The 57,671-nt window shown below is 46.4% G+C and carries 29 protein-coding genes and 1 pseudogene (2 of these 30 running past the window's edge); 12 read left to right on the top strand and 18 right to left on the bottom strand.

The annotated features are described in order from the left end of the window. The 4 genes from BQ5591_RS08790 to BQ5591_RS08775 form a co-directional block, all read right to left on the bottom strand. Window positions 1-536, bottom strand: the 5' portion of a protein-coding gene (locus BQ5591_RS08790; RefSeq protein ID WP_071149024.1) for a RagB/SusD family nutrient uptake outer membrane protein. The gene continues 1,303 nt to the left of window position 1, outside the view; the window shows 536 of its 1,839 coding nt (coding positions 1-536); the start codon lies at window positions 534-536; the stop codon falls past the left edge of the window. A gap of 19 nt (window positions 537-555) precedes the next feature. Beyond that, window positions 556-3,699, bottom strand: a complete 3,144-nt coding sequence (locus BQ5591_RS08785) for a SusC/RagA family TonB-linked outer membrane protein (protein WP_083380911.1) — start codon at window positions 3,697-3,699, stop codon at window positions 556-558. 422 nt (window positions 3,700-4,121) lie between these two features. Then, window positions 4,122-7,040: a chondroitinase family polysaccharide lyase gene (locus BQ5591_RS08780; protein ID WP_071149395.1), complete on the bottom strand. Its 2,919-nt coding sequence runs from the start codon at window positions 7,038-7,040 to the stop codon at window positions 4,122-4,124. Between the two features lie 32 nt (window positions 7,041-7,072). Then, entirely contained in the window at window positions 7,073-8,284 is a 1,212-nt protein-coding gene (locus BQ5591_RS08775) for a glycoside hydrolase family 88 protein (protein WP_071149023.1), read from the bottom strand. A 240-nt stretch (window positions 8,285-8,524) separates the two neighbouring features. Between BQ5591_RS08775 and BQ5591_RS08770 the strand changes: the two are divergent. The 3 genes and pseudogenes from BQ5591_RS08770 (at window position 8,525) to BQ5591_RS08760 (ending at window position 16,116) form a co-directional block, all read left to right on the top strand. Then, window positions 8,525-12,568: pseudogene (locus tag BQ5591_RS08770) on the top strand (hybrid sensor histidine kinase/response regulator transcription factor). Window positions 12,569-12,601: 33 nt separating this feature from the next. Beyond that, complete coding sequence (locus tag BQ5591_RS08765) at window positions 12,602-14,137, top strand: sulfatase (protein ID WP_071149022.1); 1,536 nt, start codon at window positions 12,602-12,604, stop codon at window positions 14,135-14,137. A gap of 62 nt (window positions 14,138-14,199) precedes the next feature. Continuing rightward, a complete protein-coding gene (locus BQ5591_RS08760) occupies window positions 14,200-16,116 on the top strand; it encodes a heparinase II/III domain-containing protein (RefSeq protein ID WP_235817061.1) in 1,917 nt (638 codons plus the stop codon). Between the two features lie 178 nt (window positions 16,117-16,294). Here the strand turns inward: BQ5591_RS08760 and BQ5591_RS08755 are convergent, their stop codons facing one another. The 4 genes from BQ5591_RS08755 to BQ5591_RS08740 all read right to left on the bottom strand — a co-directional run bounded on the left by BQ5591_RS08755 (window position 16,295) and on the right by BQ5591_RS08740 (window position 20,059). Further along, window positions 16,295-17,869, bottom strand: coding sequence for a peptide chain release factor 3 (locus tag BQ5591_RS08755; RefSeq protein WP_071149020.1), 1,575 nt, complete (start codon window positions 17,867-17,869; stop codon window positions 16,295-16,297). Window positions 17,870-17,878: 9 nt separating this feature from the next. After that, window positions 17,879-18,745, bottom strand: a complete 867-nt coding sequence (gene rfbD / locus BQ5591_RS08750) for a dTDP-4-dehydrorhamnose reductase (RefSeq protein ID WP_071149019.1) — start codon at window positions 18,743-18,745, stop codon at window positions 17,879-17,881. Window positions 18,746-18,825: 80 nt separating this feature from the next. Next, complete coding sequence (locus BQ5591_RS08745) at window positions 18,826-19,365, bottom strand: DUF4924 family protein (protein WP_071149018.1); 540 nt, start codon at window positions 19,363-19,365, stop codon at window positions 18,826-18,828. 40 nt (window positions 19,366-19,405) lie between these two features. Next, window positions 19,406-20,059 carry a LysE family translocator gene (locus BQ5591_RS08740; RefSeq protein WP_022161771.1) on the bottom strand — a complete coding sequence of 218 codons (654 nt, stop codon included), beginning with the start codon at window positions 20,057-20,059 and terminating at the stop codon, window positions 19,406-19,408. A 1,002-nt stretch (window positions 20,060-21,061) separates the two neighbouring features. On the opposite strand from BQ5591_RS08740, the gene purL reads away from it, so the two are divergent. The 4 genes from purL (at window position 21,062) to BQ5591_RS08715 (ending at window position 30,221) form a co-directional block, all read left to right on the top strand. Further along, window positions 21,062-24,772 (top strand): phosphoribosylformylglycinamidine synthase, encoded by a 3,711-nt coding sequence (gene purL, locus BQ5591_RS08730; RefSeq protein ID WP_071149016.1) that lies wholly within the window; start codon window positions 21,062-21,064, stop codon window positions 24,770-24,772. Window positions 24,773-24,989: 217 nt separating this feature from the next. Next, window positions 24,990-29,024 (top strand): hybrid sensor histidine kinase/response regulator transcription factor, encoded by a 4,035-nt coding sequence (locus BQ5591_RS08725; RefSeq protein ID WP_071149015.1) that lies wholly within the window; start codon window positions 24,990-24,992, stop codon window positions 29,022-29,024. Window positions 29,025-29,083: 59 nt separating this feature from the next. After that, the gene (locus BQ5591_RS08720; RefSeq protein WP_022161774.1) at window positions 29,084-29,632 is read left to right on the top strand and encodes a chromate transporter; all 549 of its coding nucleotides are present in this window, start codon (window positions 29,084-29,086) and stop codon (window positions 29,630-29,632) included. A gap of 40 nt (window positions 29,633-29,672) precedes the next feature. Beyond that, window positions 29,673-30,221: a chromate transporter gene (locus tag BQ5591_RS08715; RefSeq protein WP_022161775.1), complete on the top strand. Its 549-nt coding sequence runs from the start codon at window positions 29,673-29,675 to the stop codon at window positions 30,219-30,221. A gap of 154 nt (window positions 30,222-30,375) precedes the next feature. On the opposite strand, the gene BQ5591_RS08710 is transcribed toward BQ5591_RS08715, so the two are convergent. The 5 genes from BQ5591_RS08710 to BQ5591_RS08690 all read right to left on the bottom strand — a co-directional run bounded on the left by BQ5591_RS08710 (window position 30,376) and on the right by BQ5591_RS08690 (window position 40,962). Beyond that, on the bottom strand, window positions 30,376-31,887 hold the full coding sequence (locus BQ5591_RS08710; protein ID WP_022161776.1) for a glycoside hydrolase family 10-like protein: 1,512 nt from the start codon (window positions 31,885-31,887) through the stop codon (window positions 30,376-30,378). Window positions 31,888-32,125: 238 nt separating this feature from the next. Next, on the bottom strand, window positions 32,126-33,937 hold the full coding sequence (locus BQ5591_RS08705) for a glycoside hydrolase family 2 protein (protein ID WP_071149014.1): 1,812 nt from the start codon (window positions 33,935-33,937) through the stop codon (window positions 32,126-32,128). 146 nt (window positions 33,938-34,083) lie between these two features. Continuing rightward, complete coding sequence (locus BQ5591_RS20815) at window positions 34,084-35,865, bottom strand: family 43 glycosylhydrolase (RefSeq protein ID WP_159434443.1); 1,782 nt, start codon at window positions 35,863-35,865, stop codon at window positions 34,084-34,086. 110 nt (window positions 35,866-35,975) lie between these two features. Continuing rightward, a complete protein-coding gene (locus tag BQ5591_RS08695; RefSeq protein ID WP_083380908.1) occupies window positions 35,976-38,258 on the bottom strand; it encodes a glycoside hydrolase family 3 N-terminal domain-containing protein in 2,283 nt (760 codons plus the stop codon). Between the two features lie 301 nt (window positions 38,259-38,559). Continuing rightward, window positions 38,560-40,962: a polysaccharide lyase family 8 super-sandwich domain-containing protein gene (locus BQ5591_RS08690; protein ID WP_071149013.1), complete on the bottom strand. Its 2,403-nt coding sequence runs from the start codon at window positions 40,960-40,962 to the stop codon at window positions 38,560-38,562. Window positions 40,963-41,465: 503 nt separating this feature from the next. Between BQ5591_RS08690 and BQ5591_RS08685 the strand changes: the two genes are divergently transcribed. Beyond that, on the top strand, window positions 41,466-45,512 hold the full coding sequence (locus tag BQ5591_RS08685) for a hybrid sensor histidine kinase/response regulator transcription factor (RefSeq protein ID WP_071149012.1): 4,047 nt from the start codon (window positions 41,466-41,468) through the stop codon (window positions 45,510-45,512). A gap of 91 nt (window positions 45,513-45,603) precedes the next feature. Next, window positions 45,604-48,378: an excinuclease ABC subunit UvrA gene (uvrA, locus tag BQ5591_RS08680; protein WP_071149011.1), complete on the top strand. Its 2,775-nt coding sequence runs from the start codon at window positions 45,604-45,606 to the stop codon at window positions 48,376-48,378. 361 nt (window positions 48,379-48,739) lie between these two features. Here uvrA and BQ5591_RS08675 read toward each other — a convergent pair whose 3' ends face one another. The 3 genes from BQ5591_RS08675 to BQ5591_RS08665 are packed head-to-tail and all read right to left on the bottom strand — an operon-like array spanning window position 48,740 to window position 50,895. Beyond that, window positions 48,740-49,219, bottom strand: a complete 480-nt coding sequence (locus tag BQ5591_RS08675; protein ID WP_071149010.1) for a hypothetical protein — start codon at window positions 49,217-49,219, stop codon at window positions 48,740-48,742. Window positions 49,220-49,246: 27 nt separating this feature from the next. Next, a complete protein-coding gene (locus BQ5591_RS08670; protein ID WP_071149009.1) occupies window positions 49,247-49,465 on the bottom strand; it encodes a hypothetical protein in 219 nt (72 codons plus the stop codon). Beyond that, window positions 49,465-50,895 carry a carbon starvation CstA family protein gene (locus BQ5591_RS08665; RefSeq protein ID WP_022161786.1) on the bottom strand — a complete coding sequence of 477 codons (1,431 nt, stop codon included), beginning with the start codon at window positions 50,893-50,895 and terminating at the stop codon, window positions 49,465-49,467. Before BQ5591_RS08665 ends, BQ5591_RS08670 begins: the two co-directional genes overlap by 1 nt. 110 nt (window positions 50,896-51,005) lie before the next feature. Between BQ5591_RS08665 and BQ5591_RS08660 the strand changes: the two genes are divergently transcribed. After that, window positions 51,006-52,484 (top strand): glycoside hydrolase family 10-like protein, encoded by a 1,479-nt coding sequence (locus BQ5591_RS08660; protein WP_071149008.1) that lies wholly within the window; start codon window positions 51,006-51,008, stop codon window positions 52,482-52,484. Here BQ5591_RS08660 and BQ5591_RS08655 read toward each other — a convergent pair. Both BQ5591_RS08655 and BQ5591_RS08650 read right to left on the bottom strand, forming a co-directional pair. Continuing rightward, window positions 52,466-54,337, bottom strand: coding sequence for a RelA/SpoT family protein (locus BQ5591_RS08655; protein ID WP_071149007.1), 1,872 nt, complete (start codon window positions 54,335-54,337; stop codon window positions 52,466-52,468). The two genes, BQ5591_RS08660 and BQ5591_RS08655, sit on opposite strands and share 19 nt — an antisense overlap. Before the next feature lie 115 nt (window positions 54,338-54,452). Further along, entirely contained in the window at window positions 54,453-55,637 is a 1,185-nt protein-coding gene (locus tag BQ5591_RS08650; protein WP_071149392.1) for a hypothetical protein, read from the bottom strand. A gap of 126 nt (window positions 55,638-55,763) precedes the next feature. Here BQ5591_RS08650 and BQ5591_RS08645 point away from each other — a divergent pair, with 126 nt between their 5' ends. Continuing rightward, a complete protein-coding gene (locus BQ5591_RS08645; protein WP_022161790.1) occupies window positions 55,764-56,942 on the top strand; it encodes an ATP-binding protein in 1,179 nt (392 codons plus the stop codon). A 78-nt stretch (window positions 56,943-57,020) separates the two neighbouring features. Beyond that, window positions 57,021-57,671, top strand: partial view of a pyruvate:ferredoxin (flavodoxin) oxidoreductase gene (nifJ, locus tag BQ5591_RS08640; protein ID WP_071149006.1) — the 5' end (the start) only. 2,907 nt of this gene lie beyond the right edge of the window; only the first 651 of its 3,558 coding nucleotides appear in the window; its start codon is at window positions 57,021-57,023; its stop codon lies off the right edge, out of view.

Here is a 57,671-nt window from a genome sequence, read left to right as displayed (position 1 = left end):
CCAAAATGACGCAACATTTCCGAATACTGCAAAGCTATAATAATCTTGGCTTCAGCCTTCAGACGCAGTTTCTCACTTTCCGACATGTCAGGAATCCGATCTACATTCTTTATCAGAATCCACGCATTACGAATGCCCTGCCAGGAATAGCGGCCCTGAAACTTATATTTAGTCGCACCTTTCGCTGCACCAGTCTTATCCTCGGATGCCGCATTGTACACACCACTATAATAAAGTTCTTCCGGACCACCGTAACCAATACAAGACTGACTCAAGTCTGTCAAATTTTCAAGTACACCGACCCACATAGCTGTTGTAGTATTATAGTTAGTCGGAAATCCATAAGGCATTGTATAATAACTATACCACAATACCTGTTTTGCATATTCTGCAGTAGAAAAAATAGTATCGGCTGTAATATCTCCACCTGGGGCCTTCTGAAGGAACTTTTCGCCTAAAGCGAAATCTTCGCATGAAGACAAGGATACCAATAAAGATAACACCAATAGATGAATATGTTTTCTTATCCTTTTCATGATTATTCGTTTTTAATATTTAGAAACCTACTTTCAAACCCAGATTCACTACCATTACCAGCGGATACATGATATTACCATTTGCATCCGATTCCGGATCTACGATCTTAAGTTTATCAAAAGTCAACAAGTTATAACCTGTAGCATAAACACGTAAGTTACCTACATGTAATTTCTTCAGAACTTTCTCTGAGAAGTTATATCCAACTTCTACATTCTTCAGACGAATATAAGAAGCATCACGCAACCACAAGTCTGAATCCAAATAATTATTGGTCTTATTTACAAACGTGATAGCCGGTGCTTTAGCCGAGTTTCCCTTTTCCGGAGTCCAAGCATCCGTTACCTGATATTTCAACAACGAACGTGAATTAGTGGCCCCAAACGGTTCGCGATACACATCATTCAACATACGTGAAGTCTTTGTTGCTCCAGCCCATGTCATACTAAAATCAAAACCTTTATAAGAGAAGCCTAGATTAAGACCTCCAGTCAACAACGGATAAATAGGATATCCGATGGCAGCTTTATCATTTTGGTTAATTTTGCCATCACCATTTAAATCCTTATATTTCACGTCACCAGGCAACGGAGTGTAACCGGAACCGTGATCAGGTATTCCACCTTCCTTGCCTTTCAAGTTCTCGTAATTGGCAACATCTTCTTCCGAGAAGAAACCGTCGTATTTATATCCAAAGTTCTGCCCTACCGGACGACCCGTCTGACGCATATATTCATAAGGATAATTCACTTCATCCTTAAAGACCACCTTATTCTTTGCATAAGAAATATTGAAACCAATATTATAGCCAAAATCATTAATTTGATCTCTCCAGCTCAAAGCAACCTCAAAACCTTTGTTATCTACTTTACCCAAATTGGCCGTAGGCAATGTCACTGCCAAATAAGTAGGCAATACCTGGCGGGTAATCAGAATGTCTTTACGGTGTTCGATAAAGTAATCAAAATTTAGCTTCAACTTACTGTCAACAAAGTAAGCATCCAAGCCGTAGTTCTGCTTAGCTGCAGTTTCCCATGTCACATAAGGATTACCGAGTTTAGACTCTTTTGCTCCTGTCAGCAAGATTTTCGACGTATTTCCAAAATAGAAACCACCTTGTCCTGTCGTATATGAATCCGGCAAATAAAGAAAACGTGAACTGTCACTGGTACGGTCATTACCTACAATACCGTAAGAAGCACGTATCTTAAGATAGTCAAGAACCGGCTTCAAAGGTTTCATGAAATTCTCTTCTGTCAGAATCCAACCCAGAGAGAAAGCTGGGAACAAGCCAAAACGGTTTCCTGGAGCAAAATTCTCCGAACCATTATAACCGATATTCACATCTGCCATATAACGGTTGTTCCAGTCATAGGCAACACGTCCTACAAAACCAATATAGCTTCGGGGAATAGAGGCAAACTGTGAAGGTCCGCTTACATAGTAAGTCATGCTTTGATTATACATAGCCAGTGCAGACACATGATGCTTATCGAAATCACGCTTATAATTCAGAGCGAACTCCAAGTACCAGTCTCTTGCCTTACCCGGACTTTCCGAATAGCTCAAATTAGATTTATCTCCCACTCGGCGGAAATTATTGGTTCCGTCTTCATTGGCAACCACTTCATAATGCGGATACGAACAAGTGAATACTTTTGTCAGATTCATCGTATTATTATAGGAAGCTTTTACATGTGCTTTCAGTCCTTTGGTCAGGAAATCCAATTTCTGTTCCAACTGGAAGTCAAAGTTCAGTGTATTGCCATTACGAGTGTTATATCCTTTACCATAATAAGGATACAAAGCATCGCGTGGAGTACCCGGCAGATTATGAGTCTTAGAGTCAATCCATAACCATTTTCCGTCTACTACACCAGCACCCGACATAGGTGGTGCCCAATAAATATCACGGAACAAATAGCCAATATCACTACTGCCTTCATAGTTTGGTTGATTCTTATTGTTCACCCGGCCACCCAAGTTAATACGCATCAAAGTTGTTTTGGTCAAATCGAAATCCAAATTCATACGATAATTATAACGGGTATATTTGAAATTGCCGTCATACTCGTCTTCGAACGATTTGAAAAGACCATCCTGAGTAAATACACCGATAGATGCAAAATAACGCACTCTCTCCGAACCACCGGAAATAGAGAAGTTATGCTGAGTCTGCAAGGCAGCCTTTTTAATCAGCAAGTCTGTCCAATCAGTATCGGGGTAAGCCAACGGATTGCTATGAGTGCGATAAGCCTCAATGGCTTCATCAGTAAATGCCAATTGATCTTCTGCTACTCCGTCACGGCGTTGTGCATTGACATACGTTGTCGCATACTCGTAACTGTTTGCAAATTCCGGCAAACGGGTAGGCATCTGAACTGCAAAGGAAGTAGAAAAATTCATTCTCGGCTTACCTTCTGTTCCACGTTTTGTAGTCACCAATACTACACCATTCGCACCACGTACACCAAACACTGCAGTAGACGATGCATCTTTCAAGATAGTGATATCTTCTACTTCATTGGGGTCGATCTGGTTAAAAGAACGTTCCACACCATCCACCAATACCAACGGAGCAGACAAATCGGTAGAAAGAGAACCTACACCACGTATAAAGATAGTAGGATCATCAGCTCCCGGCTGACCAGTGCTCTGAATCGATGAAAGACCAGGCATTTTACCGGTCAAGGCATTGGAAAGACTGGAAACAGGAGTTTTCAACAGTTCCTTGGAATTAACAGATGCCATAGCACCAGTAACCGTAACTTTCTTTTGGGCACCATAAGCTATGATCTGCACTTCCTGGAGTTCCTGGATACCTTCATTCAGTTTGATGTTCAGTTTAGGCTCACCTTTGTAAACAATGGTTTTGTCTTCGTAGCCCACATAAGAAATCACAAGAGTAGCTCCAACAGGGACTTCCAACGTAAAGTGACCATCTACATCCGTAATAACACCATTCGTGGTGCCTTTCACCAACACACTGGCTCCAATTACCGGACCAAAATTATCCGTCACTGTACCTGTCACCGTTTTGCGATTCTGTTGCGTAATAGCAACTGCTGTTCCTTCCGGCACAAGATTCTCTGAAGAAAAAGCTGTCTGCCCGAACAGTAAGGAGGCAGTCAACAGCCATACCTGCTTTTGAGGTATCTTCATTGGAGTGAAGAAGTTTTTCATCTCAATTAAATTTAAGTTAATAAATAATTTTAAATTCAGTACTATCGTTAATGAAAGTTGCACAAATGTAGACCTTTGTTTTCAGTAATCCGTCCTACATATATTCTAAAAAACGGTAAAAAACATACAAATACCCAACAACGCAAAAGACGTACAAAAAGCGCCCTTTTAAGTACAATTTTACCCCATAGACACGTTACCTGATTTTCGGATTTCGATTTGGCTTGCAATCTTTTCCTCGCCTTATTAAGGTCCGTTTCGGTTCTCCAAGTATGAGAATAACATTCTCATAACTATGAGAATAGTTTTCTCATAAGCATGAGAATGGTCTTCTCATACCTATGAGAAACTAACGGAATAAAAGAATGCGTGCAGAAACTCAGTTAGCCCGATTCTGAATCCTAATTTATAGAGTTATCAGAGATTAAATGCAGCTCACATTCCACGGGCTGACCATGTTGGCAGAAGACAGTAAGCAGGGTATTCCCTTCCTGATGTTTCACAGAGAGTTTTTCGTTCTTGCAACTCAAGTTCCAAACACCCTTCAACAGAATCTGTTTAACTATAACCCGACTTGGTTCCTTCGTTGTATAAGTCTTAGTACTTATATTCAGGTTAGGATCACACACACTGATTCGGATACCTTCATTTACACGCCTATACATTGTCATCGTCTCTGCCGGTAAACGTAAAAGCAACTCGTCATCCGACAAGCTGACGGAATCGAACGCTGCGTAGGCGGTAATTCCAGTCTGCGCATCGCGCACAGCATGAACCGTATCATTGCACAAAAGTACGGTATAAGTATTCTGCGCAGATATATTCTTCAAATCTTGCTCATTCGGCTGTATCCAAATCATATACTCATAACTTTCACCCTGAGGAGATTTACCATGATCAATCCAGGCCGAAGCAAACTCTCCATAGGTTACCTCTTTCGTTTTTTCATGGCGCGACTCCTGTCTGGCTATCTGTGCTCTGACTTTTCCATGTTTCACATAGTAATAATTTCCGTAAGCATCCTTCAGACAAACTGGATTCAGGGTATCTCCCATCATTTCCAATGACATACCGATTTCTGCCATCTCATTATCTCCTAATCGGATGCTCATACCGTTTCGGAACACACTTTGAAACAGTGTCGTTTCTGTCGGATAATTCTTATTGCTGTTACGAATGCCTGTTCCGAGGCATATCAACCTGTCGTTAAAACAAAAGACTGACTTACGGGCTACGAAATCGGGTGTAAAATTCCGATAGTTCCTTTCCATCAGCTTCATGGCAAACATGCCGTTCGTACCTTCCAGCGAAGAACTTCCTGAAAAATTCTCTTTGGAATGCGCCATCATTGTTCCCGTCAAAGGGTTTTCCAACAAGTCGAATGGCAAATGAATCGTAGTGGTTCCCGGTAAGCGGTTCCAATCCCAGCCATTCTCCTCATATCCGCTCAACCGCCGCGAAGGTTGGCCCATAATCTGAACCGATCCGTAACTCTGATACCGTCCGTATCTGTTGTCGTTCTTATATATTTCCGATCCCCATACATCCGTATTATATCCCTTCAAAGTTACCATCCAGTCCTTACGCCTGAAAATGCCGGCCGAACCGTAATTATACACCCAAAAACCTTCGGGAGCTTTGGCCGACCTGATACCCTGCTCTTTGAAATAGCGTGCTTCAGGTGTATCTTTTTCACAAAGCCGAAGATAATCGGCAGCCAAATGATGATCGAACTCACGGCCTTCGCCGGACAAATCGCCTGAAAGAGCCAGATAAGCAAAAGCCGCAACATCTTCCTCACCCATTGAAAAACCGAAAGGATGACGCCCGCTGAGGCCTATCCCCCATTCATATTTGTTACTATAATTACGCATGGCAATAAAAGCCGATTTTAAAACCTGCCGGGCATCAACCGTCAGTTCGTAGTCCGTATGAGTGGTGAGCGAAACAAACTGTCCAACCGTCGCCAGTACTCCCGTTGTATAGGCCGGATAAAAACCACCATGATGAAAAGTCGTTCCATCCACCTTGATACCGCCTATGGTTCCCGGCGTATATTGCAACGATGTAGACAGCCAACGCGAGAGTCCTTTCAATGCCCGTACCCGCTCTCTTTCATCTACAAACATCAAAGCTGACACGATTTTAGGCATCAGCAAGGTATGCCAGCTGTCCAGCAGTTCATCCCGTCCGTACTGACAAGGTTTACGCGTTTCCTGTAATGCAGACCAAAACACTAAAGCTGAAAGAATCTGGTCCTTGTCCCGATTCTGCCAAATAACCTCCCGCATCAGCCATGCTGTTTTATAAATATCGCGAACCTGATATCCATAATGATGGTTAGTCCCCATGCCGCTTCCAAAAGCAAAGCCCTGATCAATAGCATATTTCCAAACCAGAAAATAATACTCAGCAGCCTGAGAAGAAGCATTATAATACGCATCATAAGCAAAGCCAGACAACATGGTTTCCAAGTCATTCCACGAAATCTCACCTTTTTCCCGATTCAACTCGTCGGGTGCAACAAGCGGAGCCCCCACAAACCCCGAACCCGAAGGACGGATAGCGACCTGCTGAAATACAGAATATGCGTCAGAAACAGCTTTATCCATATCACCTTTTGAAGAACAAAGCATTTCCGTCAATCTGGATTCTATCGTCTTAAGCTCTGTTTGCTCCTGCAAAGTCAATGCAGAAGATAAAGGAATATCATATTCATATTGTTCCCATTGCCAGACACGACACCAATGCCATAAATCCCTAAAATCAAAAGAATTGTTGTAAGGCATCTGCATATCCGGAGTAGTCCGGTCATTGGTTTCAGTTTCAGGGAAGAGAAGGCGGTCTAAAAAGACACGCCCTTTCCGCTGAGGAGCAACTAACCTACAGCCTGCAATATCCTTTCCTTCTTTACTACCTGCCATATGCTGAAAACCAATCCAGCAGGCACGCCAACCGGAGGAAGCCAGCCGGAACCCGAACTGATAAACAATCTTATTATCCGAAGAAAGAAATTCGAAACGGATAGAATCCTGTTGAGGAACTTCATTGTACATCCACAACGTAATGCCATATCGTTGTTTTACTTTTGACGTCAGTTCCAAAGGAGACTCTAACGGTATATACAATGCCGAACCGGGTTTATAATTCCACTCCAGGCACTTTGTTCCTTCTTTATAATAAAGAGAAGTCAACGCCAAATTGCCATTCCCGTCACACCGGAAACCAGCAGGTATTCCATCCTCAAATCCCATCACTTGTGCCGACAGATAACGAGCGACTGAGAATAACAACAAAAAACATAAGCACAATCTACGTATTATCATAGTATCTTGATTTTAAATGATCCGAATTATTTTTCCATATCCCGTTTCCGCTTCAAGGCTTCCAGAAAATAATAATCTGCATAAACCAACGGAACATCCACTTCACTTCCATGCGGAATACTGCCGACCGAATGCATCAGTAAAAATCCTCCATTCATACCCAAAGGTGAGCGATATGCCGGAGATGCCAAAGATTTCAGTATCAAATCGGCCGTTTTCCGATATTGCTCTTTACGAGTATACCCACTCAGCTCATAAAGAACCGAAGCAGTGATAGCCGCAGCAGAAACATCACGTGGTTCATGAGGGATGTTTATTGCATCATAATCCCAATAAGGAACCAAATCGTTCGGCATATTGGAATGAGTGAAAATGAAATCACACACTTTCTCGGCTTGTTTCAAATAAGCAAGATTCTGTGTATAACGATAACACATTGTATAGCCGTATATGGCCCATGCCTGTCCACGAGCCCATGCCGACTCGTCAGAGTATCCTTGAGCTGTACATCGGCTGCGTACTTCTCCTGTCTCTCCATCGTAATCGACTACATGAAATGAGCTTCCATCGCTGCGAAAATGGTTTTGTAACGTTTTGTCTGCATGAGATACCGCTATACGGTAGTATGTCGAATCGCCAGACATGCGAGTAGCTTCGAACAGCAATTCCAGATTCATCATATTGTCAATGATAACAGGACATTTCCACCCCCTTTTCGCTTGCCAACCCGAATGCACATTCCACGACTGGATAACTCCTGCTGCAGGGCGAAAACGAGTCGACAAGGACTGTGCAGCTGAGACAATAATCGATTTATATTGTTCTTCCCCTCCTAACCGGATACCATTCAAATAACTGCAACCAATGATAAACCCTACATCGTGAGTCGACTTGTTATATTGCACTTTTTCCAATAACGCAGTGTATCTCTCTGCCAGACTTTTCCAATGTTCGTCACCCGTCAATCCATAAAGATACCACAGACTGCCAGCATAAAACCCTGCTGTCCAATCCCATCCGGCAGTTGAAGCATACACCATCGTCCCGTCAGACTTTATCGTACGAGGAATGTGATTCTCTCCTCTATCCGTCAGTTCATTTAGTTGCATAGCATACTGTTCGGTTGCAAATATCACATTTTCTGCAACAAATCCAACAGGATGATTATCCGCGATACAACTTAGAATAATCCAGCACAGTATTCCGGTACATAATCCTATTTTTATTGACTTTTTCATAGACACATAACTTTATATTTTTCAAACGGTCAACAAAGACATTACAAATGTAACCAAAAACACATTATATAACGTAGCCTAATATTCATGATAAGGGAAAAAGCATACGTTATCTGATAAAATCGGAGAATGTACAAAAATGACAGGCAAAACGTATAAAAAAAGACCTTTTTTGCTTAGAAAAGTCACTCCTCCTTTAATTAAAAAAGTTATCTTTGCTCTTTATAAAATTGGAATACAATGAAAAAAGAATTTCTGCTGACCTTTTATCTTTTATTTCTATACCTTTTTCAGTGCTTTTCACAAAGCATACCTTTTCACCACCTGACAACCGACAATGGGCTATCACACAATTCTGTAGTATCCATTTATCAGGACGAACGCGATTTTATGTGGTTCGCAACGGCTAATGGACTCAGCCTATATAATGGAAAAGACTTCAAAATCTATCAAAAAGAGAAGGACAATCCTAACAGTATCCAGTACAACGACATTTATCAGATATTGGGTGACCGGAAAGGACACTTGTATATCCTAACAAATAGAGGAGCCTCAGAATATGACATATCTGAAGATAAGTTCACCCATCTGACAACTCAAGACGTAGCTGCAGGATTCTTTACCGACTCCTTATACATAGCTACTTCTTACGAAATATTCAAATACAATGGTAGCAAACTTCGCCCCGTATATAAGTTAAACAATCAACGGAACATACGTCGGTTACTTGTATCCAACGATTCCATCTTCATCGGAACTAATCGCGGACTTTATCTGCTTACCCCCTCCAAAGAATTGCAAACACTCATACCCAACGGACACATTAGTGACATCTTCAAAGACAGTAAAGGCTGTTATTGGGTGGCAGCACGTTCAGGTGAGGGTGCATTTCGCATACAAGGGAAACAGATAACCCATTTCGTACACGACCCCAATAATCCCGCCAGCATTAGTTCCAACTTCGTTCACCGTTTTTGCGAAGACCCGCAAGGAAATATCTGGATAGGCACCTTTAACGGTTTGGACAAATATAACCCAGTAAACGAACAGTTCCGACATTATGAGAAACAACAGACTCCGAAAAGTCTGTCCTATTCATCTATCTGGAGTTTGTATTGCGACCGTCAAGGCAATATTTGGGTAGGAACCTATTTTGGAGGTGTGAACTACTTCAATCCCAAGCAACAAGTATTTCGCGAATATCAACCCTCTCCTATTGAAGAAGAAGGGTTAAGCTCTAGTATAGTTAGCCGTATTACCGAAGACAATCGAGGTAACCTTTGGATAGGAACGGAAGGAGGCGGAGTGAACTTCTACAACAAGCAGACACAAACATACAAATGGTATACACTTGAAAAGCCTGAAAACGGAACTATAAAAAACAACATAAAAGCCCTCTACTACGATCCGCAACAGGAAGTATTGTGGATGGGTATACACATGGGAGGACTTTACAAACTTGACATCAGAACAAATAAAGGTACACGTTATCTGAAACACACCCACAACCTGCCTTCCAATAATGTTGAATCTATACTCCCTTATCAAGGCAAACTTCTGGTTGCCACTGATAATGGAATCATTTTCTTCGATCCAACCACAGAAAAATGCGAACGTTTTTTCAAAAACGATGAAATGTACGAAAAAACGCGCTATAGCAAAGGACTTGTACTGGATAGTCGGGGCATTTTATGGATTATCAGAAACAATAGTGGAGTATGTTCCTACAATCCAGCGACCAATAAACTGTCTACTTACAAAGTAAGCCACGCCATTGAGCATAGCCTTAGTAGTAATAGTGTCAACTCAATCTATGAAGACAGCCAGCATCGGCTTTGGTTCTGTACCAACGAGAACGGATTAGACTTATATCATGCAGAAACAGATAATTTTGAGAATCTCGATGCCCGTCATAACGGACTCTCCAGTAACATTGTCTATAACATTTGCGAACTCGATAGCAACAGACTGTTGGTTACTACCGACAAAGGTTTGTCCATCCTAAACTATAAGGAAAAAACATTCAAAAACTACAATCAGCTACCTTTAAGCTGCCTCAACGAAAATGCCCTCTACAAAACCCGGGAAGGAGAAATCATCATCGGTGGAACTCAAGGAGCCATCTCATTCCACAAACAGGATCTGAAACAAGAATCGCGTTCGTACAATATTCTGCCCTACCGGCTATTTGTTAATGGTAGAGAAGTAAAAGTAGGAGACAAAAGTAAAATACTAAAACAGGATATCAGCTTCACCAAAGAAATTACACTCAGAGCCGGACAAAACATTTTCAGTATAGAATATACTACTACCGACTTTCTGCCTTTCAACAAAGCCAACATCATCTACCGTTTGGAAGGATTCTCGCGAAGCTGGAACGACCTGAAACAGAATACTATTACTTATTCCAATCTGTCACCCGGCAAGTATACTCTGATTGTAAAAGCCGAAAATACCGACGAGACATTGGTTCCCCCCAGTCGGCTGACTATCCGGGTACTTCCTCCGTTTTATCTAACGGTTTGGGCTTATGTGCTTTACTTTATCATTCTGGTTTTGGCGGTATGGTACCTGAACCGAGTCTACAAAAGCCGTATCAGAATGCAGGAAATGCTGAAATATGAAAAGAAACATGCTGACGATATCGAACAGATGAACCAGTTTAAACTGCGTTTCTTCACCAATATTTCGCATGAATTCCGCACTCCTTTATCGCTCATCATCGGGCAAATGGAAATGTTGCTCTCACGCCAGCTTTCGCCCGAAATTTATAACAAGCTGTTAGGTACCTACAAAAGCTGCCTGCAACTGAAAGGCTTGGTAACCGAGCTACTTGACTTCCGCAAGCAGGAACAAGGCTATATGAACATCAAAGTAAGCGAGTACAACATTGTAGACTTCGTATACGAGCATTATCTGCTCTTTGCCGACTATGCCAAACTGCGCAACATCACCTTCACGTTTGAAAAGAGCCATGATGACATACCGATGTGGTATGACGCAAAGCAGATGCAGAAGGTAATGAATAATCTGATATCCAATGCCTTCAAGTACACACCAGATGGAGGACGCATTTCTATCTCTGTCCGGAAAAGAGGCAATGAGGTCATTATCGAAGTAACTGACAACGGACAAGGAATCGCTCCCAAAGACATCGAAAGAATATTCGACCGTTTTTATCAGGCCGATCATATCAACTCTATGTCACAAGCAGGAAGCGGTATCGGGCTGTCACTGACCAAAGGTATTGTCGAACTGCATCATGGTACTATCGAAGTTTTCAGTAAAGAAGGAGAAGGCTCTACTTTCTGCATTCATCTGAAAACAGGAAACGAACACTTCACTCCCGAACAAATTTGTACTCAGCAAAACTGTCAGGATGCCTCGACAGGTATCGACCTGAAAGAATACAACCAGTACAAAGCCTACTTGGACAAACAGGAGATAGCTATGCAGGACAATGAAAACCCGAAAGAAAAATACAAAATCCTGATCGTAGAAGACAATGACTCGTTACGCGAAATGCTGGTAGGAATCTTCGAATCGTTCTATACGGTAGTCACTGCCACCAACGGAAAGGAAGGGCTGGAAAAAGTACGGACCGAGCAGCCCAATATCGTACTAAGCGACATAGTTATGCCCCAAATGTCTGGAACAGAACTATGCCATGCCATCAAAAAAGACTTTGACCTCTGCCACATTCCGGTAGTGCTGCTCACAGCTAAAACAGCTATCGAATATAATATGGAGGGGCTGAAAATGGGAGCCGACGACTACGTAACCAAACCATTCAACATCAACCTGCTGTTGTCGCGTTGCAACAATCTGGTAAACAGCCGTATCATGCTGCAAGAGAAGTTCAGCAAACAACCCCAGACCGACATGCAGATACTGGCAACCAATACCCTCGATAAAAAATTCCTGGACTAGGCAATGGCCATCATTGAAGAAGAGATAGACAATGCCGACTTCAACGTAGACCAACTGGCTACCCGAATGGGCATTGCACGTACCAAGCTGTTTACTAAATTGAAAGCCGTCACCGGGCAGACTCCTAACGACCTGATTATCACTATCCGTCTGAAACGAGCAGCCTACATGCTGAAAAACAATCCGGAACTGAACATCTCGGAGATTGCTGACCGTACGGGTTTCAACATTCCCAAATACTTCAGCAAATGTTTCAAGGAGAAATACCATATCAACCCGACCGCTTATCGGAAAGGAGCAGACGCTTCTTCACCCGAAGACACAAAAGAGGATGAAGAAAATGATGAAGAGTAATAAATGAAACATAAATCAAAAGAACAAATATCTATGAAAAAAATTCATTCGGCCATTATCGCATCCTTATCAGCGATATCACTTGTTCAAGCACAGGAAAAGCCCAATATAATAGTCTTTCTGGTTGACGACATGGGAGTTATGGATACTTCCGTTCCTTTTATAACAGATTCCAAAGGGAATGTTCTTCCACAACCTTTGAATGAATGGTACCGTACTTCCAATATGGAGCGTCTCGCCAATCAGGGAGTACGTTTTTCTACCTTCTATGCACAAAGTGTAAGTTCTCCCTCGCGTACCTCCATTATGACCGGACAAAATGCAGCCCGCCACAGAACCACAAACTGGATAAATGCAGAAAGTAACAACAGAGACCAGTTCGGCCCGTACGAATGGAACTGGAAAGGACTAAAATCTACTGACGTAACCTATCCTTCAGTACTTAAAGCCGCAGGATACAAAACGATTCACGTAGGCAAGGCACATTTCGGATGCAACGACAGTTTTGCTGCTGACCCGTGTCATATCGGTTTTGATGTAAACATAGCCGGTTCTGCAATAGGACACCCAGGCAGTTATCACGGAGAGAATGGCTATGGCTGGATTAAAGGACAAAGAGCCAGAGCGGTTCCCGACCTGAAACAGTATCACGGAACCAATACCTTCCTTTCCGATGCGCTTACCCTTGAAGCTTTGAAAGAAGTAAAAAAGGCTGTGGACGAAGGCAAACCATTCTACTTAAATCTTGCCCATTATGCGGTTCACTCCCCCTTTGAAACCGATGAGCGTTTCATTAACCATTATCCCCAAGGAGAGAAAAATGACAAAGCCCGTGCGTTCGCTACTCTTATCGAGGGAATGGACAAGTCTTTAGGGGACTTAATGAACAAACTGGATGAAATGGGAATAGCCGAAAATACATTTATCATATTTCTTGGGGACAACGGAGGCGACGCACCTCTTGGCGATGCAGCCGATTATGGATCTTCCGCACCTCTAAAAGGGAAAAAAGGATCGGAATACGAAGGAGGTGTCCGAGTTCCCTTTATTGCAGCCTGGGCCAAACCCGATCCGTCCAACAAGTTTCAGAAACAGTTTCCAATAGCACAAAACTATGTGCAGACACAGTTTGGCACAGTAATGGACATATATCCTACCGTACTTTCAGTCGCAGGAGTTGACACTCCACAAAATCTGACTTTGGACGGAAGCAATCTGAAGAAGCTAATGGCAGGAAAAAAAGACAGAAGCAGGAGAGATGATGTACTGATCCACTTTCCACACCAGCACCGTGGCAGTTATTTCACAACCTATCGCAAAGGAGACTGGAAGATTATCTATTATTACAACCCTGAAAAGGATGGTATTCCTTCTTATAAACTGTTCAATCTGAAAGAAGATCCATACGAAACGACCGATCTGGCGTCTGTCAATCCCCGGAAACTTAAAGAAATGAGTCGTTTGATGATAGAAAGATTGCAGCTTGAGGATGCATTATATCCTGTTAACAAAGACGGTAAGACACTATATCCGGTAGAATTCAAACCACAACCATCCGAACAGCAATAGTTCTAACCTCTCATTTAGACATATTCACTAACCTAATAATTGCATCAATCATGAAAAAAAACATGGTATTACGTACATGGAGCACACTGTTTCTGCTCTTACTTATTACAACAGCATCACATGCGTACACCGAAAGAAACCTCCTTCAAAACGCAGTAAGCAAAGAACAGCTGAAAGAAATACTTGTCATGGACGCCGCATGGGTGCCCTACCCTGCCTATGCCGACCGTGAAGGATGGAACGCCATGCTTTCTGATAAAGACAAACAGGCATTGATCCGAGCCGGAGAAAAAATGCTGAACTACCGATGGCAGGTAGTACGAGCTACAGACTATCTGGAATATGAACGCAGTGGGGAAAGAAACATCATGCAAAACCCATACGAAGCCAACAGAAAAGCTATCAGCACACTGATGATGGCCGAACTGGCTGAAGGAAAAGGCCGCTTTGTAGACCAGCTTATCAATGGAGTGTTCTTCAGTTGCGAAATGACTTCTTGGGTACTGTCAGCCCACCTGACACGTCAAAGTACGAAGCGCTCGTTGCCCGACTGGCGCGAACAGGTCATCGATCTGGGCTCAGGAAACTACGGTTCTCTGTTGGCATGGGTGCATTACTTCTTCCATGATACATTCGACAAAGTCGATCCGGCAATTTCTCTACGCATACGCCATAGCATCCAGGAAAGAATAATGGATCCTTTTATGCAGAACGACCGCGAATGGTGGATGGCTTTCCACTGGAAACCGGGAGAAATCATCAACAACTGGAACCCCTGGTGCAACTCCAACGTATTGCAATGTTTCCTCTTGCTCGAAAACGACCGTAACAAACTTACGGAAGCCGTATGGCGCACCATGCAGTCTGTTGATAAATTTATCAATTTCGTAAAATCGGACGGTGCCTGCGAGGAAGGACCTTCATACTGGGGACATGCAGCCGGAAAGATGTACGATTATCTGCAAATCCTTTCGAACGGAACCAACGGGAAACTATCACTATTCAATGATCCGATGATACGCCGCATGGGCGAGTATATCAGCCGCTCGTATGTAGGAAACGGATGGGTTGTCAACTTTGCCGATGCCTCTGCAAAAGGTGGTGGCGACGCACCGTTGATATACCGCTACGGAAAGGCTGTCGGCAGCGAAGAGATGATACACTTTGCAGCATATCTCCTGCAAGGGAAACGTCCTACCATCCAATTGGGCAGCGACATTTTCCGAACACTGGAATGTGCATTATTCAATAAGGAGCTTGAGCAGACTGCTCCCGAGCACAATATTCCGGCTTGCACATGGTATCCTGAAACCGAATTCTGCTACTTTACCAACAACAACGGATGGTTCCTTGCCACGAAAGGAGGTTTCAACAACGAAAGCCATAACCACAACGATGTAGGAACCTTTTCGTTATACATAAATACATCGCCTATGCTGATAGATGCCGGCGTAGGAACATATACACGCCAGACTTTCAGCAGCGAACGCTACTCCATCTGGACCATGCAGAGCAACTATCATAACTTGCCTGTCATAAACGGAGTTCCGCAACGCTACGGACAGGAATATAAAGCCACCAACGTAGTATGCCGTGAAAAGCAACGCTACTTTTCGGCCGATATCTCAACAGCTTACCCTGAAGAAGCAGCCGTAAAGAACTGGATTCGCTCGTACAAACTTGGTAACAATGAACTTACCATTACAGATAAATTCTCACTGAAAGAGGCGAAAGCGGCCAATCAGGTCAACTTCCTGTCCTGGGGCAAGATTGATATAAGCAAGGCAGGAAAAGTGACCATCGAAGTAAAAGGGCAAAAGGCTACACTCGAATATCCATCAAACTTCAAGGCTACACTCGAAACCATTGAATTGCCCGACCCACGTCTTTCGAAAGTTTGGGGAGAACAGATTTACCGCATTGTGCTGACCGACACACAACAGAAACTGAACGGCAGTTACAAATTCGTTATAAAATAACATTTCATACTACTTGCAGAAAGCCTTAAAAGTTAACTGCATAAAAAAGAAATGGGCAAATATCCCAATTATAAAAAAGGATATTTGCCCATATTCGTCAATGCTTCGTCTATTTCTTCCAAGGCGCCAAATAGAGTAACCCATCTGTATTTCCGCCTCACTGCATGATTATTCCGTATCAGAATTCGCTCGTAAAATGGAACTTGATGTGCTTGAAGTCCATTTGAGCCATCTGCAATACGTAACCCGAATCGGCCAGGAACACGTCGCGGCCTTCGCGGTCCTTGGCCATGTACTGGTATTTGCGCTTCTTGAAGGCATCCAGTTCGGCCGGATCGTCGCTTTCAATCCAGCAGGCTTTGTACAGACTGACGGGCTCCCAACGGCACTTGGCATTGTATTCGTTCTCCAAACGGTATTGGATCACCTCGAACTGCAACTGTCCTACCGTACCGATAATCTTGCGGCCGTTGAACTGATTGACAAACAACTGTGCCACACCTTCGTCCATCAGTTGGTCGATACCCTTGGCCAGCTGTTTCTGCTTCATGGGGTCAGCATTCTCGATGTACTTGAACATCTCGGGCGAGAAGCTGGGCAAACCGCGGAAGTGGAGCTGTTCGCCTTCGGTCAGCGTATCGCCAATCTTGAAGGTTCCGTTGTCGGGCAAACCGATGATGTCGCCTGCCCAGGCCTCGTCGATGGTCGTTTTCCGCTGTGCCATAAACTGTGTCGGACTGGAGAAACGCATGGTCTTGCCATGGCGCACGTGATAGTAGGGTGCGTTGCGGACAAACTTGCCCGAACAGATCTTGCAGAAGGCCACACACGAACGGTGGTTCGGGTCGATATTGGCCGTAATCTTGAAAATGAAACCGGTGAACTTGGGTTCTTCGGGCATCACGATGCGTTCTTCGGCCTTCACAGGACGGGGACTGGGAGCTATCTCCACAAACGTATCGAGCAACTCTTCCACACCGAAGTTGTTCAGAGCCGAACCAAAGAATACAGGAGCCAGTTCGCCCTTCAGATAGTCGTCTACCTGAAACTCGGGATAAACGCCGTCTATCAGCTCCAGTTCGCTGCGCAACTTGTCGGCAAGGTTCTGTCCGATCCGGTTGTCCAATTCTTCGGTATGGATGTCAACTTCCACCTTTTCGGTTACGACCTGCTTACTGGGTTGGAAGAGGTTGAGCTTCTGTTCGTAAATGTTGTAAACGCCCTTGAAGCGGGGACCACTCTCAATGGGCCACGTCAGCGGACGCACGTGAATATGGAGTTCTTCCTCCAGTTCGTCAAGAAGGTCGAAAGGATCTTTGGCTTCGCGGTCCATCTTGTTGACGAAGATGATGACCGGCGTGTTCCTCATACGGCACACTTCCATCAGCTTGCGTGTCTGCGTTTCCACACCTTTGGCACCGTCCACCACGATGATAACGCTGTCTACCGCCGTCAGCGTGCGGTAAGTGTCTTCGGCAAAGTCCTGGTGACCCGGTGTATCGAGGATGTTGATTTTATAGTCGTGATAGTCGAACTCCATCACCGAAGTAGTCACAGAGATACCACGCTGTTTCTCAATATCCATCCAGTCGGAAGTAGCCGTTTTCTTGATTTTGTTACTCTTCACGGCTCCTGCCACTTGTATCTGTCCGCCGAAAAGCAGCAACTTCTCGGTCAACGATGTCTTACCGGCATCGGGGTGTGCAATGATTGCAAATGTACGTCGTCTTTCTATTTCCTGATTACTTGCCATATATCTGAATTACTTTTCTGATTCTTCTAACAATTTTCCGATGCACTCGGCAAGCGACGCTTCCCAATGGGGAATCTCAATGCCGAATGTTTTCTTGATCTTCGTCTTGTCGAGCACCGAATACGCCGGACGGGGTGCCTTGGCCGGATATTCATCGGTATGCAAAGGACCGACCTTGCAAGTGGTGATGCCTGCCAGGCGATGAATGGCTACGGTGAAATCGTACCACGAGCAAACACCTTCGTTGCTGAAATGATAAATGCCGGGAACGATTCCCTGACGGATAGCGGCGAAAATGGCACGAGCCAAATCGCGGGCATAGGTCGGAGTACCAATCTGGTCGAACACAACTCCGAGCGACTCACGTTCACGCCCCAGGCGGATCATAGTCTTCACAAAGTTGTTACCATAGATGGAGTACAGCCATGCCGTACGGATAATCATGGTACGGCTGCATTTCCGCATAGCTTCCTCCTCGCCTGCCAACTTCGTTATACCATATACCGAATTGGGGCAAGGCTGCATTTCTTCCGTATAGGGGATGTGCCCCGTACCGTCGAACACATAGTCGGTCGACACCTGTATCAATGCTGCTCCACGAGCTTCGGCAGCTTCGGCCAGGTAGCCGGAAGCCAGATGATTGAGTTTATCGCACAGTTCGCGGTTGTCTTCAGCCTTATCCACGGCCGTATAAGCGGCACAATTCACAATCAGGTCGATTGCATGATCGCTTACAAAGGCACGCACAGCCTGCTCGTCGCAGATGTCCAGTTCCTGCACGTCGGTAAAGAAATAGGTATATTGTTGGTTTTCGGCGGACAAAACCCGCATCTCATTGCCAAGCTGACCGTTGGCACCGGTTATTAAAATATTCATTTAAAAAATTGATACTTAAAAATATAATGTTACGATGAACAATTTTCGTCTTTGAGCAGAAGCCTTCTCAGGAAATCCTGTCACAGGTCTTCCAGTTCACCTTTCCGTTCCTTGGCATAATAGGCAGCCAGCATGGAAAGAAAACTGCTAATGGCTTCGATAGCACGTGCTGTTCCCTGACTGATTTCCCGCTTCTGAAGTTTAAGCAGCAATACGCCGTACAAGGCTTCGAAACAGGTTTCCAGTTCGGGTTCGTCGGTCTTTCCGTTTTTCTGGCGCAACTCCACGATGAAAGGCAACGCCTTGAAGTAAGCCGCGTTGTAGAACGGATATTTGGTAGACGACAACAGGGCGGCATGCAGGTCGGTCAGGTTCAGTATCACATTGCGGTTGATCTGCAGATGCCCCTTCTCCGTCACTCCTTCGGCACGCATCATCTCGATAAGGTTGCCATACCATTCCTTCAGCGCGGCACGTTCTTCTTCGGGATAACGCGAAACGATGTTGCTGCACATACGGTCGATGTCGCACCCGTTGGCACGTATCAGATCTTCCACTTGCCACATATAAATAAGGTATTCGGCAATGTTTTCTTCTTTCAGTTTCTGTGCTACCTTCATACCACTCTTCCTGATTAATCTTCCAAATCTGCTTCTTTCGTCAATACAAAGATTCTCCCATCAACGTAAATACCAGTCCCACGACCGATACTATCACCACTATGCTTCCAATGATACGGTTCAGCATCCAGATGCCTCGCAAGTTGAAGCGAGTCCGCACTTTATTGACAAAATAGGTGATACCGAACCACCACGAAAGGGCACCCAATGCAATGGCCAGATAGCCCGTAACAGCCTCGAACAGCAGCACGCCGGGACTGATGAAAGCAAAACGGGCGAAAAGTCCGACAAACAGCAATATGATGAGCGGATTGGAAAGTGTAACGAAAAAAGCCGTAATAAAGTTGTGAAAATAAGTGCCTTTGCTGCCCGAAACCGGACGGATGGACTGCACCGGATTGCTCCGGAAAGTATAGACACCGAATGCCAGCAGCAGAATGCTGCCAAAGAGTTGCAGATAAAAGATGTTTTTATTCACATAGTCGAATACGAAACTCATTCCGTATCCCGTCAGCAACGCATAGAATATATCGCTAAGCGACGCGCCTATACCTGTCACGAAACCATACCAGCGTCCCTTGTTCAGCGTACGCTGTATGCAAAGCACCCCTACAGGACCCAACGGTGCCGACACGATGACACCTATAATAAAGCCCTTCCACAATATGTCCAATATGGTTTCAATCTGAATCATGGGTGCAAAGATAGTGCAAACCAAGGGAAGTACAAAGCGAAAAACGAGTTTTTGACTCTTGTGCATCCACATGCATGCCCTATAACAAAAGCGGACGATGCAAGCAAATGGTATATGAAACAAAAACAACACTTGCACGGCTCGCGAGCCACACTTGTACGGCTCGCGAGAGACACAAGCACGGCTCGCGAGAAACACAAGCAATACTCGTGGGCGTTGCAAGCAATACTCGGCGGGATTACAAATAAAACCCGTGGGGTTTGTCAGCAAAACCAGTCGGCATTGCTTGTGAAACCTGCCTGCATTGCTTGTGAAACCCGACGGCATTGCTTCCGATACCAGACAGCATTGCTTGTTACGCCAGCTAACTACCGATGTTACACGGATAAAGAGGGACGTTGAGAATGAAAAATGAATAATTAAAAATGAATAGTGAAAGGGATACATTTCAAACTTCAAACCCTCATCCCTCAACTTTAAACCTTAAACCCTCCAATTTGCCTTCACGCTTTCACCCGGCTTTCAGCATACTGGTTTTCAGTGCAATACGGTGAAACATATGGTTTCACGGAAGATTCACCTTTTAGTTTCACCACTTCCGAATCTGCCCATTTTCCTTGGCTCCACCCCACGAAAAACAAATTTATTAATCATCTGATAAACAGAAAGATGCGGTGAAGGATGTAACGTACGTGCAAGTATCGATGTAACGTACATGCAAGTGAAGCAGCTTTTACGCTACCCTAAAAACCAAAATGAAACATACCACGCCTCCGAAGTAAAAGCTAAAAACAAGGTTTTTGCTTTGTACTTCACTCGGTTTGCACTATCTTTCCAGAAGAAAGGCGGCACCTCGGAAGTAAAAGCTAAAAACAAGGTTTTTGCTTTGTACTTCACTCGGTTTGCACTATCTTTGCATACGAAAAAGGACAAAGGGAGCCATAATCCCCGAAACAACTTGATAATAAAGAATTTTATCATCAACATAGCGCTATAATAATTATGATTTCTTTCTACAGAACTCCTCAAAAAAGCGTGATTGCCGTAGAATGCGAACACGCCATTTCGCAGGCAGAAAGCGAAAAGCTCTGCTGGCTTTTTGGAGAAGCCACCCCCGAAAGTGAAGAAAACCTGAAAGGATATTTCGTAGGCCCGCGCCGCGAAATGATTACTCCCTGGAGTACAAATGCCGTAGAGATCACTCAGAACATGGGCCTCAACGGCATTCTGCGCATAGAAGAGTACTTCCCCGTAGCCGACGAAAACGCCGACCACGACCCTATGCTGCAACGCATGTACAAAGGACTCGACCAACAAGTATTCACCACTAACCGCAAGCCCGAACCTATCGTCCACATCGAAGACCTCGAAGCCTACAACGAGCAGGAAGGTCTGGCCCTCTCGAAAGAAGAGATGGACTATCTGAAAAAAGTGGAGAAAGACCTCGGACGTCCGCTGACCGACTCCGAAGTATTCGGCTTCGCCCAAATCAACTCCGAACACTGCCGTCACAAAATCTTCGGCGGTACGTTCATCATCGACGGCGTAGAGCAGGAATCCTCGCTCTTCCAGATGATTAAGAAGACAACACAGGAAAATCCCAACAAAATCATATCGGCTTACAAAGACAACGTAGCCTTTGCCGAAGGTCCCGTTATCGAGCAGTTCGCACCCGCCGATCACTCGAAACCCGACTACTTCCAGGTGAAGGACATCAAGAGTGTCATCTCGCTGAAAGCCGAAACACACAACTTCCCCACCACTGTAGAGCCCTTCAATGGTGCATCAACCGGTACGGGTGGTGAAATCCGCGACCGTATGGGTGGCGGTAAAGGCTCCTGGCCCATCGCAGGTACAGCAGTCTACATGACCTCCTACCCCCGTTCGGAAGAAGGACGCGAGTGGGAAGAAATCCTGCCCGTGCGCAAATGGTTGTATCAGACACCCGAGCAGATTCTGATCAAGGCATCCAACGGTGCCAGCGACTTCGGTAACAAGTTCGGTCAGCCGCTTATCTGCGGTTCGGTGCTGACCTTCGAACATAAAGAAAAAGAAGAAGTCTACGGCTACGACAAAGTGATCATGTTGGCCGGTGGCGTAGGCTACGGCACGCAGCGCGACTGCCTGAAAGGCAAACCCGAAGCAGGCAACAAGGTCGTAGTGATGGGTGGCGACAACTACCGCATCGGTTTAGGCGGCGGCTCCGTATCGTCTGTAGACACAGGCCGATACAGCAGCGGCATCGAGTTGAACGCCGTACAGCGCGCCAACGCCGAAATGCAGAAACGTGCCTACAACGTAGTACGCGCCCTTTGCGAAGAAGATGTCAACCCTGTTGTCTCCATCCACGACCACGGTTCAGCCGGACACGTGAACTGTCTCTCCGAATTGGTAGAAGAATGTGGTGGACACATCGACATGAGCAAACTTCCCATCGGCGACAAGACCCTCTCGGCCAAAGAAATCATTGCCAACGAGAGTCAGGAGCGTATGGGATTGCTTATCAAGGAAGAAGCCATCGAACACGTACGTAAGATTGCCGAACGCGAACGCGCCCCAATGTACGTCGTAGGCGAAACAACCGGCGACCACCGCTTCTGCTTCGAGCAAGCTGACGGCGTGCGCCCCTTCGACCTGGCCGTTGACCAAATGTTCGGTTCTTCACCCAAAACATACATGGTAGACAAAACCGTAGAGCGTCATTACGAAATGCCGACTTACGAACTACCCAAACTGCATGAATACCTGGCCAACGTACTCCAACTGGAGGCTGTAGCCTGCAAAGACTGGTTGACCAACAAGGTAGACCGTTCCGTAACAGGTAAGATTGCCCGCCAGCAATGCGTAGGCGAACTTCAGCTGCCGCTGAGCGACTGTGGTGTGGTAGCCCTCGATTATCGTGGTCAGGCAGGTATCGCCACTTCGCTGGGTCATGCTCCGCAAGCCGCATTGGCCAACCCGGCTGCCGGCTCTGTACTCTCTGTCAGCGAGGCATTGACCAACCTCGTATGGGCACCGCTGGCCGAAGGTCTGGATAGCGTATCGCTCTCCGCCAACTGGATGTGGCCTTGCCGCTCACAAGAAGGTGAAGACGCACGCCTCTACACGGCAGTCAAAGCATTGAGCGACTTCTGCTGCGCTCTGCAGATCAATGTGCCTACCGGTAAGGACTCGTTGTCCATGACACAGAAATACCCCGACGGAAGCAAAGTCATTGCTCCGGGTACGGTCATCGTATCGGCTGGCGGTGAAGTGAGCGACGTGAAGAAAGTGGTTTCGCCCGTATTGGTGAACGACCATAAGACCACACTCTACCACATCGACTTCAGCTTCGACACCCTGAAACTGGGTGGTTCGGCTTTCGCACAGTCACTGGGCAAAGTCGGCGACGACGTACCTACCGTACAGAATCCCGAATACTTCCGCGACGCCTTCCTCGCCGTTCAGGAATTGGTGAACAAAGGCCTCATCCTGGCCGGACACGACATCTCGGCAGGCGGTCTCATCACCACGCTGCTCGAAATGTGCTTCTCCAACGTAGAAGGCGGTATGGAAATCAGCCTCGACAAGATTAAGGAAAACGACCTCATCAAGATATTGTTTGCCGAAAACCCGGGTATCGTTATTCAGGTAGCCGACAAGCACAAGGACGAAGTGAAGAAGATACTCGAAGACGCAGGTGTAGGCTTCGTGAAGATTGGTAAGCCGACCGATGAGCGTCACATCCTCGTCGAAAAAGACGGTGCCACTTATCAGTTCGGCATCGACTACATGCGCGACGTATGGTACTCTACTTCTTACCTGCTCGACCGTCGTCAATCAATGAACGGTTGCGCCAAGAAGCGTTTCGAGAACTACAAGATGCAGCCTATGGATCTGGCCTTCATGCCCGAATTCACTGGCAAGCTCTCGCAATACGGCATCAGCCCCGACCGTCGTACACCGAGCGGCATCCGTGCAGCCATCATCCGCGAAAAGGGTACGAACGGCGAACGCGAAATGGCCTACTCACTCTATCTGGCCGGCTTCGACGTGAAGGACGTAACCATGACCGACCTTGTAAGCGGACGCGAAACGCTGGAAGATGTCAATATGATTGTCTTCTGCGGCGGATTCTCCAACTCCGACGTACTTGGTTCAGCCAAAGGTTGGGCGGGCGCCTTCCTCTTCAACCCCAAGGCAAAAGAAGCGCTTGACAAGTTCTATGCCCGCGAAGATACCCTCTCACTGGGTGTATGTAACGGTTGCCAGCTGATGATGGAACTGAACCTCATCAACCCCACCGACGAGAAACGCGGACGCATGCTCCACAACGACTCGCATAAGTTCGAAAGCCGCTTCCTGGGTGTGACTATCCCGACCAACCGCAGCGTAATGTTCGGTTCGTTGAGTGGCAGCAAGCTGGGCATCTGGGTGGCTCACGGCGAAGGCAAGTTCTCCCTACCTTACGACGAAGACCACTACAATATCGTGGCCAAATACACCTACGATGAGTATCCCGGCAATCCTAACGGTTCCGACTACTCGGTAGCAGGTATTGCCAGCCCCGATGGCCGCCACTTGGCTATCATGCCTCACCTGGAGCGTGCCATCTTCCCATGGCAGAACGCTTACTACCCAGCCGACCGTTTGGGCAGCGACCAGGTAACACCGTGGATAGAAGCCTTCGTCAACGCACGCAAGTGGGTAGAAGAAAAGATGAATAATAAATAAAATCATTTTACCTCCCTCTTTCTAGAGGACACCATACGGATTGTACGCAGTGTCACGAGGATATTCCTCAATTATTCAGTGACTTCACGTACAATCCGTATTTATTTTATCCGTAAGATATGCCACCTCCTTTTTGCTTATCTCAAATAAAAATCCTATTTTTGTAATCTTAATACAAGGGCACATTCTCTGTTAGTGCCAATAAAAACCGACAATCATGTTGAAAAAGGTTCTTTCTTTCATATTCCTCCTGTTTCCACTGCTTTGCATAGCTCAGACTTACAAATACATTGGAGTAGAAAACGGACTAAGCAACAGACAAGTATATGCTATCCAAAAGGATAAAAAGGGATACATGTGGTTTCTTACACACGACGGAATAGACCGCTTCAACGGAAAAGACTTCAAGCCCTACAAACTGATGGACGGAGAAGAAGAGGTAAGCTCTATCCTGAACTTGAACTGGCTTTGTATCGACAAGAAAGGAACACTGTGGGAAATAGGCAAACAAGGGCGTGTCTTCCGTTACGATGACGTACACGACACATTTCAACTGGTCTACAAACTTCCTAAAAGTGCTTTTGTCAAAGAAATCCATTCCCCTGTCAGTTATGGCTTTGTAGATGACAACTGTGTTGTCTGGCTTTGCACTTCCGACCTCATCTACCTGTTCCATTCGGATACAAGCAAGGTTACCACCATTCAAAACGAAATAAACGGAAACATCACAGGAATCGAACAAATAGATTCGACACATTACTTTATAGGAACTGACATCGGCATTCATTATGCCCAACTTCAGAACAATACCCTAAAGGTGTCGCCTTGCGAACAGCTAGACAACCTCACACTCCAAATCAACGAGTTATACTACCACCGTCCTTCACACAAGGTCTTCATCGGTACCTTTCAGCGCGGAGTCTATGTCTACGAACTGGACAACCACCGGATGCGCCCTCTTCAGGCCGGCCTGATGGACATCACCATCAACTGCATCCAAGCTCTGAACGATAACGAAATACTGATAGCTACCGACGGAGCCGGAATTTACAAAAGCAACGTCCATACCTACGAATCGGAACCATATATCGTAGCCGACTACAACAGTAACAATGGAATGAATGGCAACAACATCAGCGATATCTACATCGATAACGAACAACGCATCTGGATGGCCAATTATCCCATAGGAATCACCGTACGCAACAACCGCTATGCTTCCTATCAATGGATCAAACACTCCATCGGCAACCGTCAGTCGCTCGTCAACGATCAGGTAAATGCCATCATCGAAGATCATGATGGCGACTTGTGGTTTGCTACCAACAACGGTATCAGCCTTTATGAAGTGAAGAGCGGAAAATGGACTTCATATCTCAGTATGTTCGACCAGGAACTCCATAGCAAGAACCATGCTTTCCTCTCTCTGTGCGAGGTAGCTCCCGGCATCATCTGGGCAGGCGGATACAGTTCCGGTATCTACGAAATCAACAAGCACAACAACAGCGTAAACTTCTTTACTCCTTCTTTGTTCGGCAACCTGAATATCCGCCCCGACAAATACATCCGTTCCATTACACTGGATTCGGAAGGTAAAGTGTGGTCGGGTGGTTATTACAACCTGAAAGAGATAGATTATAAGAAGAAGGAGATACGCTATTTCGACGATCTGACAGGAGTCACTACCATTCTTGAAAAAGACAAGAAACACATGTGGATAGGAACGACAAACGGACTTTACTTGCTTGACAAAGAAAGTGGAAAGCCGCAATCCATCTCCATGCCTATTGAGTCTTATTACATTTATTCTCTTTATCAGGCCGGCGACAGCCTGCTGTATATCGGAACAAACAATGCCGGTCTGTTGATCTACGACATCCGGACAAGCAAGTTCGAACGCTACTATACAGAAAACAGCGCACTGATATCCAACAACATTTACGATATTCTGTCCGACGGACAGGATAACATATTTCTTAGTACGGAAAGCGGATTAAGTAACTTCAGCACCGTCGATAAAACTTTCCACAACTGGACCAAGGAACATGGTCTGAAGTCTGACCACTTCAACGCATCCTCGGGAACGTTGCGCAAAAACGGAAATTTCATTTTCGGAAGCACGGACGGTGCCATCGAATTCAGCAAAGACATTGTGCTTCCCAGTGATTACAAGTTTAAAATGGTACTTAGCGACCTGCGTGTGCTATACCAGACGGTTTATCCCAACGACGAGGACTCTCCTCTGAAGACCGACATCAACGAAACAGAAACCCTCAGGCTGAAGTACGATCAGAATACATTCTCCATGCAGGTATCGTCCATCAATTATGACTATCCTTCGCTGATTCTTTATTCCTGGAAGCTGGAAGGCTTTTACGACGCCTGGAGCCGCCCCAGCCGGGAAAGTAGCATCCGCTTCACCAATCTGAATCCGGGAGAATACACCTTGCGCATACGAGCCATCTCGAATGAAAACCGCAATGTAATTCTGGAAGAACGCAGCATGCAGATCATCATAGAAAAACCAATATGGCTGAGCGGATGGGCTATCGCCTTTTACATCATCCTGTTGCTAAGCATTGTCGCTACCGGCATGCGTATTTTAATGATGAAAAAGCAAAGGAAAGTTTCGGACGAGAAAATTCGTTTCTTCATCAATACGGCACACGACATCCGTACCCCGCTAACCCTGATAAAAGCCCCCTTGGAAGAAGTGGAAGAACGCGAACAACTGAGCGAAAAAGGAAAAAGCAACCTGAACACCGCTTTGCGGAATGTGAATGCCTTATTACGTCTGACTACCAACCTGCTCAATTTTGAACGGGCAGATACATACTCCAGCAACCTACACGTAGCCGAATATGAGCTGAATACTTATATTGAAGAAACCATTCATGTGTTCAAGGCATATGCCGATGTCAAACGGATTGCCCTGACTTATGAAAAGAACTTCCAGTACCTCAACGTCTGGTTGGATAAGGACAAAATGGATTCCATCCTGAAAAATATCATATCGAATGCCCTTAAATACACACCAGAAGGAGGCAGCGTACAAATCTGCGCTACCGATAACAACGACTCGTGGAGCATCGAAGTAAAAGATACCGGAATCGGTATACCGGCATCCGAACAGAAGAAACTGTTTAAAATGCACTTCCGTGGAAGCAATGCCGTCAACTCAAAAATAACAGGAAGCGGCATCGGACTGCTACTGGTATGGAAACTGGTTAACATACACAAGGGAAAACTCAGCTTCAGCAGTACCGAAAACAAAGGCTCGTCCATCAAAGTCACGTTCCCGAAAGACAAAAGGAAGTACCGAAAGGCACTTGCTCATCCGGAACAGAACGATGGAAATGCCGGACATAATATAACTGTCCAGACTGCACAGGTCCGTATGCCAGCAGAAAAACAATCAAACCCCAACCAACAGTCGGAAGACCTGCCTAAACTGCTGATAGTAGAAGACAACGACGAACTGAGAACTTATCTGCAAAACAGCTTGTCCGACGAATATCGTATTCAGGTGTGCAACAATGGCAAGGAAGCCCTTGGCATGGCAAAAGAAATAATGCCAAGTCTGGTCATCTCGGACATTATGATGCCCGAAATGCGTGGCGACGAATTGTGCCAGATATTGAAGAAAGATATCGAGACTTCGCATATCCCCATCATTCTGCTGACAGCACTCAGCACAGACAAAAACATCATAGAAGGCCTGCAAAGCGGTGCCGACGAATACATAGTGAAGCCGTTCAACATCGGTATTCTACGAGCTACGATAGCCAATCTGCTGGCCAACCGTGCACTGTTGCGCCGCAAATATGCCAACCTGGAGCTGAATGACAAAGGCGCAGACATACCTTGCAGCAATTGCAGCAACGACCTTGACCGAGAGTTCATCGCAGCCGTGAAGAAAGGTGTCGATGAAAACATGGACAACCCCAACTTCAATGTCGATACCCTCTGCAGCCTGATGAATATGAGCCGTACCAGCTTCTACAACAAGATAAAAGCACTGACCGACCAGGCGCCGGCCGACTATATCCGCCTGATAAAACTGAAATATGCTGCCCAACTGCTGGAAGAACAAAGATACAGCATCACGGAAATAGCCGAAAAGACAGGTTTCAACGATGCCAAATATTTCCGCGAAGTGTTCAAAAAGCACTTCAACGTCAGTCCAAGCCAATATGCCAAGGACAAGCTACAGGAAAAAGAGAAGCGCCTGTCGCCCGAAAACCCATCGTAAGAGAAAGGGCAACATACACATTTCATCTTAAGAACTGACTAATAAACTCTTATCATTTTATGAATATTTATCTCGAAGCCTTCTCCATCTTCTTCAAAATCGGTGCCTTCACCATCGGTGGAGGTTATGCCATGGTGCCACTGATAGAAGACGAGATTGTAACGAAACGCAACTGGATAGCCAAAGAAGACTTTATAGACTTGCTTGCCATTGCACAATCGTCACCGGGCATTCTGGCCGTCAATATATCTATCTTCATCGGCTACCGCCTGCGAGGCATCCGAGGCAGTATCGTCACCGCATTGGGTACCATTCTGCCTTCTTTCCTTATTATATTGGCCATTGCCCTGTTTTTCCACAACTTCAAGGAAAACACGGTTGTCGAACGTATCTTTAAAGGTATACGTCCTGCTGTTGTAGCCCTGATTGCAGCCCCTACCTTCAGCATGGCAAAATCGGCTAAGATAAACAAGTACAACGTCTGGATTCCGGTCGTGTCTGCCCTGCTGATCTGGCTTCTTGGCTTTTCGCCCATCTGGATTATCATTGCCGCAGGAGTCGGCGGATACGTATGGGGAAGATACAGAAAAATGAAGAATGAAGAATGAAGAATGAAGAATGAAGAATTAAAAAGGAGGAAACAAAGATATGATATTTCTGCAACTATTTTATACCTTTTTCAAGATAGGCCTTTTCGGATTTGGTGGAGGTTATGCCATGCTTTCGATGATACAAGGCGAAGTGGTCACACGCTACGAATGGCTCACACCTCAGGAGTTTACCGACATTGTCGCCATCAGTCAGATGACTCCCGGTCCAATCGGTATCAATTCGGCTACCTACGTCGGCTTTACGGCTACGGGCAGTGTATGGGGATCGGTGATTGCGACGTTTGCCGTGGTACTTCCGTCCTTTATCCTGATGCTCACCATCAGCCGTTTTTTCCTGAAGTACCAGAAGCATCCGGCAGTAGAAGCCGTATTCAGCGGTTTGCGCCCTGCTGTGGTAGGACTGCTTGCTTCCGCAGCGCTGGTTCTGATGAACACCGAGAATTTCAGCTCGCCTACCGAAGATACTTACTCGTTCGTCATCAGCTGCATCATTTTCCTGGTGGCTTTTGTCGGAACAAAGAAGTACAAGCTGAATCCTATCGGGATGATTATTGCCTGCGGCCTGGCTGGGCTGCTGCTTTACTAAGCGGTCTACACTTTTCTATATAAAAGGCGCGGATTTCACAGAGTGTACGGATCAAAAAAACAACAAGCGATCCGTCGTGTCTGCGAAATCCGCGCCTTTATTCTGTCCGAAGATACCGACAATCAATCGGCCATCGGGACATCTATCTATTCCGTTACAGTTTTATTTTCTTCGATACCTGCTTGGATTCGTTCTGCAAACGATCGAGGGCAGTTACTACATAACGGTATTTCTTCTTTCCATCTACGTAAGGCAGCTTGTAGAAGCAGTCACGGGTAATGGCTACAATATGCGAGGGGTCGTCCAAATCGACATCTTCCTTGCTATCGAAACGATATACTACAAACTGCACGGCACGGTCCATCTCGTCCTTATACTTGGGAGCCGTCCAGAAAAGGATATATCCGTCTTCCGTCCATACTGGTTTCAGCTTACGTACCTTATCGGGAGCCTGATTGTCCATGAAGTCGAACACTGGCGGCAAAGCCGGATACTTGTGATATTCGGCAACCAATGCGTCGCGATAACGTCCCTGATTCTCGACTACGGCAGCTGCATACCACTGGCAACTTCCGCCGATGGTCTGGTAAGCACGCTGCAAAGCCATCTTACGCGGCAACTGGTTTATTCCGGGATCCTGCGGATCGGCATTCTGAATGGTGTTCTGCACCGACTGTCCGATAAACAGCGGACGGTTTTCGGTATGTTTGGCCCACCATCTTACCAACGTTTCGTAGTCGGCAGCCGGATGTCCGATGTGCCAGTATATCTGCGGAATATTATAGTCGATCCAGCCCTCGCGTGCCCACAGCAATACGTCGGCATACAGGTCGTCATAGTTCTGCAGTCCCTTCGTCTTGCTGCCCAGCGGGTCGCTGCTTTCGTTGCGATAGATGCCAAAGGGCGAGATACCGAATTTCACCCAAGGCTTCACCTCACGGATGGTCTCGTGCAACTGCTTGATAAGTGTATTTACATTGCTGCGGCGCCAATCGGCCTTGTTATCAAAACCGCCTCCGTAACGGGCAAAGCTGGCATCGTCAGGAAAATCGACTCCCTTAATCGGGTAAGGATAGAAATAGTCGTCCATGTGGATGGCATCGACATCGTAGCGCGAAACGATATCGCCCACTACCAGACAGATATGACGGCGACTTTCGGGCAAGGCCGGGTCGAAGTAAATCTGGTCGCCATAAGTCACAAACCACTCAGGATGCAGATTGTACACATGATTGGGCACAAGCTCGTTCCTCAAAGATGTCTTTACCCGATACGGGTTGATCCACGCATGAAACTCCATGCCACGCTTGTGGCACTCTTCAATCATAAACTGCATGGGATCCCAATACGGTTCGGGGGCCTGCCCCTGTACTCCCGTCAGATAGCGGCTCCAGGGCTCCAGACGCGATGCGTACAAGGCATCCGCCTCGGGACGTACCTGAAAGATGATGGCGTTGAAACCTGCCCCACGCAATGAATTCAGCTGTTCTATCAGCGTCTGCTTCATTTTCTCTGTCGACATGCCTTTGAATTGGCCATTCACGGCCTGAATCCACGCTCCACGGAACTCACGTTTGGGATAGCGTCCCGACGCGATATTTTGTGCTGATACCGTCAGCATCGACACACACAGCAACAGGTGCAATAATAGTATTCTAATCTTCATAATCCGGTATTTTCAATTAACTAAATTCCACGTAAGGTCGCAAAGTTAAACATTTCCGCGAAAATAACGAATAGAAATCTTTTGTTTCATGCGCTTTCCTGTTAAGCATAGGGGGTATAAAAACAAACTTTCACCACAGAAAGGCGCGACACAGCCACAGACCATCAGACCTGATCATCTGAAGCTAATAAAACGCTAAGCCTATCTGTAGTGAAAGATGATATCCCTCGTTTATTGATTATTTATACGCTTCCTTCAATTCTTCGTACCACTTCTTCAACACAAAGAATGCTTTCTTCTTTTGTCCCTGATCCGAAACCACACCTTTGCGGTTGAAGTCATCCTGTATACCCGGCACCTGACGACGGGGCGAACGGAAATCTTTCAGAATCCAGGGAGTCGTACCTGCCAATCCGGGAACACGCTTCAGCATATTCACGTGGCGAATGTACAAATCCTCCTGATATTCTTCCGTAAAGCGTTCGTTTTTAGGTCCATGATGTCCATACAGAGCACCACCTCCCCATTCGCTGATAAAGACCGGTTTCTGCACGTCGAATGTCCAGTTCACCCGGTCGCATTTTTCGGCATTACCGTCGTACCATCCCACGTATTCATTAAAACTGATAATATCCAGCAACTTGCCTAACGGATCGTTCACCGTCAGTACGCCCGGTTCCACTTCCGACTTCTCCATTGCTGCACCAATCAGACGCACGTTGTCCAAACTACGCGCTTTCTCGGCCAATGAAGCAAGAAAAGCCTGACGCGGTTCACTGACCGGTGTTTCGTTGGCAATCGACCAGATAATGATATTGCAACGGTTCTTGTCTCGTCCGATCATGTCGCACAATTGCTGTTCCGCATTCCGGTACGTATCTTTATTCTCCCAATGAATAGTCCAATACACTGGAATTTCCGACCAAACCAGGAATCCCATACGCTCAGCTTCACGCACCATTGCTTCGTTATGCGGATAATGTGCTAAACGGACAAAATTACAGCCCAACTCTTTGGCCCATCCCAACAACGTACGGGCATGGTCTTTCGAATAAGCCCGACCGCTCGAATAAGCAGTTTCTTCATGAATACTGATTCCTCGGCAAAAGATTTCCTTACCATTGAGCAGAATCTTGGTACCTTCCGTACGGATAGTTCGGAAACCTATCTCATCGGTCACTTTATCAGACTGGGCAGCCAAAGAAACAGTGTAGAGTTTCGGCTCCTCGGGTGTCCAAAGCACAGGCTTGGCTTTCACCTCAAACGAAGCATATCCGTTGGCATCAGTCTCTACTTCCTTCTTCAGTTTCAGTTCAGGTATGTCCAATAACACTTTCTGCGACTTGCTATCACCGTCAAGCTGTACCCATCCTTCAATTGTATTGGTATCGTTCTTCTTCAGCTGCACATAATAATCGCGAATGTAAGTCGATGGAACCTCAACCAGCGTAACCGGACGTGTAATGCCACCAAAGTTCCACCAATCCGCATTTACGGTAGGCACTCCTTCAGGACGACGTTTGTTGTCTACCTTAACCACAAGACTGTTAACTCCTTCTTTCAATAAATTGGTTATCTCGAAATTGAAAGCTGTAAAACCACCGACGTGACTGCCCAAGCGTTTACCGTTCAGCCAAACAATAGCTTCATAGTTGACGGCTCCAAAATTCAGGAACAGACGCTTGCCTGGCTGTAAATCGTAAGTGAAATGTTTCCGATACCACACCGTTCCTTCGTAATAATAAAGCTGTGGACGTTGCGTGTTCCAGTCGCCCGGCACAAAAAGAGTCTTGTTCGTTTCAAAATCATATTCCTGAAGCTTTGTCCGGTCCGAATAAGTTCTGTCCTGAGCATAACCATCATCGTATGGATTCAAACGATAGTCGTAATACCCATTCTCGAAAGGATCGACAATGGTTTTCCACTGCCCGTCAAGCGAGGTTACCTGTCGTGCATCAATATTCATAATTTGCGGAGCTAATTGCGCCCACGACAACAACGGGAGAAGTGCCCCCAAAATCAACAAACTGTTTCTTAGTTTCTGTTTCATGTTTTTAAATTTAAGATAATCCATTTATGTTTGTCATTACAATAGCCAAAGATAAGCACTTCCTGCGAACAAGGCAAATACTCAACAAAGACAATGTAAAACCATTATGTGAATATTATTCGTACATCACAACTTACGGTATCACATTATTTTCCACAGACAATTTTAAAACTTTTCTTTGCCTCTACCGGACGAATAGTTCCGTCTTCATTATAATAAAGAGGTGCTACACATACAGAACGGCGCCATTGGATAAAGTCACGTTCTGGGGATCCTTCTGGGATAAGTGATAAAGCTCGCTCTGATGTATGATAAAACAAATACCACTGCCCTTTATATTCTACAATAGACGAATGATTGGTACCACTGCTTACCTCCTCTAATATCACTCCTTTATATTGGTAAGGTCCGTATACGGAATCGGCCACGGCATAAGCAATTTGCGGTCCCCTGCCCGGAATATTAGGACCTGTTGAGTACGACAGATAATACTTGCCTTTGTATTTATGCATCCAGATGCCTTCAAAGAAATAAGGCAACTGATTCACATTGTCCAATACCACAGGCTTGCCTTCATACGACATCATGTCCTCATTCAGGCGTATGATGTTCAATGCATTCTGCCCAACCAACAGATAAGCTGTACCATCATCATCTATAAATACAGCCGGATCTATAAAGTCACGTGGAGCCTTTATGCCCGGCGAATGACGTGTTACCAGCGGTTTGCCAATCACATCTTTGAACGGTCCGACAGGAGAATCACCTACCGCTACACCGATATAATCCTGATCTGTAGGAAAATAAAAATAATACTTTCCGTTTTTCTCTACACAATCGGGAGCCCAAGCATATTTCTTCGCCCAACTCGTTTGCTTCAGTGGTTCGAATACCAGACCTTCGTCCTTATAATGGCACATGTCTGTCGTAGAGTATACATAATAATCCTCCATATCCCACCAACGGGCTTCGTCACGATCGTGACTGGGATAAATATAAAGTGTATCGTTGAACACACGTGCCGACGGATCGGCACTGTAGCGTATGTCAATAACTGGATTTATCACTTCACAAGACTCTTTCTCATAGTAACGTACATAGTCTATTTCCATTGTTTTCGGAAAAATAGATTCATCCACGCCCCAGTCATCTCCCCAAGTACCTCCAACCGCGATATTCATTATCAAATAGAACGGCTGGTCGAAAGGCCACGTCTTATATGAATCTTCCTTCTTGTGATATGAGAAGATGACCTGATCGTCAAACAAAATATCCAGTCGCTCCTCTTCCCACACCAATGAATACAGATGAAAATCAGTATCCAAAGTAGAAGAATGCCCATACCCGGACCCTATTCTATTTCCGTTCCTGTCAGAGTCAAACGTATGCACGGTCGAATAAGTCGTACTATGTTTTTCGTCGTCTCCCCATACATATTCCATTATATCTATCTCGCCTCCATTGGGCCATCCCCCATAAGGACTTTTGTCTGGAAGCAGCCATATAGCAGGCCATACGCCACGACCCGTCGGAATTTTGGCAGAAACATCAATACGTCCATATTTAAAAGTCTTTTTGCCACAAGAATGTACCTCTCCAGATGAGAACTTAAAATGATAATCCTCTTTACTTCCCCAGCCCCGAACACCTTTGTGCGGATCTTTATAAGCAGTAAGTATTAGCTTACCATCCTCCAATCGAGTACAATTCAGGTTCTCTTTCCGATAGTCTTGCCATTCGTTATTGATGACACCACCCGTATCACCTGTATTCCAATAGTTTGAATCAGGCAATCCCGCACCTTCAAATTCTTCTGCCCATGCCAGACGATAACCAGGGTAAGATACTGCTTCCTGCGCAAAAGCCCCCACTTGGAGTGACGAAGCTACAAGACATCCCATTATTAATGTTTTCAACTTTATGTTCATATACCTTCTCATTACATTGATGTTTTATTCAGTTCTGATTCATTTCTTTATTTTTCAATAACGATAGCCTATCAAATCTTTCAGCACTTTCTCTTTGAACCAGAAGCCATCTACTTTCCTTCAGCCGTCAAGCGTACAGTCAGCCCCTCCATACAATTAGGAGCCACACGCAACTCAAACTCTCCTGCTTCAACTTCCGGTTTAAGGTATTCGTTCAGAAAGGAAAGTGAAGAATAAGGCAGAGTAAAAGAGACTGTACAAGTTTCTCCAGCAGGGATATGCACACGACGGAAAGCTTTCAAACGCTTTTTCGATTGGGTGATCCGGCAATACAAGTCTGTCAGATACACCTGTACAATCTCATCGCCATCCATCTGACCGGTATTGGTAACGTCTACCGTAAAGCGGATATCTTCTCCTTCTTTTATTGCCGTTTTTTCCAGTTTCAGATTCGTATAAGTATAGGTAGTGTACGAAAGACCATAACCAAAAGGATAAAGGGGAACATAACGATCCTTCGGCAGAAAATCCTTCCCGTTATTATCGTACTCTACAATGCGCCCTTCACGACCGTAAGGACGATGGAGCAGACACATCGGTAAATCGCCCGTATTCCGTGGCCAGGTAAGAGAGAGTTTACCAGACGGATTGACCTCTCCTGCCAGTACTTCGGCCAACGCATTACCTCCTTCCTCACCGGCATAGAACATCATGACAATGGCATCGGCCTTGTCCATCCAGCGAGTCATTGTCACAGGACGCCCTTCGACCAGCACCACTACTATCGGCTTACCGGTTTTGGCAATTTCCTCGATAAATGCTTCCTGTACTCCCATCAAGTCAAGGTTATTACGGTCGCGAGTCTCGCCGCCAGTATGCCAGTTAGCCCCTCCCATCACCAAAATGCAAGCATCAGCCTCACGGGCGTTCTTGATTGCCTGTTCAAATCCATCTTTGCTGTTATCCGTCATTCCACAACCTTTCGTGAAAGTTATCTCCGCACGATTGCCCCAAATATTACGGATTCCCTGTAACGGACTAACACCGGAAACGCCTTTGGCCGAATAACCTCCCAACTGGACAACATCAGCATTAGGCCCCATCACAGCAATTTTGCGGGCACCCTTCAAAGGAAGAAGATTTTTCTCATTTTTCAGCAATACGATGCTTTGCCGGGCTGCTTCGCGTGCCAAGCTACGAAAATGAGGAGCATCACACAACTTTTCGGCCAAAGCCTCATCGACATACGGATGTTCGAACAAACCCATTTCGAACTTTACCCGAAGTATATGACGGACATTCTCATTAATATCTTCTTCGGATATTTTGCCTTGCCTGATCATCTCGTCCAATTTGACATAAGTATTCAATCGTGGCAACTCCACATCCATTCCAGCCTTTGCACACAAAGCCGCAGCTTCGGCTTTGGTCGGAGCGATATGAAGAGCACCGTGTGCATGATTGACAGCACTCCAATCCGACACTACATAACCGTCGAATCCCCACTCTTTCCGCAATACGTCGGTCAGCAACCAACGGTTGGCCGAACAGGGTATGCCGTCCAAAGAGTTATAAGCTGCCATCAACGACTTTACATGAGCCTCACGGACTGCTGCCTCGAAAGGTGGCATATGAATTTCGCGCAATTCACGCTCGCTCATTCCGGCATTACCGGAATCGCGCCCTCCATCGCCCACGAAATTGGCCAGAAAATGCTTGGGACTACATATCACACGGTTCTTCTGCACGCCTTTAATAAATTCCACTCCCATTCGTGAAGCCAGATAAGGATCTTCGCCATAACATTCATCCAGACGTCCGTGACGCGGATCGCGTGCCAAATCTAAAGTAGGCGACAGCACTTGGTGAATGCCTCGACTGTAAGTTTCTTGCCCGATAGCATCGGCTATGCGCCCCATCAGTTCCGTGTTCCAAGTGCACGACAAGGCAATAGACTGAGGATAAGAAGTGGCCCCGGTCGCCCGCAGCCCGTGAATAGCTTCGGCATCGATAATCACCGGAATGCCGAGGCGGGTTTCTTCCACTGCTATTCGCTGTATTTTGTTACCGGTTCTGACCGCCTGCCGGGCAGACATGTCTGTTGTAGGGCAGCTCAAGTGTCCTACTCCGTGCGTACCGAACTGTTTACGGACTTCGTCCATGGAATACTCACCGGTCGCATCAAAAATTTCGGCATTCTTTCCAAAATAAATGGCGGACATCTGATACAGTTTCTCTTCCAGCGTCATACGTCCGATTAAATCCTCTACCCGCTCTTCTACCGAAAGTTTCGGATTCTGATAAGGTAACTGTTTCTCCCAATCCTTTGCATAACTGGCCAAGGACATACTACCCAACAAACACAAAGCAAAAATCTTTTTCATTTTAATCATGGTATTCTATTTTTTCTAATTCTTATCTATCGTACAAACCTGTAAACAGACAAACACTTGTGTCCCATGCGTTGCACACTTGTTGCAGAGTTACTGCAAGCTTGTTGCAGAGCCGCTGCAAACCTGTATGCAGTGACACTGCAAGCCAGTTGCAGAACTGCTGCACACTTGTATGCAGTAAATTCATGACCAGTGTCCGACAACAATACAATGAAGTCAGCACCCAAACAAGTTCTGTCCTGCACACGTGGCATTCATCACCAATTCATCAAAGTTTCAGGCATTTTTCTGCTCCGGAGGTTTACAGTTTTACAACCGTAGGCTTTCCGCATAGCTCGCCCTGCGACATCGGACAAATATAAGTCTTACCATTCCAATTTACTCTGATTTCTTTCAGATTTTTATCCATACAAGCATCGGTCACACTAAGCAATGTACCTTCGGAAGTCTGTTCTATCAATACTACGCAAGGAGCAGAGACAGACAGCTGAAGATGTTTAGCTTTCAAACCCTCATCGGCACGATAGAAGACAGCTCCTGTCACTCTTCCGTCCGTTGAACGAACCGCTTGCAGCGTAGTATCGTTGCGCAATACCCGAAAAGGATAACGGTCGGCAGGCAAACCATCGCCACAGTACACTGCATAACCGTAAGTGTCGTCCGTAGGAGTAGTTCCGTGATCTATCCATAGACGCAGCATATCAACCTCAGCAGGCAGATTCTTTCGTCCCCGGTTGGCAGGATTCATTTTCACCCAATCCGTCCGTTTGGTTTCACAGACATAGTGCATCCGTTTCTGATACTCCGGGAAAGCAGAATAGGCAAAACCACCCCGTTGTACAATCCAGTCAATACCTTTGCCATGATGAACAAAAACGTTGCCCGTACGCTCCGTCTGATCAAGTGTGGTACGGATATTCCCGTTTACCTCGGGTGTAAGATTAGTAATGCCTGCTCCCAAAGCTACTACATAATCGCCTAAAATGAAAGCCGCTTTATGCGCCTTCACTCCATAAATCACACGGTCGGCTCCGCCACGGCCTTTGTCATTCACTCCTTTCTTGTCAGAAGCATTCATCTTCTCGAATACAAAACCTGCCGCAGCGTTTTCGCCTCCCGAAGTAGCAGCACCGGCAAAATTGTATTTGCTACAATAGCCACGCCAATTTTCAACAGGTTTCAGCTGTTCCATACCTTCACGGGCAGTTACTCCCGGAAATGCAGTCACATCGTACGCACCATACACGTTACGATATTCATTTCCTCGGCGCTGAAACATCAGTGCACCATCGTTCGTGTAATAATTGAACGCATCGGCAAAGGTGTAAGCACTTTCCAGACCATCGCAGCGCACCGACGCCATATTGGCTATCACGTGGTAACGGTCGTTCTTTTTCACCAGATCATCGTTATTGAAAAACCAGCGCGTACCATTGTAGCGGCCATCACCATTCATATTTATATTCATCGAGGGTATTTCACTCCGCAAACGTTTCAGTTCCTCCTGTTCATCAGGAGTGAACGATTCAATCCAGTTAGCCAGTACATTATCCAACAGACTGCTGTAAGGGATAGCAGCCGGAGCATCCATATACAACATCGAACTGCGATCTACGCAAGCCAGCTTATACCCTTTGTAATAATAGAAATTAGCCCCTCGGAAATAGTTCATCAATGCTTCCACATTTCTTCTATCCAGCTGTTGTGCCCAAGGAGTGCCTTTCAGTAAAGTAAGTATCCCCAACGCTCCGCGAGTACCGTCGATGGGATATCCCCACACCAAGCATTGACGTCCGTGCCCCCAACCGGCACCATCGGCCGTAAAGCCTTCGTTCCAAAAAGAATCGTCGTAAGTAGTCTGTGAAGTAGGCGTAATCCCCTTACGGCACACTTCGGCCAGCACATCGATCATAGGAATAGAACGGTACATAAAAGCCGCTTGCAACAGTGCCCGATATCCCACACCGTTACCTCCTACCCACCACACATGTTTGCGAAATCGTTCTTCCGACACCACATTCAGGTCGGTCTCATCCTTGCGATAGGGCTGCGTCCAAGCCTGTAAAGCTATCATCTTCAGCATGTCACATGCCTTTTTCAGCAAGAAGTCATCCGTTTTGCCCTTCTCCACGGCATCCATTTGAGGCAAATGGCAAAAATAAATATTGACGGCAGCCTCGGGCAAGGCAAAACACGAAGCATGAAAACGATACCACTCGTTACCGCGCGAAATCTCCAGTTCGCCATAATGCACAATGGCCTTCTGGCAACGCCTCCAAAGCTCACCATCTTTCTGCCAATCCAGTTCGCCTCGCCGGAAAGCTTCGGAGATAGCCCACAACCGATAGTACCCTTCCGTAATCGAACCTCCACTGTTGGCCGAATTTCCACCAACCACTTTCCCCGCATCCTTGTCATGCAAATCGGCAAACGTACCATCTGCCTGCAAAGTCTCCAGATAAGGGCGATAGTCCTTGGAATAATTATTCAGATTCAAATAAGTATGTTTGGCATAAAATTGCCTGAAATTCTCAATGGCCTGTCCTTTGGCGGCATCCTGCACCTGACGGGCTTCCTGATAATAACGCAAATAACAACGTTCAGCCATCTGTGCTTCACGGTTCTGTGCAGCAACTTCCCCTAAACAAAAACAGTTTAAAGCAAAAAACAAACCTATTCCGATATTCAATACATTATTTTTCATATATCACAAACGTTTTATCACAGAAAAAGGAAGAGGTCATCCCTTCACCCCAAGAGCTGAATGCCGAAATGTCCTCTCCGGTTTGGTTATCCTTTCAACAAAGCAGTATTACCTTTTCTTCAGCTAACCAGTCATTTTCTAATCAAAGGATACATATTTTGTCAATGATGCAAATGTAGTTCACATTCCTACAAACCAGAATACTGAATTGTGCAAAAGAAGAGAATGTAAGTTCATACCCTGCTTAAAAACATACTCTGTACGATTCAACCTCTTTTGTGTACGATTCAGCCTCACGCTTCAAATAGCCTAACTGCTCTTCCAAACAGATAACCGCTAAAGAATACAGTCATAAATAGCCATCTGCAAATTGGACAACTCGTCCAAAAAATGAGCAAGAATCGTACAACAAGGCTAAAAAATACACTATTCTATTGCTCAATAATACTTCTCAATCTATTTTTGCATCAGACAAACAGTAAGAAAAAAACAGGAAAAGTACCATGAAAATAAACTTATTATTGTTCTATCTGCTGCTGGCCACTCTTCAAACATACAGTACTCCTATATTTTTTCGCCACCTCACCGTAGCCGATGGACTATCCCACAACTCAGGCATGACATTTTACCAGGACGAACGTGGTTTTATCTGGATTGGTACGCGTAACGGACTAAACCTTTATAACGGACAAAATATACAGATATTCAGATATAATAAAAAACAACCTGAAAGTTTACACAGCAATCTGATTCATCAGATAACTGGTGACGGCAAAGGAAACGTCTACATCCGTTGCAACAAAGGACTCGTACGTTATAATATTCCTTCCAATCGCTTTAGCCGCTTGACCAATCATCCTGTAGAATCAATCTATTTTAACCAAGACCTTTATTATTGCCAGGGAGATCAAATTTACCGATGGAAAGAAAAAGGGGAAAAAGAGGAGGTTTTCCATTTAACAGGACGTGCAGCCGGACAAAACATCTTATGTCTGTTACAAAAAGCAGACTCTCTATTGGCAGGCACAAGCAATGGACTCTATTTGCTGAAAGGAGGAAAAACGATTTGTCTGATAGAGAACATACGCCCCAGTGATTTATTCTGCGACTCCCACGGATGGATATGGATAACCAGCTATGACGGGAAAGGATTATATTGCCTGAAAAATGGGAAAATAGAACATTTTTCCCATTCTAATTCCGATCCGGAAAGCCTCAGTCATAACCAGACACACCGTTGTTGTGAAGACCATAACGGTAATATCTGGATTTCAACATTCCACGGACTGGACAAATACAACCGAGAAACAGGTAAATTCACAGCTTACTACGCAGCAGAAGCCAATGGACTAACAGAATCGTCTGTCTGGGGATTAATGTGCGACCGTCAAGGAATCATCTGGGCCGGCACCTATTACGGAGGTGTTAACTACTTCACTCCAACTTCACAATATTATCAGAAGTATTATGCAGTGCCTAACGACAAGAACGGATTAAGCTCACCTATTATAGGAGAAATGACCACCGATATCAGAGGAGACTTATGGCTTTGCACAGAAGGTGGTGGAATATGCCGTTACATACAGAAAGAAAACAGGTTTCAACAATACCAACATAATGAGTCGTCCAACAGCCTGTCGCATAACCATGCAAAATGCTTATACTACGATGCCGACAGTGACTTACTGTGGATTGGTACCCATTTAGGAGGATTAAACCGAATGGACATCTCAACCGGACAGTTTAAACATTACCGCCACAACCCGCAAGATACAACCACCATCCCATCGGACATCATTATGAGTATAACTCCCTATCAAAATAGACTTCTTTTGGGAGGCCAAGGCCAACTGGCTCTGTTCGACCCCAGTACGGGAAAATCTGTACCTTTCTTCTCTTCTACAGAAGAACAAGCCATTACCAATTATACATACGCCCTCCATGTTGACAGTCAAAACAATTTGTGGATCATAAGCGGTGCAGGCCAAAGGCTCTGTAAATATGATATCCGACGCCGTACACTGAAAGAATACAAGCACGACCCAAATACTCCCAACAGCATCAGCGGTAACCTGTTCAACGCCATTTACGAAGACAGCCATCATAGAATATGGATTTGTTCCAACGGAAATGGACTGGATCTGTATCATCCCGAAACCGACCGTTTCGAAAACTTTGATACCGACAAAAACGGATTGGGCAGTAATGTCGTTTATGAAATACGCGAATTGTCCGATGGCAAAATGATTGTAACGACCGATCAAGGGTTCTCCGTCCTAAACGAAGCTTCAAAAACATTCACCAACTATGAACGTGGGCGTGACTTCCCCCTGAACTCAGTCAACGAACATTCTCTATATTATTCTACGACCACCAAAGAAATCTTTATCGGCGGCTTGGACGGTATGGTCTCTTTCCAGGAAGAGATCCTTCACAAAAAGCCTCATACCTACTCCATTTTCCCTTACAAGCTGACTGTTAACGGTGCCGTTGTTTCGGTGCAGGACGGAACCGGAATTCTGAAACAAGATATTTCAATGGCCGATCAGATTACTCTTCATGCCGGTCAGGATGTCTTTACCTTAGAATACACAACCACCAATTTTCTACCAGTCAAACGGGACCGGTTATCCTACCAGCTGGATGGTTATTCTAAGAAGTGGATTCCACTCAACGAAGAAAATCTCATTACATACACCAACTTGCCGTCTGGTAATTACACACTAAAAGTCAAGGCAACAGACGAAAACGGAGAGACTTTGTCTGCCCATCAACTCCATATCCGGATAATTCCTCCCCTGTATCGAAGCGGATGGGCTTATGCAATCTACCTGGCAGCAGCTTTACTGATTGTGCTCTACTTGCAGAAAATGCACAACACACGCATCCGCTTGTCCGAACAGATTATTTACGAAAAGAAACATGCCGAAGACATAGAACAGCTGAATCAGTCTAAACTAAGTTTCTTCACCAACATCTCACACGAATTCAGGACTCCTTTAAGCATTATCTTAGGGCAAATGGAGATATTACTGGCCCGGCAACAGGCCGGCAGTTCTTTGCACATAGCATTGAAAAGGGTTTATCAAAACTGCCAGCAGCTGAACAGTCTGATTACCGAATTGCTCGATTTCAGGAAATTGGAACAAGGTTTTATGACGATTCATGCCCGACAACAGGATATTGTCGGCTTCCTCCACTCACAATACCGTTACTTCGAAGATTATGCGTTTCAAAAAAACATTGATTTCCGCTTCGAAAAAAGCCATCAACATATCCTCCTCTGGTTCGACGACAAGCAAATGCAGAAAGTAATAAACAACTTATTATCCAATGCATTCAAATATGTATCGCCTAAAGGTCGAATTGTATTGTCGGTACGGAAAGCCGACGAAGAAGTACTTATTGAAGTAACCAACACCGGCAATGGCATCAAGCCGGAAGACATCAATCGTATATTCGACCGTTTCTATCAGGCAGACTATACCCATTCGTCTACCGGAACCGGTATCGGACTGAATCTGACTAAAGGTATTGTAGAACTACACCACGGACGCATCGAGGCCTACAGCAATCCTGGCGACGAAACCACCTTCCGCGTACATTTACTAACAGGATATTCACATTTCAAACCGGAAGAAATAGAACCTGTTTCCCCAGCAAATGCAGAAGAGTTGGAAAGCAAAGAAGTTCCTGATAATGAAGAGAATTTAGCTGAGCCATTGCCCCTAACCGACGATCATAAAGACGCAGAAACAACTGTAACTTCTCCCGCAAGCAAATGCAAGATGCTCATAGTAGAAGACCAACAGACACTACGGAATATGTTGGTAGAGCTTTTCACACCTTTCTACCACATACAGACGGCTGTCAACGGCAAGGAAGGATGGGAAAAAGTGCAGGCAGAATTACCCGACATTGTACTGAGCGACGTAGTAATGCCTGAAATGGAAGGAACAGAGTTATGCCGCCTTATCAAAGAGACCAAAGCAACCTGCCACATCCCCGTCATCATTCTTACAGCTTGCATCGAGCAAGAGCAGATATTAAAAGGATGGCAAACCGGTGCGGACGATTACATTGTGAAGCCATTCGATATCCAGTTACTAATTTCACGATGCAACAACCTGATAAAAAACCGGATGAGAGTAAAAGAACAATTAACCGATCCTTCCTCCACCATAACGCATATTCCCCAGCAATTGGCCAACGACATTCAGTCTCAAGACTTCATCAACAAAGCGACAGAAGCAATACGCAGACATTTGGAAAATTCAGATCTCTCTGTCCAACTTCTGGCTCAAGAATTAGGTATATCCCGTACACTGCTGTTCACCAAGTGCAGAAAGGCAACCGGACAGACTCCGTTAGAATTCATTCTAGACATTCGCATACAGGAAGCAGCCAGACTATTGGATACCCATCCGGAATACAACGTCAACGAAATCGGGGATCGTACCGGTTTTACTTCTCCGAAACTCTTCCGGCAACATTTCAAAGAAAGATTCCAGATGACGCCAACAGAGTACAGAAGACGGAAACGCCCGTAGAAACATGTGGGACCTTATAAAATCCACCCCAAAATTACTGTTTCATCCGTTTTTTGCGTAAGTTTGCATCCTAATAAGCGAAAGACGAAACATGAGCGAATCAAAATCTATCATCATCAAGGGTGCACGGGTCAACAACCTGAAAAACATTGATGTCGAAATACCACGCAACAAGCTGGTTGTCATTACCGGACTGTCCGGTTCGGGAAAATCGTCGCTGGCCTTCGACACACTGTATGCCGAAGGCCAACGCCGCTACGTGGAGAGCCTCAGCAGCTATGCACGCCAGTTTCTGGGGAGAATGAGTAAACCCGAATGCGACTTTATAAAAGGAATACCGCCCGCCATCGCCATCGAACAGAAAGTAAGCAGCCGTAACCCGCGTTCTACCGTGGGCACATCGACTGAAATATACGAATACCTGCGCCTGCTCTATGCACGGGTGGGCAAAACCTTCAGCCCCATCAGCGGGCAGGAGGTGAAGAAACACTCTACCGAGGACATCGTAAACTGCATGACCGAATACCCCGAAGGAACCCGGTTCACCGTACTGGCTCCTCTGTTGCTACGCGAAGACCGCACACTGGCCCAGCAGCTGGAGGTGGACATGCAACAAGGATTCAATCGGCTGGAGGTAAACGGTCAGATGGTACGCATCGACGAATACCAGCCCCGTGAAGGCGACACCATCTTCCTGCTGGTCGACCGTATGACTGTCTCGACCGAGAAGGACAGCATCAGCCGCCTGATTGATTCGGCCGAAACTGCCATGTACGAGGGCGACGGTGCCTGCTTGCTGCGTTTCTATCAGGCGGACGGCGGAACCAGCCTCTACCGCTTCAGTACAAAGTTCGAAGCGGACGGCATTACCTTCGAAGAGCCCAACGACCAGATGTTTTCGTTCAACTCGCCCATCGGTGCCTGTCCCGAGTGTGAAGGATTCGGACGGGTGATCGGCATCGACGAACACCTGGTAGTTCCCAACCGCTCCCTTTCGGTATACGACGGTGCTGTAGTGTGCTGGCGTGGCGAAAAGATGGGCGAGTGGAAAGACATGGTGATCAGAGGAGCCGAAAAAGCAGGATTCCCCATCTTCACTCCCTACTATCAGCTGACCGACAAACAACGCCGCATGCTGTGGGAAGGAACGCCCTACTTCGAAGGCATCAACGCTTTCTTCAAGATGTTGCAGGAAAACCAATACAAGATACAATACCGCGTCATGCTGGCCCGTTATCGCGGAAAAACCCTCTGTCCCAAATGCCACGGCACACGGTTGAAACCCGAAGCCGGCTACGTGAAAGTGGGCGGACGAAGCATTTCCGAACTGGTAGACCTGCCTGTCACCGAACTGAAAGTCTTCTTCGACAACCTGAAACTAAGCAAGCACGATGCTGACGTAGCCCGACGCATCCTGACCGAGATAAACAGCCGGCTGCAGTTCCTGCTCGACGTAGGACTGGGCTATCTGACCCTGAACCGACTCAGCAATTCACTCTCGGGCGGTGAAAGCCAACGCATCAACCTGGCCACATCGTTGGGAAGCAGCCTGGTAGGAAGTCTGTACATTCTGGACGAACCCAGCATCGGACTGCATAGCCGCGATACCGACAAACTGATACACGTACTGCGGCAGCTGCAACAACTGGGCAACACCGTTGTCGTAGTAGAACATGACGAGGAAATCATCCGCGCAGCCGACTACATCATCGATATCGGTCCTAAAGCCGGACGACTGGGCGGACAAGTAGTTTACCAGGGGGACATGAAGGACTTGCAGAAGGGCAGCGAAAGCTACACCGTACGCTACCTGCTGGGCGAAGAAACCATCCCTGTACCGACCCACCACCGGCCTTGGAACAACTACATCGAAATAAAAGGTGCGCGCGAGAACAACCTGAAAGGTGTGGATGTACGCTTCCCTCTAAACGTGATGACAGTAGTCACCGGCGTCAGCGGATCGGGAAAAAGTACACTGGTACGCGACATCTTCTACCGTGCCCTGAAGCGCGAACTGGACGAGTGCACCGAACGCCCCGGTGAGTTTGTATCGATAGGAGGCGACCTGAAGAGCCTGCGCAACGTAGAGTTTGTCGACCAGAATCCCATCGGAAAATCATCGCGAAGCAATCCGGTGACTTACATCAAGGCTTACGACGAGATACGAAAACTCTGGGCCGAACAGCCACTGGCCAAACAAATGGGATACACCGCCGGCTATTTCAGCTTCAACAGCGAAGGCGGACGGTGCGAGGAATGCAAGGGCGAAGGTACCATCACCGTCGAAATGCAGTTCATGGCCGACCTGGTGCTGGAGTGTGAATCGTGCCACGGCAAACGCTTCAAAGCCGACACGCTGGAAGTGAAGTTCCACGACATGAGCATCTACGACGTACTGGAGATGACTGTCAACCAGGCTGTCGAATTCTTCACACAGCACGGACAGAAAAAGATTGTAAAGAAGCTGCAACCGTTGCAGGAAGTCGGTTTGGGCTACATCAAGCTGGGACAGTCCTCGTCCACCCTGTCGGGAGGCGAAAACCAGCGCGTCAAACTGGCTTACTACCTGAGTCAGGAAAAGGCCGACCCTACCCTCTTCATCTTCGACGAGCCTACCACCGGCCTGCATTTCCACGACATCCGGAAATTGCTCGAAGCTTTCGACTCGCTGATCAAGCGGGGACACAGCATTGTCATCATCGAGCATAATCTCGACGTTGTCAAGTGTGCCGACTACGTCATCGATCTTGGTCCCGAAGGTGGCGACAAAGGTGGTTACATCGTAGCCACAGGCACTCCGGAAGAAGTAGCCCAATGTGCAGCCAGCTATACCGGACAGTTCCTGCAAGAAAAACTACAGGCATAAAAACAGCACCATCCGTACCCGACGAGGAGAGCATCTCCTTATAGGGTGCGGATGGTAATATCAAAGAAACATAAGCCAACTTTACTTTTTCACATAACGCCCTATGATCTTATTCGTTTCTCACAAGTATGAGAACAACATTCTCACGCATATGAGAAAACTATTCTCATACTTATGAGAATACCCTTCTCATGCTTTGAGAAAAAATAAGAAACAATAAGGAAAAAAACAGGAAACAGAAGAAAAACCTATGCCCGGCTCTTCGCATAAAAAAAAGTGTGAACAGCGCATCTTCTTGCCCTGTTCACACCTTTATTATATCCTCCTGTTTGCCCAAGCGGCACACAGAAAAGCAGTTCTATCAGAAATACAATCCGAACCCGACTTTTACTCCGAACTTAGAGCGGTCGCCATTCACATTCCAGTAAGCGGCAGGCTCGATGGTCACCGTACGCGAAAGAAAGAATGCATATCCGGCCTCCATCCCAAATGAAAACTTAGTGTCATCCAGATTTCCCCAGTCGTAACGATCCACATTAACATTAGCACCCAGGAACACACCAACCTTACTGAAATAATAACGGCCGCCTACACCCAACGAATAGATGTCGGCTCCATTCTCATTCCACTTGGCAGCACCGTTCACCAGCAAAGCCACGTTATCAATCAAAAAAGCACCTCCCTTAACTTCCAGTCCGAAAGAAGTCTTATCCGTACCGGTATCGTGCGACAGTTCCAATCCTGTCAGCGAAGGACTAACAACCCATTTTCCTTTCTCGAACTGTGCCCGGGCGGCTACCGAAGCGACCAACAGGCAAACAAGCAACATCAGTTTTTTCATATTATTTCAATTTTAATCCGTAAATATTCAGTTTCTACGCTCTTCATCACGCCGCTTCTGCTGCAGCTGTTCTTTCTTACGGAGCACCAGCCAGAGCAACAGCACTATGACGTACGAAGCCACTACCGTAATATACTTCTCCGCCTGCTCAATTTCTGTATTACGGGGCAGGAAATAAGCAGCCGTTGCCGAAACATAGATCAGCAAAGCAATGGTCAGTCCGGTCGATTTTCTGATTTTCTTCATCAACAAAGTTTTTTAGCAGTCTTGAAATACCATATCCTGAACCACACTGCAGCAACCACCGCAGCCAGTACAGCTATGATCGCCGCTTTATCCACCGACAAACCAATACCTTCGGGAGCTACACAAATGTACGTAGTACAAACAGCTGTCATAAACAAAGCCGGCAAATAGGTGACATAGAAATAGTATCCTTTCCGTTCACGCGCCAGATAAACCGTTATAGCCCACAATGTAAATACCGACAACGCCTGATTGGCCCATGCGAAATAACGCCATATCATATCAAAGCCAGCCGCATCGCGCATGCTGTACAGCAACAAGGCAATAGCCACCAGGAACATCGGAATACATATATACAAACGTTTCCGCATGGATTTTTGTTCTATACCCAAGAAATCGGCTACAATCAGACGAGCCGAACGGAAAGCCGTATCACCACTGGTGATAGGAGCGGCAATTACTCCCAAAACAGCCAGCACACCGCCAACCGTACCTAACCAGTTTTTGGTGATATCATCGACAATGACAGCTGCATTCGTTTCTGCCATACCGTTTTCATGGAAAAAGTAAGTAGCTGCGGCAGCCCATATCAATCCGACAATTCCTTCGGTAATCATAGCACCGTAGAAGATAGGTCGACCGTGACGCTCGCTGGTCATACACCGTGCCATCAGCGGACTTTGAGTTGCATGAAAACCACTGATAGCGCCACAGGCGATACTGACAAACATAATAGGGAAAATAGGTAAGGTATCGGCATTCGGGTGAGTATTCTCAACACCGTCCCAAAGTTCGGGCAGTGCAGGATGATTGACATACAGCATCACCAGAATACCTACCGCCATGAACAGCAATGCGATGGCAAACAACGGATAGATCTTACCGATAATCTTATCCACCGGCAACAGTGTAGCCAGAATATAATAAAGGAACACCACGATAATCCAGAAAGTCACATCCAGCGCATCCGGGGTGAGCTTAGCCAGCAATCCTGCAGGACCAGCCACGAAAACAGCACCGACCAGAATCATCAGAATCACCGTGAAACCACGCATAATCTGCTTGGTTGTCAGTCCCAGATAGCGTCCGACTATTTCAGGAAGGCTTTCTCCGCCATGTCGCAAAGACAGCATACCCGCCAGATAATCGTGAACAGCACCGGCAAATATACTACCCAATACAATCCACAAATAAGAAGCCATACCGAATTTGGCTCCCATAATAGCACCAAAGATAGGTCCTAGACCTGCTATGTTCAGAAATTGAATCATAAAGATTTTCCAACGAGGAAGCGGCATATAGTCTACTCCGTCGGCTTTCGTCAAAGCCGGAGTCTGACGGTCGTCCGGACCAAAAATCCGTTCTACAAAACGACCGTAAATGAAATAGCCTGCAATAAGAGCAAGCAAACAAAGTGTAAAAGTAATCATTGTGTGTTTCTTTTTATCATGTTAGAGTGCACAAATGTAACAGTATTTTAAATAATGGCACAACTTTATTCGCATTTTTGCTATCTTTGGCACAAAAAAGAACGATTTAAATGAAACGACTCATTTTTCTTCTGATATCCCTAATCTGTCTGGGAAGTATGCAAAAACTTACAGCCCAGCCCAAACAAGAAGTCAGAGCAGCATGGGTTACCGCCGTCTACGGATTGGACTGGCCCCGGACACGTGCCACCTCACCCCAAAAGATACAACAACAGAAAAATGAACTGATAGAAATACTGGACAAGCTACGGGATGCACATTTCAACACCGTACTGTTTCAGACCCGTACGCGGGGCGATGTGCTGTACCAATCGGCCATCGAGCCATACAACTCCATTCTGACCGGACAGGTCGGAAAAGATCCCGGTTACGACCCGCTGGCCTTTGCCATCGAAGAGTGCCACAAACGTGGTATGGAGTGTCATGCCTGGATGGTAACCATCCCTTTGGGAAACCGGAAACACGTTGCCGCCTTGGGCAAAGCCTCGGTTACCAAGAAAAGACCTGCCATCTGCGTGCCTTACAAACGGGAATACTTTCTGAATCCCGGTAATCCGCAAACCAAAGAATACCTGATGAGCCTGGTACGCGAAGTGGTAGAACGATACGACGTAGACGGCGTGCACTTCGACTATCTGCGTTATCCGGAAAACGCCCCCAACTTCCCCGACAAGTACGACTTCCGCAAATACGGCAAGGGGCGCACACTGGATCAATGGAGAAGAGACAACATCACGGAAATCGTGCGCTATATATATAAAGGTGTAAAACAACTGAAGCCTTGGGTCAAGGTGAGCACCTGTCCGGTCGGAAAGTACCGCGACACCTCGCGTTATTCCTCTCGCGGATGGAACGCCTTCCACACCGTCTATCAGGACGTGCAAGGCTGGCTGGGAGAAGGCATTCAGGATCAGGTGTATCCCATGATGTATTTCCGCGGCAACGGATTCTATCCCTTCGCCCTCGACTGGAAAGAACAATCCAATGGACGGCAAGTCATCCCCGGCTTGGGCATTTACTTTCTGGATCCCAGCGAAGGGAACTGGACTGTGGACGAAGTGGAGCGACAGATCCACTTTGTGCGTACCCACAAGCTGGACGGAGAAGGACATTACCGGGTAAAATACCTGATGGACAACACACAGGAACTGTACGACATCCTGACTGAAAAGTATTACACAGCCCCTACCCTGCAACCACCCATGACGTGGATAGACAGCATACCGCCTACCGCCCCCACTGCATTGAAAGTGGAAAAGCTGAAAGAAGGCTACTGGAAACTAAGCTGGAAACCCGGCACCGACAATGATTCTCGTAATGCACCCACCTACGTGGTTTATGCATCCGACACCTACCCTGTCGACACCAGCCGTCCCGAGAACATTGTAGCACAACGCATACAGGGCACAGAATTCATCTATGCCCCTATACTGCCCTGGACCGTGAAACGCTACTTTGCCGTCACCGCACTAGACCGCTGTGGCAACGAAAGCACAACGGCAGCCGAGTCTTACAGTTCTACCCGATGAACCTCGTCTACTCCGTCGATACTGCTAATGGATGCTATCACCTTCTGCAGCTCGCTGAACGAATGAACCGAAAAGTTGATAGTACAATCGGCAATCTCGTCAACAGTCTCCGTATTCAGACTAGAGATGGAAAGCTTCATGCCGTTAGTAATGCAATCCACCAGATCGATCAGTAAATGATAGCGGTCGACAGCACGTACATTGATACGCACGGGATAGAACACATCCTTATCTTCTGGAAAATCGACTGAGACAATGGAATCGCCGTCCTGCGACGCTTGGCGGATAGCCAAAGCACAATCGCGCTTATGGATGGTTATCGTACCATCCAACTCTCTGAAACCTATCACTTCATTGCCCGGCAACGGATGGCAGCATAGGCAACGGTTCTTGGGAATAGACTTTATCTGACCCAAATAAGAACGCAAGAAGCTCTTGGCCTTATACGTCTGCACACAGTCGAGCCAGTCGGGACGAGGAGCAAAGTCCGGATTAACTCCGACTTCCACACAGTCACCATGATGAAGTTCAGTCTTAACCGAGCACAGTTTACCATTCACCTTGGCATACTGGGCATGCGCCCCGATCGAATTGTGCAGTTCGAAAGCAAAGTCGAGCACCGTAGCCCGTTGTGGCAGATTGATAGGTTTACCCTGTGGAGTGAAAACTGTAATATCCTCGTTGTAAAGCGAACTTACCACACTGTCCATGAACCAGCCTTCGGCAGTCTGGCTGGCCGCATCCTTCAGCAAGGCACGGAACTTGGCAATCCAGTTGTCCCACGCCCCTTCCATCCGTTCAACGGCACACCCCAGCTTGGAGTTGAGTACCATACGTTCGGAAGAGATATGGATTTCTTCCCAAATGCCATGCTCGCTAAGCAGACGGATATGGAAACTCTGATAACCATTCTCCTTGGGAGAGTCGATAAAGTTGACGATACTGCCCGGTTTTTCTTTGAAACGGTCGGTCAGGATGGAATAGATATGCAGACAGATGCGCTTTTCATCTTCTTCACGTTCGGCCGGATAAATCAACCGGACTACATGACGGTAATCCAAATGCTTGAAGTCGCGCCCGGTAGACTGTATCTTCCGCCAGATGCTGTAAGGCATACGATAGCGCACTTCCGTACGCGCCTGAATACCTTTGCGGCGCAACAACTCCAGCATTTCGCCGGTAAAGGCGTCCAGACGCTGACGGTCTTCGGCTTTGTCGGCTTCGATGGCTCGTTCCAGTTCCTGATACTCCAGCGGACAACGGTAGCGTAAACTCAGATTCTCCAGTTCGCGACGAATACCGTACAACCCCAGACGGTTGGCCAGCGGAGCATAGAAGTAATCGGTTTCGCCCGCTATCTTCATCTGCTTTTCAGGACGCATACTGTCCAGCGTACGCATGTTATGCAAGCGGTCGGCCAGTTTGATAAGGATGGCACGGATGTCGTAATGCAGCGAGTCGAGCATTTGCTTGAAGTTTTCTACCTGCTTGGAAGTCTCATACTGCATTTTTTTCTGTTTCGTCACGACTCTGACCAAGTAGGCGACATCGGGACCGAAACGTGCCTTTATATCATCGAGTGTAAACGACGTATCTTCGGCCACGTCGTGCAGAAACGCAGCAATCACCGGATTAGGCCCCAGTTGCAATTCTTCGGCCACAATCCGTGCCACTGCTACCGGATGTATAATATAGGGTGCACCACTTTTACGTTTCTGTCCGGCATGAGCCTCTCGGGCAAACTCGAACGCTTCCCTAATGCGTATACGATCTTCGGCCGACACGTTACGCCGGTCCATTACGGACAAAATGCTTTCCAACTGTCCGTTGATTAATTTATCATAGTCTTCCATGGATAATGTTTTTCAGTAGTCAGGAAAATTCCGGCTGCATTATGCAAAAATAATAAAAAGGAAGAATATATAAAACGATAAGGACATTTTTTGAACATTACAGATAGCAAAACTGTTACTCAGCAACTTTGACGTAAGCCCGATAACGGCTTTCCGAACCGACCGGCACCAATGGTAAATAACCCGACAAAAGTTTACCGTCGTGTATCACAGCCTGCGACTCCCGCTTGTCAGCCTCGTGCGCACGGTGCAGACTGGCAGGATCGGAGAAATATTCCACGCGAAAACATCCGTTAGCAGAGGGTAACATAAAACGATCGAAGAAGAGACGGGCCACCACTCCCATGTTCATACGCAGGTTTACCTCCACACAAGGAAAAACACGATATTCACCATTCTCCTCATCCCCCACCCTGCAAATCATCATATCTACTCCCAAGAAGCCTTTGTATGCCCAACCATAACAACTGGTAAGTTCTTGCTGTAGACAGATACATATCTGCTGCCAGGCCGCCAAAGGAAGAAAATGCAGAATCTGTTGTTCGATTGCCTCATTGGACAACAGCCTATTCCCCGAATAAGCACCTCGTTCATCTGTATCGAACAGTGAATAACCGATAAAGGCCACATTTCCCTGCCCGTCGGACTGATATTCCAACGCAAAGTCCAATACCTTATTATATATAGGAAACCCTGTCAGAAATCCCTGCTCACGAATAATGCGTGCACACCGGCTGGACATCACCTCCGTAAAACCACTGCGACACCACAGCAATCCCTTTCCACTGCCCGACCAAGGAGTCTTGAACACACAACTACCCAGCCTGCGGGCGTAATCGCTACACGCCTGTACATCCAACAGAACCACACCACTACCACAACAAAAAGGCAATCCTGCCAAGGCTTGCAGAATACGCAATGCTACATCGCGTCCCGCTAAAGCCCGCAACCGGTTCAGACTTTCCACCGTCGGCAATGCGTCTTCGCACACTCCAGCTTTCAGTAAAGAACGGCGCAAAGAAACATTCCATCCCCAGGGATATAAGCTTGCAGGTGAAACTTCCGGCAACTGATTCCATACTACCGGCATCACATCCAACGGGAAATATTGTCGCATCTGCCCGGCAAAATCATATTCTGCCTCTTCCGACATCAGCACACCGCTTCCCGGTGCGGCATACCACAAAGGTAGCCAAGCCAAATCCGCAGTCATACGACGTACGGAAGCCGGAGCAATGTAATGTCCGCCGTTGTCTGCAAGCGCCATGTCGGCATCGGGATTGAAAAGATAGAGTTCCATATACACCTGTTTCTGCTGTTTCCGGGAGGAAAGATAAGAATTAATTTCCAATATTTTGCTATCTCCACTTTGCAAATCTATAAAAAAGCTATATCTTTGTCGCCTGATAAATATGGAATATAAAGCATGGAAGCATTTTATCGTACGCACGCTTATCTGGTAGAACATACCAACGCCCCTGTCCGCCGCGACCTGATGGACGAGATCGACTGGAACGACCGTCTCATCGGTATCAAAGGCACACGTGGCGTAGGCAAAACAACTTTCCTGCTGCAATATGCCAAAGAAAAATTCGGCACCGACCGTTCCTGCCTGTTCATCAACATGAACAACTTCTACTTCTCGGGACATAGCTTGGTCGATTTTGCCTACGAGTTTCAACGTCGTGGGGGAAAAGTGCTGTTGATTGACCAGGTGTTCAAACACCCCGACTGGAGTCAGGAACTGCGAATGTGCTACGACCGCTTCCCCAACCTGAAAATAGTATTTACCGGTTCGTCAGTCATGCGACTGAAAGAAGAGAACCTTGAACTGCGCGATGTGGTAAAAAGCTACAACCTGCGCGGATTCTCCTTCCGCGAATTCCTGAACCTGCAGACAGGAATGAAATTCCATGCTTATACGCTGGAGGAAATCCTGAGCAGCCACGAGCAGATAGCCAAAGGCATCTTATCGAAAGTACGCCCGCTGGATTATTTTCAGGACTATATCCACCACGGATTCTACCCTTTCTTCCTTGAAAAACGCAACTTCTCGGAGAATCTGTTGAAGACCATGAACATGATGGTGGAAGTAGACATCCTGCTTATCAAACAAATCGAGCTGAAATATCTTTCTAAAATAAAAAAATTATTATATTTGCTGGCTGTAGACGGGCCGAAAGCTCCGAACGTCAGCCAACTGGCAAACGACATACAGACATCGCGTGCCACGGTGATGAATTACATCAAATATCTGGCAGATGCGCGCCTTATCAACATGGTCTATCCGAAAGGAGAAGAATTCCCCAAAAAGCCATCGAAGATAATGATGCACAACCCCAACCTGATGTACTCCATCTATCCGGTGAAAGTAGAAGAACAGGACGTTCTCGACACCTTCTTTGTAAACACCATGTGGAAAGACCACAAAGTGAACAAAGGCGATAAGAACGTCTCGTTTATGGTAGACGAGGTCATGCCGTTCAAGATATGCCCGGAAGGTATGAAGATTAAGAACAACCCCGGTATCACCTACGCCCTGCACAAAGCAGAGATAGGACGGAATAACCAGATACCGCTTTGGCTATTCGGATTTTTATACTAAAGAAGCATATAGCCCAGAAAAACAAATACTTCCAAACAGAAGAAAAACGATTTTTTACTTTATAAAACTCATTTAGTTATGACTAAACAGAAAAAATTCATCACTTGTGATGGTAACGAAGCCGCTGCACACATCTCGTACATGTTCTCCGAGGTAGCAGCCATCTACCCCATCACCCCGTCATCCACGATGGCTGAACACGTGGACGAATGGGCTGCCGCAGGTCGCAAAAACATCTTCGGCGAAACAGTATTGGTTCAGGAAATGCAGTCGGAAGCCGGTGCTGCCGGTGCCGTACACGGCTCACTGCAGGCAGGTGCGCTGACTACCACCTACACTGCTTCTCAGGGTCTGTTGCTGATGATCCCCAACATGTATAAGATTGCCGGTGAAAACCTACCCTGCGTATTCCACGTATCTGCACGTACACTGGCCAGCCATGCCCTGTGTATCTTCGGCGACCATCAGGATGTAATGTCCTGCCGTCAGACAGGCTTCGCCATGCTGGCCGAAGGTTCTGTACAGGAAGTGATGGACCTCGCCGGTGTTGCCCACCTGGCTACACTGAAGGCACGCGTGCCGTTCATCAACTTCTTCGACGGTTTCCGTACATCACACGAAATCCAGAAGATCGAGAAGCTCGACAACGAAGACCTCGCTCCGCTGATCGACCAGGAAGCTTTGGCTGAATTCCGCAGCCGCGCCATGAACCCCATGACTCCGGTAGCA

It is taken from the genome of Bacteroides ndongoniae (genome assembly GCF_900108345.1).
Lineage (GTDB): Bacteria > Bacteroidota > Bacteroidia > Bacteroidales > Bacteroidaceae > Bacteroides > Bacteroides ndongoniae.
This window is presented reverse-complemented; position numbering and strand designations above follow the sequence as displayed.

What these genes read in the sequence shown, in the direction of transcription:
- BQ5591_RS08785 (WP_083380911.1), bottom strand. Translation starts at nt 3,699, where the DNA reads ATGAAGATACCTCAAAAGCAGGTATGGCTGTTGACTGCCTCCTTACTG.
- BQ5591_RS08775 (WP_071149023.1), bottom strand. Translation starts at nt 8,284, where the DNA reads ATGAAAAAGTCAATAAAAATAGGATTATGTACCGGAATACTGTGCTGG.
- BQ5591_RS08765 (WP_071149022.1), top strand. Translation starts at nt 12,602, where the DNA reads ATGAAAAAAATTCATTCGGCCATTATCGCATCCTTATCAGCGATATCA.
- BQ5591_RS08760 (WP_235817061.1), top strand. Translation starts at nt 14,200, where the DNA reads ATGGTATTACGTACATGGAGCACACTGTTTCTGCTCTTACTTATTACA.
- BQ5591_RS08755 (WP_071149020.1), bottom strand. Translation starts at nt 17,869, where the DNA reads ATGGCAAGTAATCAGGAAATAGAAAGACGACGTACATTTGCAATCATT.
- rfbD (WP_071149019.1), bottom strand. Translation starts at nt 18,745, where the DNA reads ATGAATATTTTAATAACCGGTGCCAACGGTCAGCTTGGCAATGAGATG.
- BQ5591_RS08745 (WP_071149018.1), bottom strand. Translation starts at nt 19,365, where the DNA reads ATGAAGGTAGCACAGAAACTGAAAGAAGAAAACATTGCCGAATACCTT.
- BQ5591_RS08740 (WP_022161771.1), bottom strand. Translation starts at nt 20,059, where the DNA reads ATGATTCAGATTGAAACCATATTGGACATATTGTGGAAGGGCTTTATT.
- purL (WP_071149016.1), top strand. Translation starts at nt 21,062, where the DNA reads ATGATTTCTTTCTACAGAACTCCTCAAAAAAGCGTGATTGCCGTAGAA.
- BQ5591_RS08725 (WP_071149015.1), top strand. Translation starts at nt 24,990, where the DNA reads ATGTTGAAAAAGGTTCTTTCTTTCATATTCCTCCTGTTTCCACTGCTT.
- BQ5591_RS08720 (WP_022161774.1), top strand. Translation starts at nt 29,084, where the DNA reads ATGAATATTTATCTCGAAGCCTTCTCCATCTTCTTCAAAATCGGTGCC.
- BQ5591_RS08715 (WP_022161775.1), top strand. Translation starts at nt 29,673, where the DNA reads ATGATATTTCTGCAACTATTTTATACCTTTTTCAAGATAGGCCTTTTC.
- BQ5591_RS08710 (WP_022161776.1), bottom strand. Translation starts at nt 31,887, where the DNA reads ATGAAGATTAGAATACTATTATTGCACCTGTTGCTGTGTGTGTCGATG.
- BQ5591_RS08705 (WP_071149014.1), bottom strand. Translation starts at nt 33,937, where the DNA reads ATGAAACAGAAACTAAGAAACAGTTTGTTGATTTTGGGGGCACTTCTC.
- BQ5591_RS20815 (WP_159434443.1), bottom strand. Translation starts at nt 35,865, where the DNA reads ATGAACATAAAGTTGAAAACATTAATAATGGGATGTCTTGTAGCTTCG.
- BQ5591_RS08695 (WP_083380908.1), bottom strand. Translation starts at nt 38,258, where the DNA reads ATGATTAAAATGAAAAAGATTTTTGCTTTGTGTTTGTTGGGTAGTATG.
- BQ5591_RS08690 (WP_071149013.1), bottom strand. Translation starts at nt 40,962, where the DNA reads ATGAAAAATAATGTATTGAATATCGGAATAGGTTTGTTTTTTGCTTTA.
- BQ5591_RS08685 (WP_071149012.1), top strand. Translation starts at nt 41,466, where the DNA reads ATGAAAATAAACTTATTATTGTTCTATCTGCTGCTGGCCACTCTTCAA.
- uvrA (WP_071149011.1), top strand. Translation starts at nt 45,604, where the DNA reads ATGAGCGAATCAAAATCTATCATCATCAAGGGTGCACGGGTCAACAAC.
- BQ5591_RS08675 (WP_071149010.1), bottom strand. Translation starts at nt 49,219, where the DNA reads ATGAAAAAACTGATGTTGCTTGTTTGCCTGTTGGTCGCTTCGGTAGCC.
- BQ5591_RS08670 (WP_071149009.1), bottom strand. Translation starts at nt 49,465, where the DNA reads ATGAAGAAAATCAGAAAATCGACCGGACTGACCATTGCTTTGCTGATC.
- BQ5591_RS08665 (WP_022161786.1), bottom strand. Translation starts at nt 50,895, where the DNA reads ATGATTACTTTTACACTTTGTTTGCTTGCTCTTATTGCAGGCTATTTC.
- BQ5591_RS08660 (WP_071149008.1), top strand. Translation starts at nt 51,006, where the DNA reads ATGAAACGACTCATTTTTCTTCTGATATCCCTAATCTGTCTGGGAAGT.
- BQ5591_RS08655 (WP_071149007.1), bottom strand. Translation starts at nt 54,337, where the DNA reads ATGGAAGACTATGATAAATTAATCAACGGACAGTTGGAAAGCATTTTG.
- BQ5591_RS08650 (WP_071149392.1), bottom strand. Translation starts at nt 55,637, where the DNA reads ATGGAACTCTATCTTTTCAATCCCGATGCCGACATGGCGCTTGCAGAC.
- BQ5591_RS08645 (WP_022161790.1), top strand. Translation starts at nt 55,764, where the DNA reads ATGGAAGCATTTTATCGTACGCACGCTTATCTGGTAGAACATACCAAC.